Raw genomic sequence first — 56044 nt, 5'->3', positions numbered from 1 at the left:
GACGTGCCGAAGCTCGTGCGATGTGCTCCGGCAGGGCCGGAAGTATCCGCGGCCCGGCTTCGACGATGGTGATGCAGATCAATCTCTCGAAATCGATGTTGTCGAGATTGTTCGATGCAACCTCCCGCATCGACTTGTGCAGTTCCGCGGCAAGTTCCACGCCGGTGGCCCCGGCGCCGACGATGACGCAATGAAGTTGACCGGGCGAAAGCTGCTCGTATTGCGCGTTGGCGCGCAGGCACGCGTCGATCATGCGCTTGTTGAAACGGGCGGCCTGCTCCGCGGTATCCAGCGAAATGGCGTGACGCGCGGCGCCCGGCGTGCCGAAATCGTTGCTGACGCTGCCGACGGCCATGACCAGCGTGTCGTAGCCCAGCACACGCGGCGGGATGACCTGCCGGCCGTCATCGTCGAAGCTGGGCGCGACAAAGACCTGGCGTTTGGCACGGTCGATGCCGACGACCTCGCCGATGCGGTATCGGTAGCCGTGCCGGCTGGCATGGGCGATGTATTCGACAGCGTCATGCGACGCGTTCAAGGCGCCGGATGCCACCTCATGCAGCAGTGGCTTCCAGATATGGGTGCGGTTGCGGTCGACCAGCGTGACAGAAAGCCGCCGCTTGCCGAACTTGCGGCCAAGGCGCGTCGCCAACTCCAGTCCGCCCGCGCCGCCGCCGACAATGACCACGCGATGCAGCGATGCGTCCGCATGGGAAGGCGTCTCCGGAATCGTGCGGAATAGGGCAGCGTTGTTGGCAAGCACCGCCTCGGGGATCAGCCGCATGCCGGGAGTGATGATCTGCATCGGTATTCTCCATCGTTTCCGAGGCGCTGGTCCGTCACTCTTGCGATTCGTGGATCACGATGCCCTGCAACATGTCGACCTCGCACTGCCACGGCTTTTCCGAGAGGACGCGCTGGCCATGTTCGTATCCGGCCTGCCAGCGTGTTCGGATTCCGGTGCGCGTGAAGTCGATGTCCTTAGTGTGGTCTTCGCCGTCCAGGCGCGGCGAAAGCAGCCGAACGAGGTGCATGACAGAGGGGCAGCCATAGGATGCGAGTTCCTTGAACATCGAATCGTCGCGCCGCTCCTCGGGGACCAGCTTTCCCATTTCGCGCACGACGTGGCGCAGACGATGCAGTTGCTCCTGACGGGCAACGTGGCTTCGGCCGCGGCTGGCGTATTGAAGATCCTTCTGTCGTCCCATCACCTGCCAGATCGATTTCGGCTCCGTCGCGCGCGGCTGCCACATGTTGACGGCAAAGATCAGCGCGTCGCGCCGCGGACGCTCGTCGAGCACCACCTCGATGGGCGTGTTCGAATAGATGCCGCCATCCCAATAGGGCTCGCCGTCGATGCAGACTGCCGGGAAGGCCGGCGGCAGGGCGCCCGACGCCATGATGTGCGCCACCGACAACGGCATCTGGCTGCTGTCGAAATACTTGAGCTCGCTGGTGTTGACGTTGACCGCGCCGACCGTCAGCCGCGTGCGGCGACGGTTGAGACAATCGAAGTCGATCAGATTGTCCAGCGTCCGCTTGAGAGGATCGGTGGTGTAGTAGGAGGCATTCTCCACACCCACCTCGCGATTGACCCCGAACATGGCGCTTGGGTTCGGTTCGAAGAAGCCCGGTATGCCGCGCATCACCGTGCCCATATTGGCAAAGATGTTGCTCGGAACCATCATCCGGAAGAACTCGTCGAGCGGGCTGCTGCGGCTGACGCCGTCCCAGAACTCGCGCAGCTTCGGCAGGCGGTCCTGCGGCTCGTTTCCGGCGATCAGCGCCGCATTGATGGCGCCGATCGAAGTGCCGATCACCCAGTCCGTTTCGATCCCGCCCTCGACGAGCGCCTGGTAGACGCCGGCCTGATAGGCTCCGAGAGCGCCGCCGCCCTGCAGCACCAACACCGTCTGTCGCTTGACCGAACCGTCGGCCACATGGCCGGCCTCCGGCACGGGCTCCGACGTCGAGGGATTTCGGGTGATCTTGTTCATGGCTTTTGCGCTCCTCGTTGCCGTTTTCAGTGGGCAGTCCAGCCGCCTTCGATCGGCATGATGGCGCCGGTGATCGAGGCCGCATCGTCCGAGGCCAGGAACAGGCAGAGCGACGCAACCTGCTCAACCGTTACGAACTGCTTGGTCGGCTGTGCGGCCAGGAGCACGTCCTTGATCACTTGCTGTTCGGTGATCCCGCGCGCCCTGGCGGTGTCCGGTATCTGCTTTTCCACCAGCGGGGTGAGCACATAGCCGGGGCAAACCGCATTGACCGTGATGCCCTGCTCGGCCACTTCCAGAGCAACCGTCTTGGTCAGGCCGGCGACGCCGTGCTTGGCGGCGACATAGGCGGATTTGTATGGCGAGGCGACGAGGGCGTGCGCCGAGGCGACATTGATGATGCGGCCCCATTTGCGCTGTTTCATCGCCTGCAAGGCGCGCCGGATCGTGTAAAATGACGACATCAGATCGATCGCCACGACGGCCTCCCATTTCTCGATCGGGAAGTCGTCGATCGGCGCCACGTGCTGGATGCCCGCATTGTTGACCAGGATGTCGATGGCTCCGAACTCGGCGATGGCCTTGTCCATCATGGCGGTGATCGCGCCGCCCTTGCTCATGTCCGCATTGTGGTAACGAACGGTCACACCGTGGTCGGCGGCCAGCTTCGCCCGCAGGCGTTCGATCTCATCGGCATCGCCGAAGCCATTGAGAACGATGTTGCAGCCCTTTGCCGCGAAGGCTTCGGCTATGCCTTGGCCGATGCCGCTGGTCGAGCCTGTTATCAGCGCCGTCTTTCCCTTGAGCATCGTCGTTTCCTTCTGTTGAAGCCGCGGCCGATTTGACCAGCAAACGGCTGCGGGCAACGGGCTTGCGCGCCCTGGTCTGAAATCCTGATCAAGTATGGCGAGCAGCCCGAAGCAGCGGAAATGCCGTTGAGACATGGATTCGATAGCCGACGGTCTGACCGGTGCGGCGAGGAAGTGGATCTCTGGGATCGGGTTGTTTGACGCTAGGGCAGCTAGTAAGATCGCCCGGCAACGCGGGTCGCGCCGCTTGGGCGCCCCCGGGGGAAGCGTGCAGTGGAGATTAGCCAGGTCAGATACTTCTTGGCCGTTGCCAAGGAACTGAATTTCACCAGGGCGGCCGAGCAGTGCAACGTCACGCAGCCGGCACTCTCGCGCGCCATAAAACTGCTCGAGGACGAATTCGGCGGGGCGCTTTTCCACCGCGAGCGCCGCTTCACCCATCTCACCGAGCTCGGCCGCATGGTCGAGACCTATCTCGAGGGTGTGTTCGAGAACTCCCGCCAGGCAAAGCAGATTGCCGAGCAGTATGTGCATCTGAAGAAGACACCGCTCAGGGTCGGCATCATGAGCACAATCGCTCCGGACGAGATCATCGAGCTGATAGCGGCCGTGCGTGGGCATCACCCCGGCGTAGAGCTTCACCTTTGCGATTCAGACGCCAAGAGCTTGCGGCGACGGCTGCTCGAAGGCGACCTCGAGGCCGCCATCTATGCCTTGCCGTCGGACGTGCCCGACGAGGAAGTGCACTCGCTTCCGCTCTTCCAGGAACAGATGGTGATGGCCGTCCATCTGAACCATCGCCTAGCCAACCAGCGGAGCGTGCGGGTGAAGGATATGAGCAATGAGAGCTACATCCACCGCAACAATTGCGAGTTTGCAGGCTACGCGGATGCCATTCTCGCCGACCAGGGCGTCACTGTCAGCCCCGTCTACTGGAGCGATCGTGACGATTGGACACTCGCGATGATCGCCGCCGGACTTGGCTTCGGCTTCATGCCCGAACATACCGCCAAGCACCCGGGCGTGGTGCCCTTGCCGATCACCGAGCCGGAATTCTGGCGCGAGGTCAATCTCGTCACCGTGCGCGGCCGCAGGCATTCGCCGGCGGTTGGCGCACTGGTGCGCGAGGCCACGCAGAAACGATGGTTCGGCGAACGGGCGAAGGCGTTGTCCGCCGCCGAGTAGCCTTGTCGCGAGAAGCAGGCTGCTTCGCATGCCCGGCGGCGGATCTCCTTCACGTCATCCGCACTCAGTTCTTTCTGATCGTCGAGGTCACGGACTGGATGACTTCGGTCGCCATCTTGAACTGCGCCTCCCGGTCGGTGATGCCATGCCGCTTGGCGATCCAGTCGAAATCGCTGTAGGCGGCGTAAACCGCCCCATCAGCGGTCTGGTAGACCAGGACGCGGACGGGCCAGTCGAGACCGGCCTCGGGATTGGAGGTGATGAAGGTCGTGCCGAGCGCCGGATTGCCGAACATCACCAGCCGCGACGGCTTGACGTCGTTGCCGGCATTCTTGCCAAGCCTTGCCTGGTCGATGACGCCGAAGAACTTGATGCCTTTCTTGAGGACATCCTTCTTGATGCGGGCGACGGTTTCGGCGACGGAATAGTCGCTCTTCACGGTGACGACACCGTCTGAAGCGGCCGCTTGGGCGACGACGGCCATCATCATGGCGGCGCCGGCTATCATGGTCTTCACGTAGCTTTTCATGTCAGTCTCCTTGGTTGGATTGCCTAGTTTTGGTCTTTGAAGTCTCAGGTCTTTGGTGTTTGCAGCACGCGCGCCACCGCGATGGCGCATGCGATGACTGCGGCGAGCACAGCCACGCATGCGGTCCAGCCAATCCGGTCGTAGACCTGTCCGATAACGAAGCTGCCGATGAGCCCGCCCGCATAGTAGGAGGCGAGATAGATGCCGCTCGCAGCGGCGCGGTCGCGCGACGCAGTGCGGCTCACATGCCCGGTGGCGATTGCCTGCGCCAGGAAGGTGCCGATGGCGACCAGCGCCATTCCTGAAAGGACCACCGGCAGGCTGCTTGTCAGAAGCAGAAGCAAACCCAGGATGGCCAATGCAAGTGTTGCGCCGATCCCGATCCTTGGTCCGAGCCTCGCGGCAACCCTCCCGGCGAGCGGTGTGGTCAGCATGGAAGGCAGGAAGACGAAATACACCAGCCCCAGCGCCATCGGCGACAGCGATAGCGGCGCAGCGACGAGTTGGAAGTTGACGTAGGTGAAGGTGCCTATGAAGACGAAGAGGATCAGGAAGCCGATGGTGAAGCAGGCACGCAGCTCGACGTTCATCAACGGGCCCTTCCAGGCGGCGCGGGCACGCTCGCTCTTGGCGTCGGCGCGCATCATTGCAGATGTCTTCTGCAGGGTGAGCCAGACGAGGGCAGCGCCAATCAGATTGAGAGCTGCGAAGGTCAGGAAGTTGGTGGAGATGCCAAACGTGTCAGCGACGGCGGCCGACATCAGCCGTCCGAAGAAATTGCTGGCGACGTTGCCGGTCACATAGGCCGCGAGTGCGCTGGTCGTCTGCCGCGCGGAAAAGTGTTCGGCGAGATAGGCCATTGTCAGCGTGAACGCGGTCGCCATGCACAAGCCTTGGGCGACGCGCAACAAGGCAAAGATCACGATGCTGTCGGTGAGCGACAAAAGCGTCGTCGGTATCGCCAGCACCGCTAGGCTGATCCAGATGCCATTGCGCCGATCGATGCCGCGCCCGAAGAGAGCGACCGCGATCCCTGCCGCCGCCATGCCGAACGTGCTGGCATTGACCGCCAAGCCCATGGTTGCTCGACTGACGCCGAATTTCATAACCAGTGAAGGCAGGATGGCCTGGGTGGCGAACAGATCGACAAGCGTGAGAAACGCGATCAGCGCTATCAGGCCGAAGCGCCAGCTGTCCGCGGCAACCATGCGAAGCCGCGTCGGTTCGGTGTGTTCGCTTGTTGTCATGGCAGGAAGCTCCCGTTGCGCACGTCCCCGGGCGATCACCCGAGGACGCGCTTTCAGATGCCAGTCATGAAAAGATCGCTGTCGAGTGGAGGATCACATCATGTGATCGTCGTGCATCGCAGGCGGCAGGACGTCGGCCGAATAGAGCACAGCCGGAACCTTGCCGTTGTTCTTCCACCAATGGGCGAGCTGGCCGAACTCGGCGGTTACGTCGCCGGCCGGATGTTCGATGCCGACCTTGCAGGTGCTGCGATATTCGGTGATCGAGCCTTCGACGATCAGGATGTTGGCCGGGCGGACGTTGTGCTCATGCCACGGCACGACGCCGCCGGGCTGAACGACGAGCTTGCGCAAGCGCAGCATGTTGCCTTTCCAGGCTTCGCCCTTGCTGCTCAGGTCGATTGCCGAGAGAACCGTGTCGGTTACGCCGACCGGCTTGGCGGGATGCTCCTGGATGTCGGCCGTGGCCACCTGGCCGGCGGGGCAATCGCCGGCAAAAACCGGGGCCACGGAAAACGCAGCGGTCGCGGTAAGCAGTCCGAGTGTCAGCGCCAGATTCAGCGGCGCCCGCAATGCAATAGTCTTGGAAGCCATGTCATTTCTCCTTTGTCAGTGCCCAATCGCAGAGGCGGGGCATGAAGGGACAGTGACGGCAGCCTAGAAGAAAGAGAAATGCTGACTGGCTCTTAAATCGATACCTGAAAACTATCGTCGGCAGTCGCGAGTGGCACGAAAAGGCGCACAACAGGACTTGCGGCGCGCAACCATCATTTCTGCAGTTTTTCTTCAGGCCGCCGTCTTGCGAAGCGCCTGAGGGATGGCGCTTTCCGGCCAGCCATGCGCCTTGACGCTGTTGACGAAGGCAGATGCCGCCGGCGAGAACCTGCGCCCGGCCACGACCACCAGAGAGACTTCCCGCCAGACCTCGGGATCGATGACTGGCCGGACCTGCAAGCCCGGGATCACCGCACTGAACTCCGGGATGAAGCAGATTCCGAGACCACCTGAAACCATGTTCTGGATCCAGTCCTCGCGCTCGCTCGCATAGGAGATCCTGAGCTTGACGCCACGGTCGTTGCACAGGCCGGCGAGATGATCGCGATACTCGCAGTTCAACCGCCTCAGATAGTTCTCGCCGTCGAGCTCGGAGATCGCGACATTGTCGTTGCGGGCCAGCCGATGGCCGTTTGGAAAGGCCAGGACGAAGCGCTCGCGATAGAGCGGCGTGACATCGAACCGTTCCGGAAAACTGTCGCTGGACGCCATGATGGCGACATCGATTTCACCGGATTCGAGCAGTTGCGAGAGCGAGGCGGGCACACCTTCCACCAGCTGCAGTTGGATGCCTTGCTGGCGCCTGTTGAAATCAGCCAGCAGGCCGGTGAAGCGGCGCGGACCGATGGTGCACATGACGCCAACCTTGAGGTTGGCATTTTCCAGGCACAAGAATCTCGAAGCCTCCTGCCGCACTCCGGTCAATTCGTCGAGGATCTGCTGAAACCGGGGGCGCAGCAGCGCGCCCAGGTCGGTCAGGTGAGTCAGGTTTCGCTCGCGGCGAAACAGCAGGCCGCCGACCTCGTCCTCCAGCTGCTGGATGGCGCGCGACAGTGCCGGCTGGGTGACGTTGCACTTTTCGCCGGCGCGCGTGAAGTTTCGCGTCTCGCACACGGCCAGGAAATAGCGGATGTGATGAACGTCCATGCCGATTGCTCCACGTTGCGTTTTGCTAAAACGAACCTTTGCGCAAAAGACATCATCGTTCCAATGCATCGATGCTATGAAGTTCATAGCATACCGTCATTGGCTGGCGCAGGTCGGCGCCAGTGAAGGCTTTGCAGGGACATAGGAGACGATGGCGAGCAAGTTGCTTGCCATCGCGCTCGGTTCTGATCTGGAAAGCCGGGTGATGTTCAGCTGTTGCCGCCGAGCTCATGAACTTTCACGCAGAATTCGGCATGGGGCTTGCTCATCGCCGCGTCGTTGCATTCCTTCTTCATGGCATCCTGCTTGTCCTTCGACATGGCGCCCCAGGCTGCTTTGAAGTCGGCATCCGATTTCATCGTCTTCATGCTGGCGTCGGTGAAGAAGGGCTGCATGTTGGACGGCTCGTCGAGCGCGCCGGCGAACTAAACGCCGCTCAGGACGGAAAGTGCAAAAGCGCCGAGGCAGATGGCCTTGATATTCATGGTAAGATCCTTCTCTGGGGTTGAGCAATCGTCCCATCGACGACTGCGGTAATGATCGGCAGCAATCTAAAACTCTGTGGTTCCTCCTTGCCGAGATGGACTTTGCTGCAACCGGCCGCCAACTTGCCAATGCCATCTGCGTATAGAGTTCATGCCGGCTCTTCCTCCGGCGGATGCTTGGGGCACCACCGCTAATTAGCGCCGCCCAGGGCGAGCACGTTGGCGCAGAATTGCGCGTGGGGCTTGCTCATTGCCGGGTCGTTGCAAGCCTTGATCATCGTGACGCGGTCGTGCTTTGACATGGCAAACCAGGCCTTCTTGAACCCGGCCATCGGCTTCATCGTTTTCATCCCGGCGTCCGTATAGAAGGTGGGCAAGGCGGCCAGGTCGCTGAAGGCGTCGGCGCAAGCCGCCCCGGCAAGAAGACCGAGGGCAATCGCCCCCAGGCACGCAATTCGTATTCTCATGACGCGCTCCTTTTGTGCTGAGGCGACCGCCTTGGTGCGGGTTCAAAGCAAGATCCCGGGATTTTCGCCTGCCTGACAAAAGCTTGCTGCGCGTGGGCGGTCGCAGCCAATGCAATCTGCCTATGGAGTTCATGCCACCTTGGCATTTCGCCGACGGAAGGAGTTGCGGCAGTCTTTCCATCAAACGCCCAGCCCGGCGTTTTGGGGACGGAGACTGAAACATGCATATCCAGACCGGAACCGAGACCGACCAAGCCCTCATTGCAAGACCTGCAGTGGATGACCGGCGGATTGTGGACATTTTCCTAGCGAGCGACGCGCACGGCGCCTTCGTCTGGGGCGTCCTCGACCGCTTGCTTGACGAACCCAGCCTTTCCATCTGCAACATCACTGCGTCCGGCTTCGGCGCGATGGAGGCCGCGGTCTTGGCCTATGGCCTGGCCCTGGGCGGCCGGCGCGGCTCGCGGACGGCGCTCGCCAACTTCTGGCGACGCGTCAGCCACGCATCGATGTTTGCCGCCGATGCAGCAAGCCCGCTGCGATCGATCCTGGAACAGTCGATCGATATTGCGGTAATCCGCGACAAGAACCGCCCGCTGCAGTTGAGCATCCTGGCCTCCAATGCCCGCACCGATGCGGTGAAGATCTTCGCCGGCGATCAGTTGTCGATCGACGCGATCCTTGCGGCCGCCAGGATCCCGTTCCTCTTCCCGCCGGTCGAGATCGACGGCGACAGCTATTGGGGCGACGGCGACCTTTCGGCTTTGCCGGCGCTGCAGCTGGACACCGGTCATCGGCTGGTGGTCACCGGCAAGCCGACACTGTTCACGACGCCGTGCGCGGATCGCCGCCTCGCCGCCACTCCTTGTGCGATGAAGTGCGCCCCAACCCACGCCATCTTCGACCGCCAACACCGCGCCGGCGCGGCACTGTTCACAAGGCCCTGGACCGACTGGGGTGAACTGACCGACATGCGTGACCGGGGACGCGAACGCGCCGGCGACTGGCTTTTCGCAGAGCATTCCGCCGCAGGCGAATGCTCGGCCGCCGACGGCAAAATCCGATACGTCTAGGCGTCTCCCTCCCGCCTGGCCGCGCCTGCTTCGCATACTCCCGAATGCAGGTGCCAAGCCCTCCGGTGCCCCGCCGGAGGGCTTTTTGCGTGCAGCCGCTTCAGCATAGTGACCGCGTATCAAATCCATGCCGAGACAGCATTTCAGCTCGGCATCCGGATCGGGGACACTGCCTGCAGACAGGTCGCAAGGCCAGTCTTTCACTCGAAACGCAACCAGGAGATACGACCGTGATCAACACCAAAACCCTCATCGGATCGGCCCTCGCGGCCGCCACTTCGCTCGCCGCTACGGCGGCCTACAGCGGCCCCGCCGCCAAGCCCGGCTTCGCCTTCGAGAAATGCTACGGCGTCGTCAAGGCCGGCCAGAACGACTGCCAGACCGCGACGCATTCCTGCGCCGGCACCGCCACCGCCGACAACCAGCCGGATTCCTGGCTCTACGTGCCCGCCGGCAGCTGCGCCAAGATCACCGGCGGCAGCGACAAGCCGAAAGCCTGAACCATCCAGACTTCACGCCAACCCCTTGAAGGGAGCAGACCGATGTCCCGTGCGTTGCAGCCCCTCCCGATCCCCGCATCAGCGGGCATCGGTCTTCGCTCCTCTCACATCGGTGAAATGCTGACCCGCAGGCCTTCCGCAGGCTGGCTCGAGGTTCATGCCGAGAATTACATGGGAGACGGCGCCGGCGTCGAAGCGCTGGAACGACTGCGCCAGACCTATCCGCTGTCGGTGCACGGCGTCGGCCTGTCGCTGGGCAGCGCGCGAGGAGTGGACCCCGATCATCTGGAGCGGCTGCGCAGGGTGTGCGAGCGCTTCCAGCCCGATCTCGTTTCGGAGCATCTTGCCTGGAGCGTCGCCGACGGCGCCTACCTCAACGATCTGCTGCCGCTGCGCTATGACGAAGAGGCGCTGTCGATCGTGGCGCGCAATGTCGCGACCGTCCAGGATACGCTGAAGCGGCAGGTGCTGATCGAAAATCTGTCCGCTTACGTCGCCTTTGCCGACTCCTCGATGAACGAGGCTGAATTCCTGGCCGAGCTTGTGGCGCGAACGGGCTGCGGCCTGTTGCTGGACGTCAACAATGTCCAGGTCTCGGCGCACAATTTGCAATATGATGCCAGAGCCTTCATCGATGCGCTGCCGGCCGATGCCATCGGCGAGATCCATCTCGCCGGCCATGCGACGAACCAGGTCGGGGCCGACACCGTGCTCATCGACGATCATGGCTCGCGTGTGCCGCCGGTCGTCTGGAGCCTTTACCAGCATGCCATAGGTCGGCTCGGACCGCGCCCGACGTTGATCGAATGGGACACCGATGTCCCGGTTCTGGATGTGCTGCTTGGCGAAGCCATGTGGGCCGACATGCTCACCGCTTCGATCATGTTCAACCGCGAGCAGGCTGCGAGACACGCTGAGGCAGCCAAACCCCGACCGATGTCCCTGACCCCCTTCGAAAGTGTGGGGACCAGCATGCCGGTGCTGGCAGCATTCGCTGCCGCAAAGGCCGGAGCAGCCATACCGGTAGCGTTGACGCCAATGGAAGGAGGATACGATGTTGCCGCTTGAAAACCTGCAGACCACCATGGCGCGCTCGGTGCTTGCCATCGAACCAATGGTCTCCGCGAAAATGCTGACCGCCGGCAAGGCCGATCCATTGGCCCGCCTGCGCATCTACCAGAACAACACGCGCAGTTCGCTCACCGCGGTGCTGATGGCGGTCTTTCCCGTCACCGTGCGCCTGGTCGACGAACGCTTCTTCCGTTTCGTGGCGAGCGAATTCATCCGACGCCATCCGCCGGTGGAGTCGCGGCTGTCGCGCTACGGCGCCGGCTTCCCGCGCTTCCTGAAGACGATCGACACGCTGTCCGACATGCCGATCGTCGCCGAAACGGCGCGGCTCGAATGGGCCATCGCCGAGGCACTCGATACGGCTTCGCTGCCACCCCGCAGCCTTGCGGACTATGACAAAATCGACCTGGGGCCTTCACCCGATATCCTGCTGCAGCCATCGCTCAGGCTGATCGTTTCACACTGGTCGATTCTGTCGCTGTGGACGGCGCACCAGCAGGGCACAGCAGTCGATCGGCATTGCACTTGGGCGAGACGTCCCGAACGCGTGGCGTTGTGGCGGACCGGGAACAGCGTCCACCTGGTTCTCCTCGACCGAGCCGACTTCGCCTTCCGGCATTCTCTCAAGCACGGCCTCGGCCTCGAACATGGTGCAAGCCGCGCGCTCGCGCTCGAACCGAACTTCGACCTCGTGTCCGCGCTCGTGCGACTGTTCGCTGACGGGCTTGTCACAAACGTGCGCATCACCGTGCATAACCTCTCAAACTGATGTAGACAGTCATGACCGCAATTTCAGATCATCCCTCGACCAGCCCGAGCGGCTTGGTCGGCGTCTGCCGGCGCATCATCACGCTGCCCGAACGCATTCCATTTTCGCTGATCCAGCTCGCGGCCCGTGTCGCGGTCGGACATGTCTTCTGGCAATCCGCGCAATCGAAACTGGCATCCTGGCCGGTGACGCTGCAACTGTTTGCCAATGAATACAATCTGCCGTTCATCGATCCGTCGATCGCGGCGCCGCTCGCGACGGCCGCAGAACTCACGGGCTCGGTGTTGATTTTCCTCGGGCTGTTTTCGCGCCTTGCAGCGCTGATGCTGCTCGGCGTCGTGTCTGTCATCCAGATCTTCGTTTATCCGGAAAACTGGGCAGAGCACCTGCTGTGGGCGTCGCTGCTGCTGCTTGTGCTGACGCGCGGGGCGGGTGCTTTCTCGCTCGACTATGTCGCCGAGCGAACCCTTTCGGTATCTGGAAAATGAACATTTCGATCGAGTGGGAACAGCACGGTGCGCATCTTCATCGTTCACGCCCACCCCGAGCCCAACAGCTTCAATGGCGCCCTGACCCGCACGGCGCAGGGGGTGTTGTCTGCGGCCGGACACGAGGTCGTCGTATCCGATCTCTACGCCATGGGCTTCAATCCAGTATCAGATCGCCGCAACTTCACGACCGTGCGCGACGCGACCTACTACCGCCAGCAGGCTGAGGAGGCGAATGCGGCCGCCCACGACGGATTTGCTCCAGACATCCAGGCGGAGATGGACAAGCTTTTCTGGTGCGACGTCTTGATCCTGCAGTTTCCGCTCTGGTGGTTCGGGCTGCCGGCGATCCTCAAGGGCTGGGTTGACCGAGTGTTCGCGTCGGGCGGCAGGATCTATGGTGGCGGCAAATGGTATGATCGCGGCGTCTTCGCGGGAAAGCGCGCGATGTGTTCCGTCACAATCGGCGGACCGCCGCCGATCTATTCGAGCCGAGGACTGAACGGCTCAATCGACGCAATCCTGTTCCCAATCAACCACGGGATGCTCTACTTTGTCGGCTTCACGGTGATCGAGCCTTTCCTTGCGCACGCACCAGCGCGCGCCAGCGACGGCGAACGCCGGGTCTGCCTCGATCGTTACCGTGAACGCGTCCTCAGCCTCGCGCATGCCCCCACTATCGCTTATCCGAAGCTCGCGGACTTCGACGACACCCACGTTTTGAAATCGGCGTGAGAGAAGCACTGTTCAGCTTACTGGTCCGGACGCCACACGCCGACCGCGGTTCCTGAGCTAGCAGGTTTGCTCTGATGCACCGGCGATTTGAGGTCCCTGCTCTCGCTGAGAATTTTCAGGCAGCGGTCACGTTGCTGTGAAGCTGTAACAGGCGGTCGCTACGGGGCGAACAATGGACTGTTACGGCGAGGCCATCCTGGTGGCGGGAGCAGGCTTGTCGCCCTGGTGTTTGGGATCGAGCTGGAGGAGATAGCCGATGCTGGAGCGCAACAAGGACAATCAGCCCAATCAGGAAAAACTGGAGGCACTGCTGGGAAAGATGGTCGGCGATCTCGGCGCCATCACCACCGGAGCGGCGGTACTGCTGGGAGACAGGCTTGGCCTGTTCTCGGCCATGAGCGAGGGCGGCAAGATGACCGCCGGCCAGCTCGCCAAAAGGACCGGCACGCAGGAACGGCTGGTCCGCGAATGGCTCTCGGCGCAGGCGGCAGCCGGCTATGTCGAGTATGACGAGGCCGGCGACAGCTTCTACCTCAACCCCGAGCAAGAGCAGGTCTTCGTCAACGAGGACAGCCCGGCTTTCATGGCCGGCGCGTTCGAGGTCGTTTCGACGCTGTGGCTGGACGAGGAGAAGGTCAGGCAGGCCTTCCGCTCCGGCAAGGGGCTCGGCTGGCACGATCACAGCGCTTGCCTGTTCCGCGGCACCGAACGCTTCTTCCGGCCGGGCTACAACGCCAATCTGATCGGCTGGTGGCTGCCGGCACTCGACGGCGTCGTCCAGAAGCTGGAGCGCGGCATAGATGTCGCCGATGTCGGATGCGGCCATGGCGCATCGACCGTGCTGATGGCCAAGGCCTTCCCGAACTCGCGCTTCACCGGCTTCGATTATCACGCCCCGTCGATCGAGCGCGCCCGCTCCGCGGCGAAGGAGGCCGGCGTTGCCGGCAACACGCGCTTCGAGGTGGCGCCGGCGAAGGATTTCCCTGGCACCTATGACCTTGTCGCCTTCTTCGACTGCCTGCACGACATGGGCGATCCGGAAGGCGCGGCCAAACATGTGCACAAAGCGCTGAAGCCGGACGGCACATGGATGATCGTCGAGCCCTTCGCCAACGACCAGCTTTCGGCCAACCTCAACCCGGTCGGCCGCATCTACTACGCCGCCTCCACCTTCATCTGCACGCCTGCCTCGCTTTCCCAGGAGGTCGGGCTGGGGCTCGGCGCACAGGCCGGCGAGGCAAGGCTGCGCAAGGTGGTGTCCGGCGGCGGCTTCAAGCGGTTCCGCCGCGCCACCGAGACGCCGTTCAACATGGTGCTCGAGGCACGTCCTTAAGGTTCTTTAGGCGACAATTTTCGATTGGAGGAAGACATGACTGCTTACAACGTCGTTCGGTTCCGCACCAAGCCCGGCAAGGAACAGGCGTTCATCGACGCGCACAAGAAGGCGACCCTCGACGTCAAGGGTTTTCGCAAGGGCGCGCTCATCAAGACCGGCGACCGCACCTTCTGCATCGTCGGCGAGTGGAACGACATGGACAGCCTCGCGGCGGCACGGCCGCAAATGATCGGGCTCCTGGATACGATGCGCGACATGCTGGAGGACCTCGGCGGCGACCTCGGCGTGACCGATCCCGTCTCGGGAACGGTTGTCGCCGACGTCGGTACCTGAAGGGCCTAGCTGCGGGCTTTGTGTGCACACTGCGCGACCGGGGCGGCGAGTCAAAAAAGGTTGGCGGTCAAGTCGGCCGGAATGACATGCAGCGCAAAGAAGACTCGCCTTTATGCACGCCGCTCTACGCTAAAGGCCTCTCCCCTTTTTGAAAGGACTTTACTTCATCAGGTGCATAGTCGCAGATCGGACTTGCCAGATCGGAGATGGAGAATGCTAGTTCAGCGGAAGTGAGATACTGACGCAAAACAATTTGCCCGACGCCGAAACTGCCGCCGCAGATACGCTATTGCCGCCGTTTGCCCCTCCGTCACTCCCACTCGATGGTTCCAGGCGGCTTGGACGTCACGTCGTAGACGACGCGGTTGATGCCTTTCACTTCGTTGATGATGCGGGTGGCGGCGGCGCCGAGGAAGGCCATGTCGTAGTGGTAGAAGTCGGCCGTCATGCCGTCGACGGAAGTCACGGCGCGCAGCGCGCAGACGAACTCATAGGTGCGGCCGTCGCCCATCACGCCGACGGTCTGCACCGGCAAGAGCACGGCGAAGGCCTGCCAGATGGCGTCGTAGAGGCCGGCCTTGCGGATCTCGTCGAGATAGATGGCGTCGGCCGCGCGTAGAATCTCCAGCTTTTCGCGCGTGATGCCGCCCGGGCAGCGGATGGCAAGGCCGGGACCGGGGAACGGATGGCGGCCGATAAAGCTTTCGGGCAGGCCGAGCTCCTTGCCCAGCGCCCTCACCTCGTCCTTGAACAGTTCGCGCAGCGGCTCGACCAGCTTCATATTCATGCGATCGGGCAGGCCGCCGACATTGTGGTGCGACTTGATCGTCACCGAAGGGCCGCCGGAGAAGGAGACGCTTTCGATGACGTCGGGATAGAGCGTGCCCTGCGCCAGGAAATCGGCGCCGCCGAGTTTTTTTGCCTCTTCCTCGAACACCTCGATGAACAGCCGGCCGATGGTCTTGCGCTTCTTCTCCGGATCGCTCTCGCCTTCGAGCGCCGAGATGAAACGGTCGGACGCGTCGACCAGGATCAGCGGCAAGTTGTAGTGCTGGCGGAACATCTCCACCACGCTTTTCGCCTCGTCCTTGCGCATCAGGCCGTGGTCGACGAGGATGCAGGTCAGTTGATCGCCGACAGCCTCGTGGATGAGGAGTGCTGCGACCGAGGAATCGACGCCGCCCGACAGCGCGCAGATCACCTTGCCCTTGCCGACCTGCTTGCGGATCGCCTCGACCGCCTGCTCGCGATAGGCGGCCATGGTCCAGCCCCTGGCGAGACCGGCGATGTGGTGGACGAAGTTGCCAAGCAGCTTCGCGCCATCCGGGGTATGGACGACCTCGGGGTGGAATTGCACCGCGTAGAACTTGCGCGCCTCGTCGGCAATGGCGGCGAAGGGCGCGCCGGTGGAGGTGCCGACGATCTTGAAGCCGGCGGGAATGGCGGTGACCCGGTCGCCATGGCTCATCCAGACCTGATGGCGCGTGCCTTTGGCCCAGACGCCGTCGAACAGCGCGCAATCGCTCTCGATCTCCAGGAAGGCCCGGCCGAACTCACGATGATGGCCGGCCTCGACCTTGCCACCAAGCTGGGCGCACATCGTCTGCTCGCCATAGCAGATGCCGAGCACCGGAATGCCGGCGGAAAAGACCTCGTCGGGCGCGCGCGGCGAACCGATGTCGACGGTCGAGTGCGGGCTGCCCGACAGGATGACGGCCTTCGGCCGGATGCGGCGAAAGCCCTCGGCGGCGGACTGGAACGGAACGATTTCGCAGTAGACCCCGGCTTCGCGGACGCGCCGCGCAATCAGCTGCGTGACCTGGCTGCCGAAGTCGATGATGAGAACGGTGTCGGGATGTGTCGTCATGGCGAGCCTTTAAAGAAAGAACCGATTCGGCGCAATGGTGGCGCGCTGCGGCTTTCGGTCCATTCACGGCCTTTAGGTAAGGCGGATCGCGCCGGACGCAATCGCCTGCTCCAGCAACCCTATTGCTCCGGCCAGCTTCTCGTCGATGACGTGCAGATACTCCGTCCAGTCGCCGACGTGCCTCAGATCGGCGGCGCCGTCGGAAATGCCGCGCAGGCCAATCAGCGGCACACCGAACAACTGGCAGGCGCGCAGGCAGGCGAAGGTTTCCATGTCGACCATGTCGGCGTCGATCGCGTCATAGGCGGCGCCGGTGACGATCGCGCCGCCGGTCGAGAGCGCAGCACTCTTGATGCCGGGAATGACGAAGGGCAGCGGCACCGTCATCGGCAGGTCGAGGAACGGCGTGGCGCCTTTCTCGAAACCGAGCGGCGAGGCATCAATGTCGCGGTAGCTCACCGACACGGCCTGGTAGATTTCGGTCTGCTCGAGCGTGCGGCTGCCCGCGGACCCCAGCGAGACGACGAGATCCGGCAGCGCGTCCTGAGCTTTAAGTGTCGCAAGCTCGGCACCAAGCCGCACGGCGGCCTCGACCGGACCGACCCCGGTCATCAGCGGCGTGAACAGTTCTTTGAGGTGCGGGCCGTATTCGGCCTCCGCCGCCATGACGAAGAGAACGGATTTTTCCCCTATCCGCGCAGCGCTCGCCATGAGTCACCCTTCTATCCCGTCGCGGCCGACAACCGTCATCATCGTGCCGGTCATCGTCGCGATAAGCTTGGCCTCGCCGTCGGCGGCAAAGGCATAGGCCTGGCCGTCGGCAACGATGATGGTGCGGCCGGGCTTTGTCACCGAACCGCGGAACAGGAAGCGCTCGCCCCTGCCCGGTGCCAGGAGGTTGACCTTGAATTCGATGGTCAGCACGCTGGAATTCTGCGGCATCAACGAGAACGCGGCATAGCCGCAGGCCGAGTCCAACGCGGTCGAGATGACGCCGGCATGCAGGAAGCCGTGCTGCTGGGTGAGCGACGGCGCGTAAGGCATCTCGATCTCGATGATGCCGGGCGTGACCAGCGTCAGCTCCGCGCCAATGGTGGCCATCGCCTTTTGGCGGGCAAAGGAGGTCCTGACGCGATCCTCATAGTCGGGAGCGGGTACGATCTTGGCTGCCATGGCCTTCGCCTTCACTTTTGCTGGCGAAGCTTATTGCAGAGGCAGGCAAGACAGGCAATCTCTTATGTTGCAGCGCAGCAAAACGCCGTCTGCCCCTCAGGCCGCCTTACGCAAGGCGTGGAAATAGAATCCGTCGGTGCCGCTGAGCGCCGGCGACAGCGAGATGCCGCCGGCGTCGCCGATGCGAGCTTCGCCTTCATGGCCGGGGAAATGGCTGTCCCAAAGCGTGCGATGGTCGACCGGCGCAAAGTCGCCGTGGCGCTCGCGGAAAGCCGCGACCTGCTCGCCGTTCTCGGCATCGAACACCGAGCATGTGATGTAGACGAGCAGTCCGCCCGGCTTCACGAAAGCCTGCGCCGTGTCGAGGATCGCCTGCTGCTCGCCCTTGCGGGCATCGAGCTGTCTGTCGGTCAGCCGCCATTTGGCGTCGGGCCGCCGCCGCCAGGTGCCGCTGCCGGTGCAGGGCGCGTCGATGAGCACGATGTCCATGTGCCCGGAAAGCGGCGCGAGCTCGGCGGGCTTGCTGACGATCTGGATGTTGCGGCTGTGCGCGCGGCGGATGCGCTCGAAGATCGGCGCCAGCCGCACCTTCTCCGCGTCATGGGCGAACAGCTGGCCGCGATTGTCCATCTCGGCCGAGAGCGCCAGCGTCTTGCCGCCGGCGCCGGCGCAATAGTCGAGCACCTGCATGCCGGGTAAAGCTCCGGCAAGCGCTGCCGCAAGCTGCGAACCTTCGTCCTGCACCTCGAACCAGCCTTTCTGAAAGGCGGGCTCGGCCTGGACGTTCGGATGCCTGCCGTCGCCGTCGATCGGCGGGATGCGGACGCCGTGCGGCGCGATGGCCGCAGGTGCTGCACCCGTGCCCTGGAGTTCAGCCAGCACCTTGCCGCGGTCGGCCAGCAAGGCATTGACCCTGAGGTCCAGCGGCGGACGCATCGCAAGCGCCGCCCCTTCCTCGACCCAGGCATCGCCATAGGCCTGATCGAGGAGCGGCGCGCACCAGTCTGGAACATCGGCCCGCACGGCATCCGGCGCATCGGCGAGCCTGCCAGAGGCTGCCGCTTTCAGTTCGGCGGCGCTGAGCAGCGGCGGCGCGAATTTGTCGCCGTCGAGCGCGTCATTCAGCGACTGGGCCGTCTGGCCCCATTCCAGCAGCAGCGCGCCGAAGCCGATGGCGCGCGGCGTATCCTCGCCGAGGAGCCAGCCAGCCGAACGCTTGCGGCGCAGCGCGTCGTAGACGATGTTGCCGATCGCCGCGCGGTCGCCGCCGCCGGCAAAGCGGTGCGACAGGCCCCAGTCGCGCAAGGCGTCGGCCACCGGCCGGTGGCGCCTGCCGATGTCTTCCAGAACTTCGATAGCCGCCGCCAGCCTTCCGCCCAGTCGCATTCTTGCTTCCGTCAACCCGTTGCTTTGAGCCCTGCTCTTAGAGCCTTTCCTGCTCCGATTGAAACATTTCTGTTGCGGTGAGGCCAAAAACGACCTGTCCATTGCCATCCTCTATACGACAAACGGAACGCTTTTTCGAGACAGTCGACCGTCAGCGGAACCAAGAACAAATCGATCGAAACATGAAAATTCTCTAATGTTTTGACTGGCGCACAAGCAACCGGCCTGGCTTAACCACTTAGCTTTCCAAGTTTTCCAAGAGAATACTCTTTCGTCTGTGATTCGCGGCGCGGGAAACGCGGTTTGACGGATCCCTATGAGGAGAGGGCAATGAAGACTTATCTGGCAGAAGTTCTAGGCACGTTTTTGTTGGCGTTCATCGGCACGGCCTACGTGGTCACGGGCGGCTTCGGCGGCGCGCTGCCGCTCGGGCAGGAAGGCATCGGCCTGGCGTTCGGCATCGGCCTGATCGCGGCGGCTTATGCGATCGGCCCGATCTCGGGCGCGCATCTCAATCCGGCGGTGACGCTCGGCGTGTTCCTTGCGGGACGGATGCCGGCCAAGGATGTCGTCCCTTGCTGGATCGCGCAGATCATCGGCGCCATCATCGCTTCGCTGGCGCTGTGGATCATCGTCACCGGCCAGGCCGGCGGCCACACCGGCGGCTTCGGCGCCAACGGCTGGGACGAGGCGAAATGGGGCGTGAGCTCGGCCTTCCTGTGGGAGCTGATCGGTACCTTCTCTTTCGTCACCGTCATCCTCGGCGTCACCAACGCCAAGCATACGACGGCCTTTGCCGGCCTGGTCATCGGCCTGACGCTGGCAGGGATTCACTTCGCCATGATCCCGGTCACCGGCACCTCGGTCAATCCGGCGCGTTCGATCGGCCCGGCGCTGTTTTCGGGCGGCGCAGCGCTCAGCCAGCTCTGGCTGTTTATCGTCGCGCCGCTGATCGGCGGGGCGATCGCCGGCGTCGTCGCCAAGGCCGGCATCTTCGAAAAAGACTGATCGTTAGTTTGGCCGATGCAAAAGGCGCGGGCATGAACCCGCGCCTTTTCTTTGGGAGGATGTGACCTTATTTCGCGGCCAGCTCGAAGCGATCGAGGTTCATCACTTTGGTCCAGGCCTTGACGAAGTCCTTGACGAACTTCGTCTTGGCATCGGCCGAGCCGTAAACCTCGGCCAGCGCACGCAATTGCGAATGCGAGCCGAAGATCAGGTCGGCGCGCGTGCCGGTCCACTTGACCTGTTTGGTTTTCCGATCGCGCGCCTCGTAGACCTCTTCCGAGCCCGGCTCTGTGCCAGCAGCCGGATCCCAGACCGTCGCCATGCTGAGCAGGTTGACGAAGAAGTCGTTGGTCAGCGTCCCAGGCTTGTCGGTGAACACGCCATGCTTCGAGCCGTTGTGGTTGGCGCCGAGGACGCGCAGGCCGCCGACCAGCACCGTCATTTCCGGCGCCGTCAGCGTCAGCAGCTGCGCCCGGTCGACCAGCATCGCTTCGACGGACATCGGCAGCTTGCCGCCGACATAGTTGCGGAAGCCGTCGGCCCTCGGCTCGAGCGCCGCGAAAGATTCGACATCCGTCTGCTCCTGCGAAGCGTCCATGCGGCCGGGCGTGAACGGCACCTTCACCTCGTGGCCACCGTCTTTCGCGGCCTTCTCGACCGCGGCGACGCCGCCGAGCACGATGAGGTCGGCCAGCGAGACCTTCTTGCCGGCAGCCTGCGCGGCGTTGAACTCCTTCTGGACAGCCTCGAGCTTCGCCAGCACCTTCGACAGTTGAGCCGGCTGGTTGACGTCCCAGTCCTTCTGCGGCTCAAGGCGGATGCGGCCGCCATTGGCGCCGCCGCGCTTGTCCGAACCGCGGAAGGTCGAGGCCGAGGCCCAGGCGGTCGAGACCAGCTCGGAGACCGAAAGGCCGGTGGCCAGGATCTTCGCCTTCAGCGCGGCGATGTCCTCTTCGCTCACCAGCTCATGGTCGATCGTCGGGATCGGATCCTGCCAGATCAGCTCTTCCTTCGGCACGAGCGGGCCGAGGTAGCGTACCATCGGGCCCATGTCGCGATGGGTGAGCTTGAACCAAGCGCGGGCGAAGGCATCGGCGAACTGATCGGGATGCTGGTGGAAGCGGCGCGCAATCTTCTCATAGGCCGGGTCGAAGCGCAGCGAGAGGTCGGTGGTGAGCATGGCCGGCGCATGGCGCTTCGAAGCATTGTGCGCGTCCGGCACGGTACCAGCGCCGGCGCCGCCCTTCGGCGTCCACTGATTGGCGCCGGCCGGGCTCTTCGTCAGCTCCCATTCGTAATTGAACAGGTTGTCGAAGAAATTGTTGCTCCATTTGGTCGGGGTCGTGGTCCAGGTGACTTCGAGGCCCGAGGTGATGGCGTCGCCGGCAATGCCGGTCGCATGTTTGCTCGACCAGCCGAGGCCCTGCGCCTCGATGCCGGCGCCTTCCGGCTCTGCGCCCACAAGTGCTGCATCGCCGGCGCCGTGCGTCTTGCCGAAGGTGTGGCCGCCGGCGATCAGCGCCACGGTCTCCTCGTCGTTCATGGCCATGCGGCGGAAGGTCTCGCGGATGTCGCGCGCGGCGGCAATCGGATCCGGCTTGCCGTTCGGCCCTTCCGGATTGACGTAGATCAGGCCCATCTGCACGGCGCCGAGATGGCCCTGCAGTTCGCGATCGCCCGAATAGCGCTGGTCATCCAGCCACTTGGTTTCGGAACCCCAGTCGACGTCCTGCTCCGGCTCCCACACGTCGGCGCGGCCGCCGGCGAAGCCGAAGGTCTTGAAGCCCATCGATTCCAGCGCGACGTTGCCGGCCAGGATCATCAGGTCGGCCCAGGAGATCTTGCGGCCGTATTTCTGCTTGACGGGCCAGAGCAGCCGGCGGGCCTTGTCGAGATTGGCGTTGTCCGGCCAGCTGTTGAGCGGCGCGAACCGCTGCTGACCGGCGCCAGCGCCGCCGCGGCCGTCGCCGATGCGGTAGGTGCCGGCGCTGTGCCAGGCCATGCGGATGAAGAGCGGTCCGTAATGGCCGAAGTCCGCCGGCCACCAGTCGTGCGAATCCGTCATCACATGATGCAAATCCTTGATCACCGCGTCGAGATCGAGGCTCTGGAATTCCTTGGTGTAGTCGAAATCCTCGCCCATCGGGTCAGAGAGGTTCGACTGCTGGTGAAGAACGCCGAGATCGAGCAGGTTCGGCCACCAGTCACGGTTGGTCCGGCCGGCGGATCCATGCGCCACGGGGCATTTGCCAGCGCTGTTGTCGTCGGTTTTTGCGTCCATCTTACTCTCCGATTTTGCCGAGTTTTGAAATGGGTTTCCGGGGCGGCCGGCGGCCGCGCCAATCTGGAATGATTCCAGACTAGGGCGGCTTGCCGATAAAGACAAATTGCCTTTCCTGTTTTTTCCGATAGGATTTCCTTATGATCGGTCTCACCGTCAGGCAGATGCTTTATTTCGACGCGCTGGCGCAGACGCTGCATTTCGGCCGCGCTGCGAAGCTTGCCGGCGTCAGCCAGCCGGCGCTCTCCGCCCAGATCGCGGAAATGGAAGAGCGGCTGACTTGCCGTCTGTTCGAGCGCGGCGGCAAGATCGTGCGGATGACCGACGAGGCGCTGGCGCTCCAGCCGCGCATCGAGCGCATTCTTGCCGACATACGTGACGTCGAGACGACTGCCCGTCGCGGCCGTCCCGCGATGGAAGGCCGCTTCCGGCTGGGCATCATCCCAACGGTTGCACCCTATCTGCTGCCGCGGGTTCTGCCGGAATTGAAGAGGCATTTCCCTGCCCTGCAGCTCGAGCTGCGCGAGGCGGTGACCGCATCGCTGGTCGAGGACAATGTCTCGGGCAAGCTCGACGCTTTCATCGCCGCGCTGCCGCTCGACTATCCTGGGCTCGCCACCGAAGAGCTTTTCCCGGACCGCTTCTTCCTTGCGGTCCCCGCCGGCGATCCGGCCTTCGCCTCGCCGCCGGTGCCGCCGGAAAGCCCGGCGCTGGAGCGGCTGATGCTGCTCGAGGAAGGCCACTGCCTGCGCGAACAGGCTTTGGCCGTCTGCGGCAATGTGCGGCCGGTGGCGATGGCAAGCTACGGCGCCACGAGTCTTACGACGCTCCTGCAGATGGTGGCGCATGGGCTCGGCGTGACGCTGGTTCCGGAAATGGCGGCAAGCGCTGCCGGCGTCATGCCTGACTTAAAGATCGTGCCGTTCCAGGAGCCGATGCCGCAGCGCATGATCTGCCTCGCCTGGCGGAAGAACAAGGTGCGTCAGGACGAATGCGTGGAACTGGCAAAGATCATACGCGGCCTGGATCAGGCCGTGCTGGCGAGTTGACGCCGGCTTCTACGCTTACCATGCCAGTTCTCCGCTAACGCGTCGTTCAGAGGCTTCTGCGGCTTGAGTATCTGAGTAGTCGCTGCGCGCCCGATAAATGGCGGTTCCTGTCCTCGCGACCGTTTCCATCCATGCATCCGATCGCCAGCTTTCACCAAGCTTTCATGGTACAAAAATCAAAAATACGTATGTAAAAAACACCACAATATGAACCATTCCGGTCAAGAATGTCGTTCTTTCGGTACTAAAGCTTACGCTGCATATGAAAAGCGCCAAGGCCAAAAGCACTGCATCCGCCGCCGGAAGCCCCAAGGTCAATCCTCTGCCCGTCAGCAGGCTGGCGGCCGCGACAGCCGGTATTGTCAGACCAATCGTGGCGCAAGCCGAACCCATCGCAACGTTCAAGCCGCGCTGCAGCTCATTGTTGAGTGAGGCGCGAATCGCCGAAATGGCCTCCGGCATCAAAACCAGCTCCGCGATCAACGCGCCCACAATACTGTCAGCCTGTGTCACCTGGTAGGCGACGAGCGTATTCTCGACACTTGCGGCGACCTGCTCGGCGAGCATGACAATTCCGATCAGCCCGATCAGCAGGAGCAGAGCGCTGGCAGAGATGCTTTCTTGCGGAGCGGTTCGCATCGAGATGTCGTGCGCTTGTCCTTCGATGAAGTCGTCCCGGTGCCGGACGGTCTGGGCGAATACGAAACTTGCATAGAGCAGCACTGAAAGCACGCTTACGAAACCAAGCTGAGCTGCCGAAAACGTACCGGGATCCGTGGTTCGAGTGTAGGTCGGGAGAATGAGCGTCATGACCGTCAGCGCGATCAGAACCGCCAAATACGCACTGGTTCCCTGCCGAACGATTGCCTGCTTGCGATGACGCCAGCCGCCAAGCGCGAGACACGTGCCGACAACGCCGGTAGAGGTAATCATTACCGTCGAGAAAACGGACTCGCGCGCCAATGTCGGGTTGTTCTCTCCATGCAGCATCATGGAAACGATGATCGACACTTCGATTGCCGTCACGGCAAAGGTCAGCACCAACGTTCCGTACGGCTCCCCTACGCGCCGGGCCACTGCCTCGGCGTGGTCGAGCACCACGAAAATGGTGGTGAACATGATCGCACTCGAAAGCGCTCCAACAAGAATCCTGACGTTCAGCGAGCCTTCGTCCACCGAAAGACCGCTGGCTCTGACCGCGACAGCCATCGCCAGAGCGGCCAATGGCATCGTGTAGGAAGTCACCGACCGTGTGGAACCAGTCATTGAAGCCCCCCAAACGCCGCGCGTTTCTGCGAACTTAGCGGAAAAGCGTGTGGGGAGCACCTCTCACGCCGTCTTCTGCGCCACCAACCCCAGTTCCTCGACCATCTTTTCGCGCATTAAAAACTTTTGCGGCTTACCGGTGACCGTCATCGGCAGCTCGGTGCGAAAGCGGATGTAGCGCGGCACCTTGTAATGCGCGATCTGGCCGGCGCAGAAGGCCTTGATTTCCTGCTCCGTAGCGATCTGGTCAGGCTTCAGCACGATCCAGGCGCAGAGTTCCTCGCCATATTTGTCGTCGGGAATGCCGAAGACCTGAACTTCCTTGATCTTCGGATGGCGGTAGAGGAACTCTTCCACCTCGCGCGGATAGATGTTCTCGCCGCCGCGGATGACCATGTCCTTCACCCGGCCGACAATGTTGCAATAGCCCTCGGCGTCTATTGTCGCGAGGTCGCCGGTATGCATCCAGCCGTCCGTGTCGATCGCCTCGCGGGTCTTGTCGGCGTCGTCCCAATAGCCCTTCATCACCGAATAGCCGCGCGTGCAGAGCTCGCCCGGCGCGCCGGCCGCGACGGTGGCGCCGTCGGCTCCGATCGCCTTGACCTCGACATGCGGATGGACGCGGCCGACAGTCGAGACGCGCTTTTCCAGCGGATCGTCGACGCTGCTCTGGAACGAGACCGGGCTGGTCTCGGTCATGCCGTAGGCGATGGTCACCTCAGACATGTGCATCAACGACACCACCTTCTTCATCACCTCGATCGGGCATGGCGAGCCGGCCATGATGCCGGTGCGCAGGCTGGAGAGGTCGAAGGTCGGAAAATCCGCATGGTCGAGCATGGCGACGAACATGGTCGGCACGCCGTAGAGACCGGTGCAGCGTTCCTGCGCGACGGCCTTGAGCGTCGCGCCGGCATCGAAACCTTCGCCCGGGAAGACCATCGTCGCGCCCTTGGTAACGCAGCCCATCGTGCCCATCGACATGCCGAAACAGTGATAGAGCGGCACCGGAATGCAGAGCCGGTCATCGACGGTGAGTTTTATTGCCGAGGTGACGAAATTGCCGTTGTTGACGATGTTCAAATGGGTCAGCGTCGCGCCCTTCGGCGCGCCGGTCGTGCCGCTTGTGAACTGGATGTTGATGGCCTCATTCGGCTTCAGGCTTTCGGAGATGCGGTCGAGGCTGTCATGCTCGTCGCGTCCGGCCATGGCGAGCACGTCGCCGAAGTTGAACATGCCGGGCGAATTGTCGTCGCCCATGCGGATGACGATCTTCAACGCCGGCAGCTTCTTTGCCTTGAGCTTGCCGGGCTCCGCCATGGCGATTTCCGGCGCCAGCGTCTCGATCATGCCGAGATAGTCGGAGGTCTTGAACTGCGCGGCAGTGACCAGCGCCTTGCAGCCGACTTTGTTCAGCGCATATTCCAGCTCGGTCAGCCGGTAGGCCGGGTTGATGTTGACCAGGATGAGGCCGATGCGGGCGGTGGCGAACTGCGTCACCAGCCATTCCCAGCGGTTCGGCGACCAGATGCCGACGCGATCGCCCTTCTCCAATCCGAGCGCCAGGAAGCCGGCGGCTAAAGCATCGACCGCATCCGATAGCTCGCTCCAGGTGAAGCGCTTGTCCTGGCCGACGAAGACGGCGGCGTCGAGCGTGGCGTATTTGCTCACCGTGTCGGAAAACAGCTCCGGAATGGTCTTGTCGAGCAAGGGCACCGAGCGGTCGCCCGAGACATGCGCCCTGCCCTCCACCGGAGCAATGAAGCTGTTGCGCGCTTTGCGCAGATTGGTGGCGTTCTTGAGCTCGTCGAGTTTGATCGCCATCGCCGTCTCCTCCCGGGATGCGTCAGCCTATCAGCCGGTGACGGCGGTGAAAATCCGCCAAAGGTCCTCCTCCCTCAACGGGGAAGGAGGGCGCTCATCTTGGCGGCGATATCGCGCAACCGCGCCTCATCAGCCGCATCTCGGACTTTCTTCGAAGCGACGAGGCAGGCCTGCGAGTTCAGGATCGTGCCGTCGCCCAGCACCTTGAGGTGATTGGCGCGCAGCGTCGAGCCGGTGGTGGTGATGTCGACGATGACGTCCGCCAGCCCAGCCGCCGGCGCGCCTTCGGTGGCGCCGAGGCTTTCGACGATGCGGTAGACCTGAATGCCGTGCTTCAGCGAGAAGAACTGCTGCGTCAGGCGCCAGTATTTGGTGGCGATCCGTAGCCGCCGGCCGTGGCGCTGGCGGAAATCGGCGGCGACGTCGTCGAGATCGGCCATGGTGTCGACGTCGAGCCAGATATCCGGCACCGCGACCACGACATCGGCATGGCCAAAGCCAAGGCGGGCGACGATCTCGGCGCGCGCTTCCCAGTCGGCGAGGTTCTCGCGCAGCAGGTCCTCGCCGGTGATGCCGAGATCGACCGCGCCCTGGCCGATCTCGCCGGCGATTTCGGATGCCGACAGGAAGGCCACCTCGACATTGTCGAGGCCGTCGATGCGGGCGCGGTATTTGCGGTCGTCCTGCGGCAGGGTGACCGCCAGCCCGACCTTGGCCAGGACTCCCAGCGACTGCTCTTTCAAACGGCCCTTGGACGGGATCGCCAGCGTGATCATTTCGCGCCCTCCCGCAACGCCTCGATGCGGTCGAGCCAGACCGAGAAGCCCACGCCGGGGATCGACTTCTTGGCGCCCAGCAGCGTCAGCAGCCGGTCGTAACGGCCGCCGCCGACCAGCGGGCGATCACCATCTGCGGCGGCTATTTCGAAAACCAGGCCGGTGTAGTAATCGAGCGGACGGCCGAAGGCGGCGTCATAGCGGATTGCCGCCATCGGCAGGCCGTGCGCTTCGATCGCCCTGGCGCGGGCTGCGAAATTCTCGAGCGCGGCGCCGAGCGAGAGGCCGGCGTCGCCGGCGAATTTTTCCAGCGCATCGGTCGCGCCATCCAGCGCGACGTCGATCTCGAGAAAGCCCTTCAGCGCCGAGAAGGCCTCGTCGGAAAGCCGCACGCTGCGAAGCTGCGCCTTCTCGATCAGCCGCCGCGCGATGTCGGCCGGCGCGCGGCCGGTCGATGCCGACAGACCGGCCTGTTCCATGCCCTCGGCGATGTGCGTGGCCAAGGCTTCCGCGTCGCCGTCGAGCACCAGCGCCGCGACCGGGCCGGAAAGCTGGCTGTTGCGCGGGGGGTTGGCGAGATCGGCAAGGGCCGCTTCCAGCATCGGCGCCGAGCCGAAGGCGCGCGCGAGCCGCATGCGCCAGCCGCGTGGCAGGCCGAGTGCGGCCAGCACCGCCTCGAACACTGTCTGGTCGCCGAGCGTGATGGCGAGCGCCTGTCCCGGCAGCACCAGCGAGAGCAGCGCATGCGCGTCGGCGAGCGAGCGGGCATCGGCCGCGGCCGTGTCGCGGTCGCCGAGATCCTCGATACCGGCCTGGAAGAACTCGTTGCCGCCCTCACGGCGCTGGCGGAACACTTCGCCGAGATAGGAATAGCGGCGCGGCGTGCCGGCCTGGCTGGCGATGTGGTCGAGGCAGACGGGAATGGTGAATTCGGGCCTGAGGCACAGCGTCTTGCCTGTCTCGCTCTCGGTGAGGAAGATGCGGCGGCGCAAATCCTCGCCGGCCATGTCGAGGAACGGATCGGCTGGCTGCAGCACGGCGACTTCGACGGCGTGGGTGTCCCGCTCAGCGAAGAGTTTTGCGATATCGGCGGCGATGGCGGGGTAGCGGGAGGTCATGGGGAGGTTGGGCGCGAGGCACCCCCCTCTGGCCTGCCGGCCATCTCCCCCGCAAGGGGGGAGATCGGCAGCTTCAAGCCGGGCACCTTTTTTCCAGCGCTGGCGATTGGCGAAACCATACGCGACATCCAATCTCCCCCCTTGCGGGGGAGATGTCCGGCAGGACACAGGGGGGTGCTCAAGTGCCACCCTTCGCGCGATCGGCCGCCTGCGCCGCCAGGATTTTCTTCACCTCATCAACCAGATCGCCTTCCGCCACCGTCACCTGCGCCGGGCGCGCGGCGCGCCATTCGGCGTTGTCGGTGATCTCGGCCGACAGGCGCGGCGCGCGGCGCGCCATTCGGCGTTGTCGGTGATCTCGGCCGACAGGCGCGCGCCTTCGATGAGGTCCTTGATCTGCAACTCGCCCTTGGCACGCTCGTCGCCGCCCTGGATAATGGCGACCGGGCTGCCGCGGCGGTCGGCATATTTGAGCTGCGCCTTCATGCCGGCGCCGCCGAGATACATTTCGGAGCGGATGCCGGCAGCGCGCAGATCGGCGACCATCTTCTGATAGCGGCCGAGGCTTTCCGTATCCTTGTCCATCACGAGAACGACGACCGGGGCGATCACATTGGAGACGTCCAACTTGCCGAGGTTCTTCAGCGCCGTCATCAGCCGGGAGACGCCGATGGAGAAGCCGGTCGCCGGCACCGGCTCGCCGCGGAAGCGCGAGACCAGCCCGTCATAACGGCCGCCGCCGCCAACGGAGCCGAAGCGCACGATCTGGCCGTCCTCGTTGGGGATCTCGGCCAGCAGCTCGGCCTCGAAGACGGGGCCGGTGTAGTATTCGAGGCCGCGCACGACCGAGGTGTCGATGAGGACGCGGCCGCTGTAGCCGGCGGCATCCACCATGGCGGCGATTGCCGCCAGCTCCTCGACGCCTTCGCGACCGGTGTCGGCGAAATAGTCCAGCGTCTTCAGCCAGCGAATCTGGGCGGCGTTCGGCGAGATGTCGGTCGCGGCTTCCAGCTTGCGCCATTCGCCCGCCGCCGCGCCAGGCTCGTAGTTCATGAAATAGAGCACCGTCTCGATCGCCTTGCGCTCGAGGCCGGCGCCCTTGGTGAAGTCGCCGCTTTCGTCCTTGCGGCCGGCGCCCAGCAATTGCGCGATGCCTTCGGGCCCGATCTTGTCCAGCTTGTCGATGGCGCGCAGCACCGTCAGCCGGCGGCCGGCATTCTGGTCGCCGCCGAGGCCGATCGCCTCCAGCACGCCGTCGAGCACCTTGCGGTTGTTGACGCGGATGATGTAGTCGCCGCGCTTGATGCCGAGCGCCTCCATGACGTCGGCCATCATCATCGCCATCTCGGCGTCCGCGCCAACGCCCGCCACGCCGTTGGGCGTGCCGATGGTGTCGGCATCGAACTGCATGAACTGGCGGAAACGGCCGGGACCGGGCTTCTCGTTGCGGAACACCCAGCCGGAGCGGTAGCTGCGATAGGGCTTCGGCAGCCGGTCGTAGTTCTCGGCGACGAAGCGCGCCGTCGGCGCGGTGAGATCGTAGCGCAGCGACAACCACTGGTCGTCATCGTCCTGGAAGGAGAACACGCCTTCGTTCGGCCGGTCCTGGTCGGGCAGGAATTTGCCGAGCGCATCGGTGTATTCGATCATCGGCTGGTCGACCGGCTCGAAGCCGTAAAGCTCATAGACCGAGCGGATAGTCGCCATCATCTTTTCGACGGCGCGGATGTCTTCGGCGCTGCGGTCGGCAAAACCGCGCGGCAGCCGCGCTTTCGTCTTTTCCGATTTGTCGGCCATGGGATGGGTACTCAGTGTTTCGCGATGCTCCGCGGATAGGAAATTCCTACATCCACGGCGCGGGTGTCCTAACCGATGCGACTTGGTGCGGCAAGGGTTTGCGGCTAGCGGAGGTCGAAGCTATTTCGACACTTGTAACGCCGCGCCGCCCCTCATCCGCCTGCCGGCACCTTCTCCCGTATAGTGACGGGGAGAAGGCGGAAGCTTCGGCGCCGGCACCATTGCTTCAGCGTTGGCGATTGGCGAAACCGGCGATGACAGCGTCCTTCTCCCCGTCACTACACTGTCACTACACGGGGAGAAGTGCCCGGCAGGGCGATGAGGGGCAGCGCCAGCTGACGAAGAAATCAACGCCAATCCCTGCCCGTCGAGGGTTTGCGGACATCCAAAATCTCGAAACAAATCACACCAAAAACGAAACAATTCCGCCACCAGCGCGGCATGCTGCCGACACAATCGACGACCATAAAGCGCGCCGAAACAAGGGGTTCGGGGCCATGGCAACGGCTGAAGACATCATCGAGAGCGGCACCGCCAGGCTGCGGCCTGCCGGCAACCTCGCGCCCAAGCCTGCGCAGCAGCCGGCCGGGCCGTTCGAGGTTACGGCGGAAGCGCAAAAGCCGACGGTACGCGACGCGCTGGTGACCGGGCTGCTGGTGATCTACCCAGCCTTCGCGGCCGTGGCGGCCATTCTTGCCGGGCTGTTTTTGACAAGCGCCGGCAGCGTCTGAGTTAGCACCCTAACCTTCCCCTTGTGGAAGAAGGTGGATCGGTGCGCAACACCGAGACGGTTGAGGAGGGGTGCTTCAGTGGAGTGAGACGCTGGCATTCCCTGGAACACCCCTCATCCGTCGCCTTCGGCGATACTTTCTCCCACCAAGGGGAGAAGGGGAAGTGCGACTACCTCGGCCGCTTGAACCTCTTCCGTTCCGCTTCCACCTCGGCGCGGCAGACACAGCCTTCGAGATGGTCGTTGACCAGACCCATCGCCTGCATGAAGGCGTAGACGGTGGTCGGGCCGACGAAGCTCCAACCGCGCTTCTTCAATTCCTTCGAGATCCGGACCGAGACCGCCGTCGTCGGATTGGCGCGCAGATGCGCGAGGTCGACGATTTCTGGCCGTTCGTCGGAGCCAGGCTCGAATTTCCAGAACCACGCCGCCAGCGAGCCGAATTCATCGACCATTTCGCGGGCGCGCTTGGCGTTGTTGATGGTCGAGACGATCTTGCCGCGATGGCGGATGATGCCGGCATTGCCGAGCAGGCGTTCGACGTCCTTTTCGGTAAAGAGCGCCACCTTGTCGAAGTCGAAATTGGCGAAGGCCTCGCGGAAATTGTCGCGCTTGCGCAGGATGGTCAGCCACGAAAGCCCCGACTGGAAACCCTCGAGGCAAATCTTCTCGAACAGCCGGCGGTCGTCGGCCACCGGCCGGCCCCATTCATGGTCGTGATAGTGCAGATAGTCCGGCAGGTTGCCGTGCCAGAAGCAGCGCGCGATACCATCGGGGCCGTCGAGCAGGCCGGCATTTTCTTGTCCCATCACTAGCAAATCCGTCGTTAATGCGCACAAGCGTCGATTTTACCGTGGCTTTACCAGATTCCTAAACCGGCCGGTAACCACACCAAAAAGTTTACTGACAAGTCGGCATTTTACGCATTCCGATTCATGTTTCGGTTGCCGCTCCGCGCCAAGGATCGCCAAGCCCAGGGCCCCTTCCCCGCCCTCGGACGAGTTCGACGATCAAGGTGCGTTCCGATGAAGACAGCGTTCACTTTCGTGCTCGGCGCAGCCGCGGTGCTTGCCGCCAGCGCGACGACCTCTTTCGCCAACGACCGTTATGCCGATAGGCCGCCGGTGATGGTGAGCCCCGATCTGTCGGCGCCTTGGGTACTGCAGCTCGGCCATGCGCCGGGCCTCGTGCGCCCGAGCCGCCAGGCGACGCAGCAGCCGCTGCGACGGCTTTTCCGGGCACACCCCGACCAGCAGCGCACCGCGGCCGTGCAGCAGCCCGCCAAGCGCATGGTGATGCGGCCGCAGATCGACCCGATCTACCTGCCGCAGGAAGTCGCCTATGACGGCCCTCAGAAGCCCGGCACCATCGTGATCGATACCAAGCAGAACTTCCTCTTCCTGGTCGAGAAGAACGGCAAGGCGCGGCGCTACGGCGTCGGCACCGGCAAGCCCGGTTTCGAATGGTCGGGCACGCACAAGATCACCGACAAGAAGGTGTGGCCGGACTGGCGCCCGCCGGCGGTGATGATCAAGCGGGAGGCGGCCAAGGGCCGCTACCTGCCGACCTATCTTGCCGGCGGCATCGAGAACCCGCTCGGCGCGCGCGCGCTCTATCTCGGCACCACCGAATACCGCATTCACGGCACCAACCAGCCCTGGACGATCGGGGGCGCGGTGTCTTCCGGTTGCATCCGCATGCGCAACGAGGACGTCGTCGACCTTTACGAGCGCGTGAATGTCGGAACGACGGTCGAGGTGATATAGCGACTGCGAATCAGCCGATTAGGCGGCGCTGAGTCGGTTTTGGCGCAGCTGTTGCCCTGAAGCCATAGCGCGCTTTTGGCAGACGTGCTTAGACTGGCAACGAGTTAACGGGGGACGGGTCGTGTGGGGATACGGCCAGTCACGAGAGGGCAGCACGGGCAACCGCGCTGCCCTTTTCGTTTCAATCCCTGCATTTGGTCGCCTCGGAAGCAGGGCGGTTCGCAATTCGGGGCTGATTTCCGGACAGTCCTCTGCTATTGCAGCGCACAAATCTTGGTTTTTACGCAATTCCGGGCGGGAAGCCGCCTGCCTGGAATTGTTCCAGAAGGCAGAGGTGCCAGCCATGACCCGGTCCGACGACAGCCGCTATCTGAGAGGCGGTCCGGTCGCCCAGCGCATCATCGCTTCCGTGCGCGAGGACGCGGCAATCGCCGCGGCAGAAGGTTTTCCGCCGAAGCTGGTCTCGATCACCGTCGGCGATACCGACGCGGTTGATGTCTATGTGCGCAACCAGCGCGCCAAGGCGGAGCTTGCGGGCATCGGCTTCGAGGAACGGCGTTTTGCCGCCGACATCACGGCGGGCGAGCTGGAAGCCGCCATCCACGGCCTCAACGCCGACCCGCGCGTCACCGGCATCATCATCCAGCGGCCGGTGCCGGCGCATATCCCGATCAAGACGCTGCAGGCGGCGGTGCATCCGCTGAAGGACGTCGAGGGCATGCATCCGGCCTCGATCGGCAACATCGTCTACAACCAGCTCGATCTCGCGCCCTGCACGGCGGCAGCCTCGGTCGAGCTGCTGAAGGAGACCGGCCTCGACTTGAAGGGGCTCGAGGTCGTCGTGGTCGGCCATTCCGAGATCGTCGGTAAGCCGATCGCTTTCCTTTTGATGAGCGAGGGCGCAACCGTTACGGTGTGCCATCACATGACGCGCTCGGTGGCGGCGCATGCGAGGCGCGCCGATGCGCTGTTCGTCGCCGTCGGCAGGCCGCGGCTGATCAAGGCCGAGATGGTGAAGCCTGGAGCCTGCGTCATCGACATCGGCATCAATTCGGAAATCGGCCCGGATGGCGAAAGCCGCATCGTCGGCGACGTCGACACCGAGAGCGTCAAGGAGGTCGCCTCCTGGATCACGCCGGTGCCGGGCGGCGTCGGCCCGCTCACGGTCGCGATCCTGCTCCGCAACACCATGGTGGCGCTCAACCGCCAGCGCGCGCTCTACCGCGCGACCTACGGCGTGGCGGACAAGCTCGCAGCGGAGTAGCTATTCGGCAGCGATCAAACCGCTTTCGGAGACGCCTTCCGGCTTCGGGCCGCCATAAGCCCAGTCGAGCAGCTTCACCGTATGCACTACCGGCAGCTTCGCGGCGGACGCTATCTGGGTGATGCAGCCGATGTTGCCGGTTGCGACGATTTCGGCGCCCGTCGCTTCGATGTTTTTCACCTTGCGGTCGCGCAGCCTGGCCGAGATTTCGGACTGCAGGATGTTGTAGGTGCCGGCCGAGCCGCAGCACAGATGCCCCTCGCGCGGCTCGCGCACGACGAAGCCGGCCTTTGTGAGAAGCTCCTTCGGCTGGCGCGTGATCTTCTGGCCGTGCTGCATCGAGCAGGCGGAATGATAGGCGACGACTGTGCCCGGCTTTCGCACCGGTTCGGGCAGGTTGAGAGCGGCGAGGTATTCGGTGACGTCCTTGGCCAGCGCCGAGACACGCGCCGCCTTTTCCGCATAGGCCGGATCGAGGCGCAGCATGAAGCCGTAATCCTTGATCGTCGTGCCGCAGCCGGAAGCCGTGATGATGATGGCGTCGAGCCCGCCCTGCTCGATGGCCCGCGTCCAGGCATCGACATTTTGCCTGGCCGACGCAAGGGCCTGATCCTCGCGGCCCATGTGATGAACGAGCGCGCCGCAGCAGCCCTCGCCTTGCGGCACCACGACCTCGACGCCGAGCCTTGTCAGCAAGGAGATGGTCGCTTCATTGATGGCGGGATCGAGCACCGACTGCGCGCAGCCGGTGAGGATGGCGACGCGGCCGCGTTTTTTGGTCCCCTGCCCGGCATGCGTGCCGGGCGAGGCCATTGCCGATGCCGGCGGGATCGACGAGGGCGCAAGTTTGAGCATCGCCGCGACCGGCTTCAGCGCCGGCAGCTTTTCGAACAGGCCGATGAATGGCCGGCCAAGCCCCGCTAATTTCAGCGCGGCGCGGAAGCGGCTCGGATAAGGCAGCACGAAAGCCAGAATGGCGCGCGTCAGCCGGTCTGGCAGCGGCCGCTTGTAGGTCTTCTGGATGTGGGCGCGGGCATGATCGACCAGATGCATGTAGTTCACGCCCGAGGGGCATGTCGTCATGCAGGCGAGGCAGGACAGGCAGCGGTCGATATGGGTGACGATCTCCCTGTCCGCCGGCCGGCCGTTCTCCAGCATGTCCTTGATGAGATAGATGCGGCCGCGCGGCGAATCCAACTCGTTGCCCAATGTGACATAGGTCGGGCAGGTGGCGGTGCAGAAGCCGCAATGCACGCATTTGCGCAGGATCTTTTCCGATTCCGCGACATGCGGATCGGCAAGCTGCGCGGCGGAGAAATTGGTCTGCACGAAAATGTCCTATTGTCCGAGTAGCCAGCTTTGCGGGTTCCTGACCGGCTCGCCGCGCTGCAGCGCCTGCAGGCCGAGAATGCAGCGGACGATGAACCAGACGGCAACCGCAAACATCAGCAGGAAGCCGATCGCGAGCATCATCAGGACCACGGAGATCAGCGCGTAGAGAAGGCCGATCCAGAACGTCCTGATCAGGAATGTGTAGTGGCTTTCGACGAAGCCGCCCGCCTTGCCGCGATTGATGTAGGCGAGCACGATTCCGATAATGCCGGTGACCCCGACGACAAGGCTGGCCAGGTAAAGAATATAGATCACCAGCGCGTTGGTCTGACCCGGCTCAAGCCAGCGGTCGGTCTGGCGCGAGCCTGTGTCCGGGCCTGGATTGGCATTGCTCATGGTGCTGCTACCTCCGTTGACCGAGGAAGAGTAGCAGAGCTGGAACCCGACGCCATGCGGCCGGGGTTGAGAATGTGCTTCGGATCGAACTCGGCCTTGAGCCGCGCGGAGAGCGCCGCCAGATGTGGCGGCTGTGGATCGAACACCGGCAAAGCCGCGCGATGCGAGGCAGACGCCCGCACCAGCGTCGCGTGGCCGCCGCCATATTTGCGGATCAAGCCGCGCAGCAGCTCAGCCTCCGGGTCGTTCTCGCGCATCGAGAGCCACACAAGGCCGCCTTGCCAGTCGTAGAATGCATCGACGGCCGCCTGCATGCGCAGCGCCATCACCATGTGGTGCGCCTCAGACGGCGCCATCGAGACGCGCCAAACGGGCCTCGCAACGACGTCAGCGAACGGCACGCAATCGCGGACATCGCGCCAGATCGTCTTCGACGCTTCGCCGGCGATCTCTTCCAGCGGCCCGGCCTTGCCGAGCGGTTGCTTCAGCGCCTCGATGCGATAGACGACCGACGGACCAAAGCCTTCGACGCGCAGTAGTGTCGCGGCATCGCTGCCAAGCTTACCGGCGGCGACGCGCGCGGCGATGCGCTCCGGCAGATGCGCCGCGCTCGACACTTCGGCGCTGGAGCCAAGCGCCAGCGCCATGGCGGCGACGGCGGCATCGTCGAGCAGGCCACGAATGGCCATGGTCACCTCGGTCTCGGCCGCGGGCAGCACCTTGAAGGTGACGTCGGTGAGCACGGCAAGCGTGCCCCAACTCCCCGCCATCAGCTTGGAGAGATCGTAGCCGGTAACGTTCTTAACGACGCGGCCGCCCGACTTGAAGGCCTCGCCACGTCCGGAGACAGCGGCAATGCCGAGGATATGGTCGCGCGCGGCGCCTGCCTTGAGACGCCTGGGACCGGACAGGTTCGAAGCCAGCATGCCGCCGATGGTGCCCTTGCCCGGCTCGCCGCCGAGCAGCGGGCCATAGTCCATCGGCTCGAAAGCGAATTGCTGGCCGTTCTCGGCCAGCAGTTTTTCGACTTCGGCAAGCGGCGTGCCGGCACGTGCGGACAGCACCAACTCGGCGGGCTCATAGAGGGTGACGCCGGTGAGCTTCGAAAGGTCGAGCGTATGTTCGGTCTGCAGCGGACGGCCAATGCCGCGCCTGGAGCCGTGGCCGAGGATCTCCAGCGCTGCTTCTTCGCCCGCCGCCCATTGGATGGTGGAGAGGACTTCGGCTGAAGTGGATGGGGTGAAGGTGGTCATGGGTGGACCCTTTTCCTCGCCCCCGCAAAGCGGGGGAGAGCAGATAGGTCGCGTTCCTGCTTAAGCACCAACGTGTCCACTCAAAACCTCGGAATGTCCGGAAACGCCACCTGCCCGCGGTGCACGTGCATACGCCCCAACTCGGCGCAGCGGCGCAGCTGCGGGAAGACCTTGCCGGGGTTGAGCAGATGGTTGGGGTCGAAGGCGCATTTGACCCGCATCTGCTGGTCGAGGTCGATCTGGTTGAACATTTCCGGCATCAGGTCGCGCTTCTCGACGCCGACGCCGTGCTCGCCAGTCAAGACGCCGCCGACCTCGACGCAAAGGCGCAGGATGTCGGCGCCAAAACTCTCGGCCTTGTCGAGTTCGCCCGGCACGTTGGCGTCGTAGAGGATCAGCGGGTGCAGATTGCCGTCGCCGGCATGGAAGACATTGGCGACGCCCAGCCCATACTTTTCGGAGAGATCGCGCATGCCGGCCAGCACGCGCGGCAGCTCCTTGCGCGGGATGGTGCCGTCCATGCAGTAGTAGTCGGGCGAGATGCGGCCGACCGCCGGGAAGGCCGCCTTGCGGCCGGCCCAGAAACTCAGCCGCTCTTGCTCCGACTGCGATATGCGGCAGGTGGTCGAGCCGTTGCGGTAGGCGATCGCCTCGACCAGGCCGATGAGGTGATCGACCTCGACACTCGGCCCGTCGAGCTCGACAATGAGCAGCGCCTCGACATCGAGCGGATAGCCGGCATGGACGAAATCCTCGGCCGCGTGGATCGCCGGGCGATCCATCATCTCCATGCCGCCCGGGATGATGCCGGCGCCGATGATGTCGGCGACGCATTGGCCGCCTTCTTCACTGGTCGGGAAGCCAATCAGAAGCGCACGCGCCGTCTCCGGCTTCTTCAGGATGCGCACGGTGACCTCGGTGACGACGCCGAGCAGGCCTTCCGAGCCGGTCATGACCCCAAGCAGGTCGTAGCCTTCCTGGTCGAGATAGCTGCCGCCAAGCCGCACCACCTCGCCATTCATCAGCACCATCTCGATGCCCAGCACATTGTTGGCGGTGAGCCCGTATTTCAGGCAGTGCACGCCGCCGGAATTTTCGGCGACGTTGCCGCCGATCGAGCAGGCGATCTGGGAGGATGGATCGGGGGCGTAGTAAAAACCCTCCTGCTCGACGGCGGTGGTGATGCCGAGATTGGTGACGCCCGGCTGGGCGACGACGACGCGGTTGGGATAGTCGATCGCAAGAATGCGGTTGAAGCGGCTCATCACCAGAAGCACCGCGTCCTCAAGCGGAAGCGCCCCGCCGGAGAGCGACGTGCCCGAGCCGCGCGGCACGACGCGGATGTTGCGCTCGTTGCAGTATTTCAAGACGCGCGAGACCTGCGCCACCGTCTCCGGCAGCACCACCACCAGCGGCAATTGCCGATAGGCGGTGAGGCCGTCGCTCTCGAAGGCCCGCATTTCGTTGACCGTGTCGACGACGCCCTCGCCCGGCACGATGATGCGCATGTCGGCGACGATCTCGGCGCGCCGGCGCATCGTCTCGGCATCTGGCTTGGGCATGGCAAGGCCGGACATCGGCGCTTCCTCCGCTCGACTGGTCAAAATCTTTTACCAGTGAAGCGCGATTGTTGCAAACCCTGCTTTGGTCGGGATCCGACATCGGCCATACACGCGCTTCCGCAGCGGCAATCTGCCGCTGGCGATCGATCGTATCCGCAGGAAGTCCGGGTGCCTACTCGCCCGGATGCTTGGCCGGCTCGGAATGCATGCGCCGCACGCGGCGCACACCCCACCAGACGAGCAGGATGGCGACCGGCACGGAAGCCGCGGTGACGACTTCCGGCGCGAAGGCGTGGCCGAAGGTCGACGCGCCCTTGGCGACATAGCCGATGAGGCCGACGACATAATAGGAGACGGCGGCGACCGAGAGGCCTTCGACGGTCTGCTGCAGGCGCAATTGCAGCCGGGCGCGGTTGTTCATCGAGGCAAGCAGGTCGCGGTTCTGCTTCTCGACCTCGACATCGACCCAGGTGCGCAGCAGCGTGGTGGCGCGGGTGAGTTTTCGCGACAAGTTGGCCTGACGCTCCTCTACGGAGCGGCAGGTGCGCATGGCCGGCGCCATGCGCCGCAGCAGGAACCCGGCCCAGGTGTCGTAGCCCTGCACCGGCTCTTCATCCAGCGCCTCCAGCCTCTCGGTGACGATACCATCATAGGCGCGGCTGGCGCCGAAGCGATAGAGGCTGGACGCCGCGTCGGCTTCGAGTTCGGCGGCGAGCTCGGTGAGGTCGGCGAGCAAGGTCTGGCTGTCGCGGGTCTCGACCGCCTTCATCTCCAGCGTCGTCTGCGCCAGCCGGTCCTCGATACGGCGGGCGCGGCCGGACAAGGTCAGCGCCAGCGGCAGGCCAAGCATGGCAAGGGTCCGGTAGGTCTCGATGTCGATCAGCCGCTGCGACAAGGCGCCGGTGCTTGCCGGCGTCAGGCCTCGGTCGAGCACCAGCATGCGGGTCAGGCCATCGCCGTCCTGGCGAAAGTCGGTGACGATTGCCGCGGCGCCGCGCTCGACCAGCGAATAGCAGAGGCTGGTCGGGTCGAAACCGGCGATCAGTTTCTCGCTCGCTTGCGTCCATTTGCGGATCTCGAGCCGGATGCCGGAAATCACCGTTCCCGGCGGCGAGAAGCCGTTACCGAAGGGCGAATCCTCCTGGCCCCGGCCGTTTTCGGCCAGCGGCCCTTCCCAGAGATAGGTCGAGAATTCCGTGTGTCGCTCCCAGCGCAACGTGCCCTTGCCCCATCTCATGGCGTGATGGCGGGCATGACGCTCAGGCGCTGCGATGCCGAGGCGCCGCGACAGTTCCGAGAGCACGGCTTGGTCGACGCCGGAACCCCCCTCGGTCATGAAGGAAAGCTGGATAAGCACGCGCGGCTTCTCGACCAGCGGATGCGGACGAGCATGGACCTCGCCCAGCGCGCCGGGGCGTCCTTCATAAGCCGGAAAGCCCAGGACGCTACCTTGGGCGCGCGGCTGGAATTCGAGGTTGGACGTCTCGTCCGACACGGCTGGCCCCCCTGGTTTCGACCGTTCGTGCAATCGGGTTTTCTTGCGGCAATCGGCAAGGCACGTAAACAGCAAATTTTAGCAGCCGCCGATGCAACGGCGCGGCGCCAGAACCGACCGGATCCGGTGAATTGGATAAATAATTTGACCAGTTGGCGACAGAGGCTTTAATCTGCGCGACATCCATCCCGTTCCCAGGCGCCCTCCGTTGAGCGACATCTTCTCCAGGATCGAGCATTCGCGCACCGCCGACGAGGTGGTGCAGCAGATCGAGAGCCTGATCCTCGAAGGCGTGCTGCGCACCGGCGACCGGCTGCCGGGCGAGCGCGAGCTGGCGCGCCAGTTCGACGTGTCGCGGCCGATCCTGCGCGATGCGCTGAAGGCACTGGAGGGACGCGGGCTGCTGACCACCAGGCCGGGCGGCGGTACGCATGTCGCCGACGTCATCGGCCAGCTTTTCACCAAGCCAGTGACCGATCTGATCTCGATGCACCGCAAGGCGGTGACCGACTATCTGGAATACCGGCGCGAGATCGAGGCGATCGCGGCCGAATATGCGGCGCGGCGCGCAACGCCCGAGGATCTCGCCTTGCTCGACCGCATCATGGCGCGCATGGACGAGGCGCACCGCACCGGCGACTTCGACGACGAGGCGGAAATCGACGTCGAATTCCATCATGCGGTCTGCGAATGCGCGCACAACATCATCCTTTTGCATACGCTGCGCTCCTGCTATCGGCTGTTGTCCGAGGGCGTGTTCCAGAACCGGCTTCTGGTCTTCACCGTGCCAGGCGCGCGCGAGGCGCTGCTTGAGCAGCATCGGGCGATCCACGTCGCGATTAAGGCGGCGGATCCGACCGCGGCGCGCAAGGCCGCGATGGACCATATCACCTATGTCGAGCGCTCCATGGCGGAAGCCGAGCGCAGCGGCGACTGGCAGCGCGTATCGCGGCTGAGGCTCAGGCAACGCTCCGAGGCCGGCGACATCGAACCCACACGCAAACGCTCCTAAGCATCGATCAAGCGGGGACCATCATGAGCGACATCCTCACCATCGCCGACCTCAAGGACATGGCGCGCCGCAAGGTACCGAAGATGTTCTTCGACTACGCCGATTCCGGCGCCTGGACGGAGAGCACCTACCGCGCCAACGAGGAGGATTTCGGCAAGATAAAATTTCGCCAGCGCGTGCTGGTCGACATGAGCAACCGCTCGCTGGAATCGACCATGATCGGCGAGAAGGTGGCGATGCCGGTGGCGCTGGCTCCGACCGGGCTGACCGGCATGCAGCATGCCGACGGCGAGATGCTGGCGGCTCAGGCTGCCGAGGAATTCGGCGTGCCGTTCACGCTCTCGACCATGAGCATCTGCTCGATCGAGGATGTCGCCTCGGTGACCAAGAAGCCGTTCTGGTTCCAGCTCTATGTGCTGCGCGACAAGGATTTCGTGCTCAACCTCATCGACCGCGCCAAGGCGGCGAAGTGCTCGGCTTTGGTGCTGACGCTCGACTTGCAGATCCTCGGCCAGCGTCACAAGGATGTGCGCAACGGGCTTTCGGCGCCGCCCAAGATGACGATTGCCAACATCATCGACCTGGCCCTCAAGCCGCGCTGGTGCCTGGGGATCGCCGGCACGCCGCGCCGCACCTTCCGCAACATCGTCGGCCACGCCAAGGGCGTCGGCGACGTCTCTTCGCTGTCGTCCTGGACGACGGAGCAGTTCGACCCGCAGCTGTCGTGGAAGGACGTCGCCTGGATCAAGGAGCGCTGGGGCGGCAAGCTGATCTTGAAGGGCATCCTCGACAAGGAGGACGCGCTGCTGGCGGCCGAGACCGGCGCCGACGCGATCGTCGTCTCCAACCATGGCGGGCGGCAGCTCGACGGCGCCGCCTCCTCGATCTCGGTGCTGGAGGAGGTCGCCGATGCGGTCGGCGACAGGATCGAAGTGCACATGGACGGCGGCATCCGCTCGGGCCAGGATGTGCTCAAGGCGCTTTGCCTCGGCGCCAAGGGCACCTATATCGGCCGGCCTTTCCTCTACGGGCTCGGCGCGATGGGCAAGGCGGGCGTCACCAAGGCGCTCGAGATCATCCGCAAGGAAATGGACATCACGCTGGCGCTGTGCGGTAAGCGTCTGGTAACCGACATGGGCAAGGACCAGCTGCGGCGCTAGGGGCTTATTCACCGATCCGCCCTAGTTTCCCGTGATGACCGACACGGGAAGACGCTCGCCTTGACTGAAACGGGCATCCACTATCTCGACGCGCGCGGGCCGGAAGGCATGCGGCTTTATGCCATCGGCGACGTGCACGGCCGTCACGACCTGCTCGCCGCCATGCACCGCGGGATCGAGAGCGAACTGGAATACGCGCCGTCGTCCGACTGGCGCATCATTCATCTCGGCGACTATGTCGACCGCGGGCCGGACTCCAAAAGCGTCATCGAGTTCCTGATCGAGGCCAAGAAGCGCGATCCGCGCAACATCATGCTTGCCGGCAACCACGATATGGGCATGCTCGATTTTCTCGACGAGCCCGACGCGAACGGCCTGTTCATGCGCTTTGGCGGCGTCCAGACAGCGCTGTCCTACGGCGTGAAGCTTTCGTCCGGCGGCGGCTGGTTCGACAGGTCGGACGACACGCTGCTGCATGGACACGCGGCATTGGTCGACGCGGTGCCGCAAACCCATATCGATTTCTTGAAGTCGCTGTCCTTTTCAGTGACCTTCGGCGACTTCTTCTTCTGTCATGCCGGCATCAGGCCCGGCATTCCGCTCGAAAGCCAGAGCCCGCAAGACCTGATCTGGATCCGCGACGCCTTTCACGATCACCCGGGGCTGTATCCCAAAGTGATCGTGCACGGGCATACGCCGGTGCCGGAAGCCGAGGTGATGGCCAACCGCGTCAATGTCGACACACTCGCCTGGCAAGCGGGAACGCTGAGCGCTCTCGCCGTTGCCGGCGCGGACAAGCGCATCCTGACTGTAACGGGAAAAGCGGCTTAGCCGCGATCCCGAACCGTGCTTCCGTTTATCGGGAAGGATCAGGCTTAGCGAAGCGCGGCGGTGACGCCGTAGCCGTCGACGGCCTGATGATTGTTGGCTGCGTCGGCCGAATAAATGCCGAGGCCGCACACGACGATGGCAGACAGCATGACAAAGGACAAAAGCGCTGCTTTCACGGACGTCATCTCTGGTTGAGCTTTCTGCATCTGTGCACGAGGCGGTTACCAATGCGTTGAAACGATAAAATGCGTCTCAATGTTTCGACGATTTCGCGCTTCTAAGCAGATTCTGTATCGCCGGTGTGTCGCTTGGATCACACAGAAGGTTCATCGCGGTTGCACGGACGATACAGAGCGGGCGCCTTCTAGGATGGCGGGCGAGCACAAGCCAAGGACGAAGCTGGTTTTCCCCAGCTGGAACCGCCGTCGCGTGCCAATTATGTCACGCTTGGAACGATCGGTGAGATGACTAGATGGTCGCCACCCAGGCGCGGGCGATCGCCAGGCCGGCAGCGTCGGCATCGGGGCCGTTGCGGGCCATCTCGTCGTCGAGCTTGCCGGCCCAGTCGGGGTGACGGTCGGCGATCAGCGATGCGAAGGATGTGCTCCAGTCGCGTACCAGCGGACGGTCGGCCTCGAAATGGAACTGAAAGCCATAGACGGCGCGGCCGATGCGAAAGGCCTGGTTCGTGGCGACTTCGTTGCCGGCAAGCCGGACGGCGGTTTCGGGCAGGTCGAACGTGTCGTCGTGCCACTGGAAGATCGGGAAATTTTCCGGCAGCGCGCCAAGCACCGGATCGGCCTTGGCCGCCGTCGTCAGCGATACGCCACGCCAGCCGAATTCAACCGCACCGCCGATGTGGTTGTCGGCGCCAAAGGCGCGGGCGACGAGCTGGCCGCCAAGGCAGATGCCGAGCACCGACCGGTCCTTGCCGGCGAAATCGCGCGTCAGTTCGAGCAAGGCCGGAAAATAGGAATAGTCGTCGTCGGCCAGCGCATTCTGGCCGCCGCCCAGCACCACCATGGCATCGTGACCATTCGCGTCCTGCGGCAGCGGATCGCCCTGGTAAGGACGGCGCAGGTCGAGCTCGGCGCCGGCCTCCGCGAGAGCGGCGCCGACCTGGCCGAGGCCGGTATTGTCGTAGTTCTGGACCACCAGCACCCGCATCTAGAAACCCTGCTGACATGAAATTGCTGGGGCGAGCGATATCATGCCGCCTCCCTTTCAGCCAAGCTGCGTGCCGGAGAGAAAGCTATGCCACTGCAGAACCGGGTCGATCCGTTCGGCGCCATCCATGCCGTGCCCGAGCGCGGCCTGTTCATGGGCAATCGCGGCATCATCCATGACCCCGAGACGAAAACGCTTCTGAGGAAGCGCTGGGCCTTGCCGGCTTGGATCATCTGCGCTTGTGAGTTCCGCAACGTGCGGCGCGAGCCGATGGGCCGCAATCGCCCCGCTGGCAAGGCCGGCTGGACCGAGTTGTTCTTCCTCGACGAGGTGACGGCGCTAGCCTCCGGCCACCGGCCCTGCTTCTTCTGCCGGCGCGAACGGGCGGCCGACTTCGTGCGGCGTTTCGGCGAGGCCTTCGACGTTCCCGACCCTCGCGCGCCGATGGTCGACAAACGGCTGCACAAGGAGCGGTTGGCCTCGGGCGGCCGGCCGCCGCCCGTCTCGTCGGATGAACTCGCCGGTTTGCCGGATGGAGCAGTCGTGGCCGACGGTGAGACCGCCTATGCGCTCCGCACCGGCAAGGCGCTCGAATGGTCCTTCGCAGGCTATGCCGAGCCTGTTCCGTTCAACCGCCTCGCTGGGCGATCGCTGCGGCTGATCACGCCCGCCACCAGCGTTTCGGTGCTAAGGCAAGGCTACGTGCCGGTCTGGCATCCGTCCGCCGATACTTGACGGCGTCCATCGCCTCGCCCATTGCTCGGCCATGCGCGCTAATTACAAAATGCAGCGGCTGTTCGTGCCGGACGATCTCGAACCGGGCCTCGAATTCGATGCCGGACAACAGCAGAGCCACTATCTCGCGCATGTGCTGCGGCTCGGCGAAGGCGCCGAAGTTCTGCTTTTCAACGGCCGCGACGGCGAGTGGTCGGCTTCGATCGCCGCCAGATCCAAGAAAGCCGTCCGGCTCAAGGTGGTCTCCCTGCAGCGGCCGCAGCCGCCGCTGCCTGATCTCGTCTACTGCTTCGCGCCGCTGAAGCAGGGCCGGCTCGATTATCTCGTGCAGAAGGCGGTCGAAATGGGCGCCGGCATCCTGCAGCCGGTCATCACTCAGCATACGCAAGTGGCAAAGCCCGGCATCGATCGACTGCGCGCCAATGTCGTCGAAGCGGCCGAGCAATGCGGTATCCTGGCCGTGCCGGACGTGCGCGAGGCGGAGAAGCTGGAGCGGCTGCTCGGCGGCTGGGACAAGGAACGGCGGCTGATCTTCTGCGACGAGGATGCCTCGACCACCAATCCGCTACCGGCTTTGCAGAAGGTAAGTGAGAAAAAATTCGCGCTGCTGGTCGGGCCGGAGGGCGGATTTTCCGACGATGAGCGCAGGATGCTGCGGGCGCTGCCCTTCGTCACCGCCATCCCGCTCGGACCGCGCATCCTGCGCGCCGATACGGCGGCGGTGGCGGCGCTTGCCGTGATGCAGGCGACGATCGGCGACTGGTGATCAAATCCAGTTGAGCCGTGGCTCAGGATTTTTCGCTTGATCGGCTACTGACATTTCGTCCATCTAGCGCCCGGCGGTCGACCGACCGCTGCGGAGGCTTTTTCATGGCGCGCGACACAACCGATACCAGTCCAATCGAAGGCATCGACGAACTCGTCGGCTACCTGGCCGCGGGCAACAAGCCACGCGACAAATGGCGCATCGGCACCGAGCACGAGAAATTCCCCTTCTATGTCGACGGCAACGCGCCGGTGCCCTATGGCGGCGAGCGCGGCATCCGCGCCATCCTCGAAGGCATGCAGGAAAAGCTCGGCTGGGATCCGATCATGGATGCCGGCCGCATCATCGGCCTGGTCGAGCCGACCGGCCAGGGCGCGATCTCGCTGGAGCCGGGCGGACAGTTCGAGCTCTCCGGGGCGCCGCTGGAAACGATCCACCAGACCTGCCGCGAGGGCAACGCGCATCTGGCGCAGGTGCGCGAGATCGCCGAGCCCCTTGGCATCCGCTTCCTCGGGCTCGGCGGCAGCCCAAAATGGTCGCTCGCCGAAACGCCGAAAATGCCGAAGTCGCGTTACGAGATCATGACCCGCTACATGCCGAAGGTCGGCACCAAGGGCCTCGACATGATGTACCGCACCTGCACGATCCAGGTGAATCTCGATTTCGAAAGCGAAGCAGACATGCGCCGCAAGATGCAGGTGTCGCTGAAGCTGCAGCCGCTGTCGACGGCACTGTTCGCCAATTCGCCTTTCACCGAGAGCCGGCCGAACGGGCTGCAAAGCTGGCGCGGCGACATCTGGCGCGACACCGACAACCAGCGCTCGGGCATGCTCGAATTCTGCTTCGCGCCGGATTTCGGCTTTGCCGATTATGTCGAATGGGCGCTCGACGTGCCGATGTATTTCGTCATTCGCGACGGGCAGTATCACGACATGACGCGCTACACCTTCCGCCAGTTCATGGCGGGCGCCGCCCGCAACGAGGTTCCCGACGGCCTGCCGACGATGGGCGACTGGGCAAACCATCTCTCGACGCTGTTCCCGGATGTGCGGCTGAAGCGCTTTCTCGAGATGCGCGGCGCCGATGGCGGGCCGTGGCGGCGCATCTGCGCCTTGCCGGCCTTCTGGGTCGGGCTGCTCTACGACGAGCAGGCGTTGGACGCCGCCGAAGCGCTGACCTCGAGCTGGACCTACCAGGAGGCGCTGGCGATGCGCAACGCGGTGCCGGAGCACGGCATTGCGGCGCCGTTCCGCAACACCACCTTGCGCGAGGTTGCCCGTGACGTACTCGCCATCGCGCGCACTGGGCTGAAGAACCGCGCGCGCAAGAACCGCGACGGCTATGACGAGACCTCGTTCCTCAACACGCTTGACGAAGTCGTGGCGCGCGGCACCACCAGCGCCGAGGAGATGCTGTCGGCCTATCACACGCGCTGGGGCGGCTCGATCGAGCCGGTGTTCATGGAATATGCCTATTAACCGTTCGCCTGCCGCCTGACAGTGACGCGGCAAAAGCTGCTTCAATCGGGGATGGAAACGAACTAGGTTCCTCCGTGAGGATATTGCGGAGGAGATCCCATGCCTTCCCTGTTCGATATGTTTTCGCAAGCCCAGAACGGCGCCGGCATGCAGGCGCTGGCTCAGCAGTATGGCCTGTCGATGCAGCAGACCCAGGCAGCGGTCCAAGCACTGCTGCCGGCCTTCTCGCAAGGGCTCCAGCGTAACACAGCCGATCCTTACGGGATGGGCGCCTTCATGACAGCGATGGCGAGCGGCCAGCACGCCAAATATTTCGAGGACGCCACCCGGGCCTTCACGCCGCAAGGCATCGATGAAGGCAACGGCATCCTCGGCCATCTGTTCGGCTCGAAAGACCTGTCGCGCGCCGTCGCTGCCCAGGCCGCGCAGGCCACCGGGCTCAGCCAGCAGGTGCTGCAGCAGATGCTGCCGGCCATGGCCTCGATGATGATGGGCGGGCTGTTCAAGCAAACCAACAATCAAATGCAGGCCGCCGGCTTCGGCGGCGGCAATCCGCTCGGCGAGATCATCGAGGAGATGATGCGGCAAGTGGGCGGCGGTGTGCAGGCCCAGCAACCGCGTCAGGCGCCGCAACCCAATCCCTATGGCGACAACCCGCTCGGCAAAGTGCTGCAGGATATGTTCGGCGGCGGCGCGCAACAGCCGCAAGGCCAGCCGCAGCAAGCGCCAAACCCTTACGGCGACAATCCGCTCGGCAAGGTGCTGCAAGACATGTTCGGCGGCGGCGCGCAGCAGCCGCAAGGCCGACCGCAGCAGAACCAGCCACAGCAGACGCAAAGCCCCTACGGCGACAGTCCGCTCGGCAAGATCTTCGAGGAGATGCTGCGCCAGGGCGGCGGCGGGTTCGGGCTGCCCGGCGGACAGCCGGCGCCACAACAGCCGCAACAGCGCCAACCACAGCAGAGTCAGCCGCCGCAGCCGCAAACCAATCCGAGCGGCCGGCCGCGGAACCCGTTCGACGATATCTTCGGTAGGATGTTCGAGACCGGCGCGCAGCAGCGCGACGAGTATCAGAAGGGCATGGAGACGATCTTCGACCAGTTCAAGCGCGGCATGGACCGGCGGTAGGTCTTATCGCTGACGTTCGGTGTGTCGGGATTCAGGTCAGGCCGAGTCGAAAATGGTGGATTTCGAGAACCGGAACGGAGCGTACTTGAAGTACGTGAGCACCGGAAGCGCAGAAAGCCGCCATTTGCAGCCCGGCATCACCTGAATCCCGACACCCCGAAAAAAATGCCCGGTCCTGGAGGAGAACCGGGCAATGTGCAGGCAGGCCGGCGGGGAACCGGCAGGGAGTGTGGGAGCCTGCATGAAGCTTGGTCGCGCCGGGCCTTCAAAAGGTTCAAGGGCGACCGAAATGCAGTCGCGCAGCCAGTCAGGCGACCTTGCGGGCGAGATCCTCGACCGTGTCGGCCCGCTCGCTGGCTATCACGCGCAGTTTCGCAGTCGGATCGCGGCCGAAAGGCACGTCGATGGCGACGTGAAGATCGGCGCGGGTCAGGCCGATATCGGCAAGCTCGGCATCCGACATCTCGCCAAGGCGATAGAAGGCGCGGCGATTTTTCCAGGCGCGAAAGGCGTTGGCGACCGCATTGAGCACGCGCGTCGCAACGGCCGGACGCGTGGTGATGCGCGGGGTCTCGGAGGCGAATTCAATCGTGGTCATGTCAGTCTCTCCTTCAGGAGTCGGGCGGACGAAACCATGCAATCGGCGCCTGGGAGGGGCGCCGTTGGGGTCTCGATACACATGCCTTCATGTGGACGATGCCAATTTGCCACTGCGCGATTGATTAATCCAACGAATGTTTTTAATCTTTAGCATCAACATCAATGATAGGTTGGACCCGATGAAAGCACCGCTCGATCTCGATCAGTTGCAGACCTTCATCTCGATTGCCGACACCGGCAGCTTCACCCGCGCTGCCGAAGAGGTGCACCGGACGCAGTCGGCGGTGTCGATGCAGATGCGCCGGCTGGAGGAGCGGATCGGCAAGCCGCTGTTCGAAAAGGACGGCCGCACCAACAAGCTAACCGAGGAAGGCGACAGGCTGCTTTCCTATGCAAGGCGGCTGATCTACCTCAATCGCGAGACGCTCGCCGCCTTCGACGACCAGCGGCTCGAAGGCACGATCCGCATCGGCACGCCGGACGACTATGCCGACCGTTTCCTGCCGGAGATCATGGCGCGCTTCTCGCGCTCCAACCCGCGCGTCGAGCTAACCGTCATCTGCGAGCCGACGCCGGGCCTGGTCGAGCACATAAAGCGCGGCAATCTCGATCTCGCGCTGGTGACGCACAACGACACGCGCGGCCAGTCGGAAGTGGTGCGGCGCGAGCCGCTTTTGTGGGTCACCTCGGCGAACCACGCCACGCATGAGCAGGAGATCCTGCCGATGGCGTTCGGCCGGCCGAACTGCATCTGGCGCCGCGCGGCCGTCGACGTGCTCGACCGGCAGAACCGCGAATATCGCGTGCTCTTCTCCAGCTTCTCGGCCACCGTGATCACCGCCGCCGTGCTGTCCGGCCTCGCCATCTCGGTGCTACCGGAATGCGCGCTCAGGCCCGGCATGCGCGTACTCGGCGAGGCCGACGGGTTCGATGCGCTGCCGGATTGCCGCATCGGCATCATGCGCGGCCAGACCTCGCAGCCGGAGATCGTCGACGCGCTCGCCCGCCACATCGCGGAAAGCCTGGACAACATTTCCGTGCCGGTCGGCGAAGAGACAGGGAGCTTCGACTTCGCGGCGCTCGCCTATGCCAAGATGAAGCGGACTAAGGCAAACCAGATCCTGCCTGGCTGGTAATCCTTGGGGCCTTGTTCGGTCGCGCTAGGCGCGAGCGGCGGTCGGCTCGACCTCGTCCGGCGAAGTCAGACCGGAAAGGCCGAGCAGTTGGACCGGCTCGAGCGGCGGCGACAAGAAATAGCCCTGTAGTTGCCGGCAGCCCATGGCGACCAGCAGCACCTTCTGCGCCTCGGTCTCGACACCCTCGGCGGTGACGTCGACCCCGAGCGCCATGGCGAGATCGATCAGCGCCTTGACGATCGCCGCCGAGTTGCCGTCGCCATCGAGAAGCCGCACGAAGGATCGGTCTATCTTGAGCTTGTCGATGGCGTGGCGGCGCAGGTAGCTCAGCGATGAATACCCGGTACCGAAATCGTCCAGAACGATGCCGACGCCCAACTGACGCAAGGTGGCCAGAGCGGCCCTCGAAGCATCGCTATTGTCCAGAAGCACGCTTTCGGTGATCTCGAACTGCAGGCGCTGCGGCGCCAGCCCGGTGTCGGCAAGGATCGACGCAACCTGTTCCGGAAAGCCGGCGTCGCGCAACTGCAGCGGTGACACGTTGACGGCGAGCCACGGCAAGTCGGTTCGCACGGCGAAGCGGCAGGCCTCCTGCAGCACCCACGCGCCGAGCTGGCCGATCATGCCGCGCTCCTCGGCGATGGCGATGAATTGCGCAGCCGGCAATGTGCCATGCACATCATGTCCCCAGCGGATCAGCGCCTCCGCGCCGAGGATCGTCTTGCCGTTCGACGCGAACACCGGCTGGTAGGCGAGCCTGATGCCGGTGCCGCCGTCGAGGGCCTTGCGAAGCTCGGTCTCGACCTTGCGCTTGCGCAAGAGCAGGTCGTCCATGTCGCCGGCGAAGACCTAGTGCCGGCCGCGGCCGTTCTTCTTGGCTTCGTAGAGCGCGATGTCGGCCTTGCGCAGCAAATCGTCGGCATCCGTTTCGCCGCCGGCCGATAGCGCGATGCCGATCGAGGCGCTGACGAAGACCTGATCTTCCATGAGCTTGAATGGCTCCTGCAACTTCTGCAACAGCCGCTCGGCGATATCCTCGGCGGCACGGATATCGCGGATGTCGACGAGGATCAGGGCGAACTCGTCGCCGCCCAGCCGCGCCACGGTATCCACCTCGCGAACGGTGTGCTGCAGCCTGGCCGCCGTCTGGCGCACCAGCTCATCGCCCGCAGGGTGGCCGAGCGTGTCATTGATATGCTTGAAGCGGTCGAGGTCGAGATAAAGCAACCCCACCCTTCCCATGTCGTGAACCGCGATATCCTGGCCGGCCCTGAGCAGGGCCCGCCGCAAGCGGTCCTCGAACAGAGCCCGGTTAGGCAGGCCGGTGAGCGTGTCGTGGAAGGCGAGATATTGCGCCTCATCCTGGCTGGTCTGCAGCGCGGACGAGGCGCGGCGGAGCCTGCGCAGCAGGAACGCCAGGACGCCCGCTGCCACAAGCAGCGCCACGCCCAGCGCCGGCGCCATCTTGCGCACCAGGGTGAGACCGGGCCGTTCCTGATCCCAGCCGACATAGCCGAGGATGACGCCGCGGGAATCGACCAGCGGGACGGCCGCGGCGCCGACCGGTTGCGACAGCGGCACAAGGCGCGCGCCGTCGAGCAGGTACTTTTCGGCGATCTTGTTGATCACCGCGTCGTTGATGAATTCCACCGAAACGTGCAGATATTCGGTGCCTGGCGCCTGCGTGACCCGGTTCGAACTCGGCAGCAGCGGCATCACGCTCAGGATCGCCGGTTTTCCTTGGAGCGACACAAGATCCTCCGCCACCATCTTGGCCGGCTGCCCGAAGGCATCGGCCTTCGGCGACTCAGCGAGCATGCGACGCAGCTTCTCGATGGATGCCTGCAAGGCAGGCTCGTCCTTGCCATAGGCGGACGGATCGACCACCTTGCCTTCCTGCATGGCGTGGACGGGATGGTTGGCGGCGTCGAGTATGTAGACCCGGTTGTGACCGTAATAGGTGTACATCCAGACGCTGAGGTTTTCCTCAATCCAGGTCTGGTTCGCAGCCTTCACATTGGTGATCGCGTCATCCCAGACCGAAACGCTTTCCTGCTCACGCTGAACAGACGCAATCTGATCCTTCAAACCGTCGGCGATGAACATCTTCTGGTGTTCGAGCGAGGCATTGTCGGCCTGCGACGCCGCGTAGAAGCCGAAGCCGACGACCATGGCCAGCGCGAAGACAGCCAGCGTCAGCACGGTCAGCGTGACCTGATGCGTCAATGGGCTGCTGTTGGTGCGTCCGCTCATGCGTTTCCGGCCGGTTTTCCTGCGGCCAGTCAAACCAAATCGGGCTTAAGATCGCGTTATAATATTAGCGGGGATTGCTCCCTGCCTTGACGCGGCCCAATAAGCGTTCCCCAATCACGCGATGAGCGAAGCAGCAACCGAATCACGCAGCAATGCCACCGAATATACGGTGAGCGAGATTTCCGGCGCGCTGAAGCGCACGGTCGAGGACGCTTTCGGCAATGTGCGGGTGCGCGGCGAGATTTCCGGCTATCGCGGGCCGCATTCCTCCGGCCACGCCTATTTCGCGCTGAAGGACGACCGCGCGCGGATCGACGCCGTGGTGTGGAAGACCACGATGTCCAAGCTGAAATTCCGCCCCGAGGAAGGGATGGAAGTGATCGCCAGCGGCAAGCTGACGACCTATCCCGGCAAATCCAACTACCAGATCGTCATCGACAATCTGGAGCCGGCGGGCGCCGGCGCGCTGATGGCGCTGCTCGAAGAACGCAAGCGGCGGCTGCAGGCCGAAGGCCTGTTCGATGCCGGCCGCAAGCGGCGGTTGCCGTTCATGCCGCGCGTCATCGGCGTCGTGACCTCGCCGACGGGCTCGGTGATTCGCGACATCATCCACCGCATCAAGGACCGGTTCCCGCTCACCGTGCTGGTGTGGCCGGTAAGAGTCCAGGGCGAGACAACCGCCAGGGAAGTGACCGCAGCCGTCAACGGCTTCAACGCGCTCACCTGGGACGGCGCCATACGGCAACCCGACGTCCTGATCGTCGCGCGCGGCGGCGGCAGCCTCGAGGACCTTTGGGGATTCAACGACGAAGGTCTGGCGCGCGCTGTCGGGGCCTCGCATATCCCGGTGATCTCCGCAGTCGGGCACGAGACCGACTGGACCCTCATCGACTTCGTTGCCGACATGCGCGCCCCAACGCCGACGGGCGCGGCCGAGATCGCCGTGCCGGTCAGGGCGGACCTGGAGGCCACCTTGGCAAGCCTCGGCGCGCGGCTCAACGCCTGCGTCTCGCGCAATCTGGAGCGCAAGCGCCAGGCGGTGCGCGCCGCGGCGCGCGCGCTCCCCTCGCCCGACCAATTGCTGGCGCTGCCGCGCCGCCGCTTCGACGAGGCGACCAGCCGGCTGGGCCGTGGCCTGACGGTGAGCATCGAGCGCAAGCGCGCAAGGCTGGATCAGCAGCGGCTGACGCCGGCGACCTTGTCGCGCCGCCTCAACGAGACGCGCACGCTGACCGGCCGCGACATAGCCCGCGCGCGCGCCGCCTTCTTTGCCATCGTGCGCCAAAGCCGTGCGCGCTTCCAGCGCACGTCGGTCAGGCTGTCGCCCGCGCCGATCGTGAGGCGGCAGAAAGCTCAGGCCGATGTGCTGGCCGGATTGACACGAAGGCAGGACCAAGCGCTGGCGCGGCAGATCGACCGCCTGCGTGCCGCTCTCACCCAGGCCGACCGGCTGCTCGCCACGCTTTCGCACAAGGCCGTGCTGGCGCGCGGCTTCGCGCTGGTCAAGGACGCCGACGGCGCCGTCATCAAGCGCGTCGCGGAGCTGGCCCCCGGTGCGGCACTGCAACTGGAATTCGCCGATGGCAATGCCGAGGCCATCGCCACCAGCGGCGGGGCGCGGCCGAAGCTGGCCGCCAAACCTTCGGGCAAGGCCAAGGAGCCCGGCAACCAGGGCTCGTTGTTCTGAGGACGGCATGAGCAGCAGCGACCCGCATCTTCGCACGCCATCTGGCAAGCCGCGTCTGCGCTCGTTCGGGATAGCCCTGGACGGCACGCCCGGCCGCTTCAACTGTATCACCGACGTGCCGGGCGTCACGGTCGGCTATACGACGCTGATTGCCGGCGACGGCCCGCTCCAGGTCGGCAAGGGGCCGGTTCGCACCGGCGTGACCGCTATCTTGCCGCGGCCGCGAGGCGAGCTTGCGACACCGGTGTTTGCCGGCGTGTTCAGCCAGAACGGCAATGGCGAGTTGACCGGCACGCACATTATCGAGGAGACCGGCGCCTTCAACCTGCCGATCACCATCACCAACACCCATTCATGCGGCGTCACCCGTGACGGCACGCTGCGCTGGATGAACCAAGTGTTGCCGGCGGCGCTCGACAGCGGTTGGGGCCTGCCGGTGGCGGCGGAGACCTATGACGGTTTCCTCAACGACATCAACGGCCATCATGTCGGCTTCGAACATGTCGCCGCGGCACTCGACAGTGCAACAGGCGGCGCCATCGAGGAAGGCAGCGTCGGCGGCGGCACCGGCATGATCGCATTCGGCTTCAAGGCCGGATCGGGCACCGCCTCGCGCATTGTCGAATGGCAGAACAGCCGCTACATGCTCGGCGTATTCGTGCAGGCCAATTTCGGCAAGCGGCGCAACTTCACCATCCGTGGCCGGCGCATCGAGCCGGAGCTCACCGAACCGGCGATCCGCGAGGCCACGGCGCGCGCCGAAAAGGGTTCGATCATCGCCATCGTCGCCACCGACGCGCCGTTCCTGCCGCATCAGATGAAGCGCCTCGCCCGGCGGGTGCCGCTAGGCATCGCCATGACCGGCGGCTACGGCTACCACAGCTCAGGCGATATCTTTCTCGCCTTCTCGACCGCCAATCCCGAGGCAGCGCTGGCGGCTTCAGGCCGCATCGCCCGCGCGGAGTTCATCCCTGACGTCGATATCGACCCGTTCTTCGATGCTGTCGTGCAGGGGGTGGAGGAAGCGATCCTCAGCGCGCTCATCGCCAATGAGGACATGACGGGGCGCGACGGCAATTTCGTGCCGGCGCTGCCCAAGGAATGGCTCAAAGAGAAATTCGGGTAAGCCGGAGGCAAGATCCGGCTGAACCATGCCTGTCTTTCCCGGCTCAAGCCGGGACCGGCATCTCACTCGGACGGCTTGTCCGACGTCGTCTGTTGCTCGCTCTCTTCGGCGACTTCCTCGAGCCGCGATGCGATCAGTTCCTTGATGTCGCCGACTTCTTCCTGGATATCCTCCAGAAGAATGCCTTCCTCGGCTGCCTTGGCGCAGCACTCCTCGGCGAGGGTCTCGGCCTGCTTCTCGATCTTGGCCGGCGAATGCTGGCAATGGACCTTTTCGCCAATCCATCCGCGCAAGAACTCGATGGCATGTTCACTCATACTGCTTCTTCCCTAGCGGCAATGCCGGTTGGTAGTCATGAACGCCCCCATCCCGCCAAAGTATGCACGCTCCATTCGAGCCGAGTCGGCCTCGGCCGGCAAGACGTTTTGCCCAAGGTCCACACAGGGAAAGGAATTGGAGGGTTCAGGGAACACGTTCAGATTGCTGAGGATGATGATGCTTTGGCCAGGATCGTCAAAGATCCGCTCTATTTGTTTCTGCTTGCTTTTTCCCGGTTTTTCAGACCGATTTCCGTCACAACAGGCAACGCATTTACGGCGATCTCGCAGGCGCGCCAAAAGGGCGAGAAACCGAAAGCCGCCGCTATATAGTGATATCCTCACGCAATGTCGACTCCACTCGCCGTCCCTGCTTCTTTCCGCCACGTCAGCCGGGCAAGCAAGGCTCGGATCACAAGGGCAAGCGGTCGCGCTCGCCAGGCACAGGTGCGATGCCGTCATTGGCCCTTGAACGCTCAAGCGGGACACGCGTAACATCACACCGCTCACACTGAGTCTGCTTCATTCGTCCGTAACCGGGGCAAAACCGGTGGTGTTGCGCGCGTGGATCTGCTGTTGG

54 protein-coding genes and 2 pseudogenes (1 of these 56 cut by a window edge) are annotated in these 56044 nt (G+C 64.1%); 25 read left to right on the top strand and 31 right to left on the bottom strand.

Features of this window, described 5'->3' with window-relative positions; all coding sequences use genetic code 11:
• The 3 genes in view from AU465_RS21725 to AU465_RS21715 are tightly spaced (at most 34 nt apart) and all read right to left on the bottom strand, a layout consistent with a single transcriptional unit that may run on beyond the window.
• Positions 1-805 carry the 5' portion of an NAD(P)/FAD-dependent oxidoreductase gene (locus AU465_RS21725; RefSeq protein ID WP_246506311.1) on the bottom strand. The gene continues 590 nt to the left of window position 1, outside the view, so 805 of the gene's 1395 nt are visible here — the first part of the coding sequence; the start codon lies at positions 803-805; its stop codon lies beyond the left edge, outside the window.
• A 34-nt stretch (positions 806-839) separates the two neighbouring features.
• A complete protein-coding gene (locus tag AU465_RS21720) occupies positions 840-1997 on the bottom strand; it encodes a patatin-like phospholipase family protein (protein WP_192252728.1) in 1158 nt (385 codons plus the stop codon).
• A gap of 26 nt (positions 1998-2023) precedes the next feature.
• Positions 2024-2806: a 3-hydroxybutyrate dehydrogenase gene (locus AU465_RS21715; RefSeq protein ID WP_192252725.1), complete on the bottom strand. Its 783-nt coding sequence runs from the start codon at positions 2804-2806 to the stop codon at positions 2024-2026.
• A gap of 273 nt (positions 2807-3079) precedes the next feature.
• On the opposite strand from AU465_RS21715, the gene AU465_RS21710 reads away from it, so the two are divergent.
• Positions 3080-3991: a LysR family transcriptional regulator gene (locus AU465_RS21710; protein WP_192252722.1), complete on the top strand. Its 912-nt coding sequence runs from the start codon at positions 3080-3082 to the stop codon at positions 3989-3991.
• A 64-nt stretch (positions 3992-4055) separates the two neighbouring features.
• Here the strand turns inward: AU465_RS21710 and AU465_RS21705 are convergent, their stop codons facing one another.
• The 6 genes and pseudogenes from AU465_RS21705 to AU465_RS21680 form a co-directional block, all read right to left on the bottom strand.
• Positions 4056-4520: a DUF302 domain-containing protein gene (locus tag AU465_RS21705; protein WP_192252719.1), complete on the bottom strand. Its 465-nt coding sequence runs from the start codon at positions 4518-4520 to the stop codon at positions 4056-4058.
• A gap of 44 nt (positions 4521-4564) precedes the next feature.
• Entirely contained in the window at positions 4565-5767 is a 1203-nt protein-coding gene (locus AU465_RS21700; protein WP_192252716.1) for an MFS transporter, read from the bottom strand.
• 93 nt (positions 5768-5860) lie between these two features.
• Positions 5861-6361: a cupin domain-containing protein gene (locus AU465_RS21695; RefSeq protein WP_192252713.1), complete on the bottom strand. Its 501-nt coding sequence runs from the start codon at positions 6359-6361 to the stop codon at positions 5861-5863.
• A 192-nt stretch (positions 6362-6553) separates the two neighbouring features.
• Positions 6554-7468: a LysR family transcriptional regulator gene (locus AU465_RS21690; RefSeq protein ID WP_192252710.1), complete on the bottom strand. Its 915-nt coding sequence runs from the start codon at positions 7466-7468 to the stop codon at positions 6554-6556.
• Between the two features lie 209 nt (positions 7469-7677).
• Positions 7678-7953: pseudogene (locus tag AU465_RS21685) on the bottom strand (hypothetical protein).
• A gap of 191 nt (positions 7954-8144) precedes the next feature.
• Positions 8145-8420, bottom strand: coding sequence for a hypothetical protein (locus AU465_RS21680; RefSeq protein ID WP_192252708.1), 276 nt, complete (start codon positions 8418-8420; stop codon positions 8145-8147).
• 221 nt (positions 8421-8641) lie between these two features.
• On the opposite strand from AU465_RS21680, the gene AU465_RS21675 reads away from it, so the two are divergent.
• The 8 genes from AU465_RS21675 (at position 8642) to AU465_RS21640 (ending at position 14725) form a co-directional block, all read left to right on the top strand.
• Complete coding sequence (locus AU465_RS21675; protein WP_192252705.1) at positions 8642-9493, top strand: patatin-like phospholipase family protein; 852 nt, start codon at positions 8642-8644, stop codon at positions 9491-9493.
• A gap of 230 nt (positions 9494-9723) precedes the next feature.
• Positions 9724-9993, top strand: coding sequence for a BufA1 family periplasmic bufferin-type metallophore (locus AU465_RS37510; protein ID WP_127283463.1), 270 nt, complete (start codon positions 9724-9726; stop codon positions 9991-9993).
• Between the two features lie 42 nt (positions 9994-10035).
• Complete coding sequence (bufB, locus tag AU465_RS21665; RefSeq protein ID WP_246506309.1) at positions 10036-11061, top strand: MNIO family bufferin maturase; 1026 nt, start codon at positions 10036-10038, stop codon at positions 11059-11061.
• Positions 11048-11833, top strand: a complete 786-nt coding sequence (locus AU465_RS21660; RefSeq protein WP_192252702.1) for an HvfC/BufC N-terminal domain-containing protein — start codon at positions 11048-11050, stop codon at positions 11831-11833. The genes bufB and AU465_RS21660 overlap by 14 nt, the downstream gene beginning before the upstream one ends.
• An 11-nt stretch (positions 11834-11844) precedes the next feature.
• A complete protein-coding gene (locus tag AU465_RS21655) occupies positions 11845-12321 on the top strand; it encodes a DoxX family protein (RefSeq protein ID WP_192252686.1) in 477 nt (158 codons plus the stop codon).
• A 27-nt stretch (positions 12322-12348) separates the two neighbouring features.
• Positions 12349-13056: an NAD(P)H-dependent oxidoreductase gene (locus AU465_RS21650; RefSeq protein WP_192252683.1), complete on the top strand. Its 708-nt coding sequence runs from the start codon at positions 12349-12351 to the stop codon at positions 13054-13056.
• A 256-nt stretch (positions 13057-13312) separates the two neighbouring features.
• Positions 13313-14389, top strand: a complete 1077-nt coding sequence (locus AU465_RS21645; protein WP_192252680.1) for a class I SAM-dependent methyltransferase — start codon at positions 13313-13315, stop codon at positions 14387-14389.
• Positions 14390-14425: 36 nt separating this feature from the next.
• Positions 14426-14725 carry a putative quinol monooxygenase gene (locus AU465_RS21640; RefSeq protein WP_192252677.1) on the top strand — a complete coding sequence of 100 codons (300 nt, stop codon included), beginning with the start codon at positions 14426-14428 and terminating at the stop codon, positions 14723-14725.
• Between the two features lie 310 nt (positions 14726-15035).
• Here the strand turns inward: AU465_RS21640 and guaA are convergent, their stop codons facing one another.
• From guaA to AU465_RS21620, 4 genes are all read right to left on the bottom strand, one after another.
• A complete protein-coding gene (gene guaA, locus AU465_RS21635; RefSeq protein WP_192252674.1) occupies positions 15036-16592 on the bottom strand; it encodes a glutamine-hydrolyzing GMP synthase in 1557 nt (518 codons plus the stop codon).
• A 72-nt stretch (positions 16593-16664) separates the two neighbouring features.
• Entirely contained in the window at positions 16665-17303 is a 639-nt protein-coding gene (locus tag AU465_RS21630; RefSeq protein WP_192252671.1) for a 5'-methylthioadenosine/S-adenosylhomocysteine nucleosidase, read from the bottom strand.
• 3 nt (positions 17304-17306) lie between these two features.
• Positions 17307-17765, bottom strand: coding sequence for a PaaI family thioesterase (locus AU465_RS21625; protein WP_040973884.1), 459 nt, complete (start codon positions 17763-17765; stop codon positions 17307-17309).
• A 96-nt stretch (positions 17766-17861) separates the two neighbouring features.
• On the bottom strand, positions 17862-19151 hold the full coding sequence (locus AU465_RS21620) for an RsmB/NOP family class I SAM-dependent RNA methyltransferase (protein WP_192252657.1): 1290 nt from the start codon (positions 19149-19151) through the stop codon (positions 17862-17864).
• A gap of 330 nt (positions 19152-19481) precedes the next feature.
• Here AU465_RS21620 and AU465_RS21615 point away from each other — a divergent pair, with 330 nt between their 5' ends.
• A complete protein-coding gene (locus tag AU465_RS21615; protein ID WP_192252654.1) occupies positions 19482-20159 on the top strand; it encodes an aquaporin in 678 nt (225 codons plus the stop codon).
• Between the two features lie 67 nt (positions 20160-20226).
• On the opposite strand, the gene katG is transcribed toward AU465_RS21615, so the two are convergent.
• Positions 20227-22440: a catalase/peroxidase HPI gene (katG, locus tag AU465_RS21610; protein WP_192252651.1), complete on the bottom strand. Its 2214-nt coding sequence runs from the start codon at positions 22438-22440 to the stop codon at positions 20227-20229.
• A 140-nt stretch (positions 22441-22580) separates the two neighbouring features.
• On the opposite strand from katG, the gene AU465_RS21605 reads away from it, so the two are divergent.
• A complete protein-coding gene (locus AU465_RS21605) occupies positions 22581-23489 on the top strand; it encodes a hydrogen peroxide-inducible genes activator (RefSeq protein WP_192252648.1) in 909 nt (302 codons plus the stop codon).
• A gap of 162 nt (positions 23490-23651) precedes the next feature.
• On the opposite strand, the gene AU465_RS21600 is transcribed toward AU465_RS21605, so the two are convergent.
• From AU465_RS21600 to hisS, 5 genes and pseudogenes are all read right to left on the bottom strand, one after another.
• Positions 23652-24755, bottom strand: a complete 1104-nt coding sequence (locus AU465_RS21600; RefSeq protein WP_192252644.1) for a calcium:cation antiporter — start codon at positions 24753-24755, stop codon at positions 23652-23654.
• 63 nt (positions 24756-24818) lie between these two features.
• On the bottom strand, positions 24819-26579 hold the full coding sequence (locus tag AU465_RS21595; protein ID WP_192252641.1) for an AMP-binding protein: 1761 nt from the start codon (positions 26577-26579) through the stop codon (positions 24819-24821).
• A 74-nt stretch (positions 26580-26653) separates the two neighbouring features.
• Complete coding sequence (hisG, locus tag AU465_RS21590; RefSeq protein ID WP_192252638.1) at positions 26654-27355, bottom strand: ATP phosphoribosyltransferase; 702 nt, start codon at positions 27353-27355, stop codon at positions 26654-26656.
• Complete coding sequence (locus AU465_RS21585; RefSeq protein ID WP_192252636.1) at positions 27352-28473, bottom strand: ATP phosphoribosyltransferase regulatory subunit; 1122 nt, start codon at positions 28471-28473, stop codon at positions 27352-27354. The genes hisG and AU465_RS21585 overlap by 4 nt, the downstream gene beginning before the upstream one ends.
• Before the next feature lie 178 nt (positions 28474-28651).
• Positions 28652-30270 (bottom strand): annotated as a pseudogene (hisS, locus tag AU465_RS21580) (histidine--tRNA ligase).
• 497 nt (positions 30271-30767) lie between these two features.
• Between hisS and AU465_RS21575 the strand changes: the two are divergent.
• On the top strand, positions 30768-31001 hold the full coding sequence (locus tag AU465_RS21575) for a hypothetical protein (protein WP_192252633.1): 234 nt from the start codon (positions 30768-30770) through the stop codon (positions 30999-31001).
• A gap of 169 nt (positions 31002-31170) precedes the next feature.
• Here AU465_RS21575 and AU465_RS21570 read toward each other — a convergent pair whose 3' ends face one another.
• Positions 31171-31809 carry a DNA-3-methyladenine glycosylase I gene (locus AU465_RS21570; protein ID WP_192252747.1) on the bottom strand — a complete coding sequence of 213 codons (639 nt, stop codon included), beginning with the start codon at positions 31807-31809 and terminating at the stop codon, positions 31171-31173.
• A 216-nt stretch (positions 31810-32025) separates the two neighbouring features.
• Here AU465_RS21570 and AU465_RS21565 point away from each other — a divergent pair, with 216 nt between their 5' ends.
• A complete protein-coding gene (locus tag AU465_RS21565; protein ID WP_192252630.1) occupies positions 32026-32766 on the top strand; it encodes a L,D-transpeptidase in 741 nt (246 codons plus the stop codon).
• 343 nt (positions 32767-33109) lie between these two features.
• A complete protein-coding gene (locus AU465_RS21560; protein ID WP_192252627.1) occupies positions 33110-34030 on the top strand; it encodes a bifunctional 5,10-methylenetetrahydrofolate dehydrogenase/5,10-methenyltetrahydrofolate cyclohydrolase in 921 nt (306 codons plus the stop codon).
• Here the strand turns inward: AU465_RS21560 and glcF are convergent, their stop codons facing one another.
• The 5 genes from glcF to AU465_RS21535 form a co-directional block, all read right to left on the bottom strand.
• Positions 34031-35359, bottom strand: coding sequence for a glycolate oxidase subunit GlcF (gene glcF, locus AU465_RS21555; protein ID WP_192252624.1), 1329 nt, complete (start codon positions 35357-35359; stop codon positions 34031-34033). It abuts the gene before it with no gap.
• A gap of 9 nt (positions 35360-35368) precedes the next feature.
• Positions 35369-35758 (bottom strand): DUF4870 family protein, encoded by a 390-nt coding sequence (locus tag AU465_RS21550; RefSeq protein ID WP_192252621.1) that lies wholly within the window; start codon positions 35756-35758, stop codon positions 35369-35371.
• Positions 35755-37011: an FAD-binding protein gene (locus tag AU465_RS21545; protein WP_192252618.1), complete on the bottom strand. Its 1257-nt coding sequence runs from the start codon at positions 37009-37011 to the stop codon at positions 35755-35757. The genes AU465_RS21550 and AU465_RS21545 overlap by 4 nt, the downstream gene beginning before the upstream one ends.
• 80 nt (positions 37012-37091) lie before the next feature.
• Complete coding sequence (locus tag AU465_RS21540; protein ID WP_192252615.1) at positions 37092-38588, bottom strand: FAD-linked oxidase C-terminal domain-containing protein; 1497 nt, start codon at positions 38586-38588, stop codon at positions 37092-37094.
• Positions 38589-38745: 157 nt separating this feature from the next.
• Complete coding sequence (locus AU465_RS21535; RefSeq protein WP_192252612.1) at positions 38746-40068, bottom strand: DUF3422 family protein; 1323 nt, start codon at positions 40066-40068, stop codon at positions 38746-38748.
• 208 nt (positions 40069-40276) lie between these two features.
• On the opposite strand from AU465_RS21535, the gene AU465_RS21530 reads away from it, so the two are divergent.
• From AU465_RS21530 to AU465_RS21520, 3 genes are read left to right on the top strand one after another with little or no spacing between them, the layout of a single operon-like run.
• The gene (locus AU465_RS21530; protein ID WP_192252609.1) at positions 40277-41080 is read left to right on the top strand and encodes an FCD domain-containing protein; all 804 of its coding nucleotides are present in this window, start codon (positions 40277-40279) and stop codon (positions 41078-41080) included.
• A gap of 23 nt (positions 41081-41103) precedes the next feature.
• On the top strand, positions 41104-42240 hold the full coding sequence (locus AU465_RS21525; RefSeq protein WP_192252606.1) for an alpha-hydroxy acid oxidase: 1137 nt from the start codon (positions 41104-41106) through the stop codon (positions 42238-42240).
• Between the two features lie 60 nt (positions 42241-42300).
• Positions 42301-43071, top strand: a complete 771-nt coding sequence (locus AU465_RS21520) for a metallophosphoesterase (RefSeq protein ID WP_192252603.1) — start codon at positions 42301-42303, stop codon at positions 43069-43071.
• A 44-nt stretch (positions 43072-43115) separates the two neighbouring features.
• Here AU465_RS21520 and AU465_RS21515 read toward each other — a convergent pair whose 3' ends face one another.
• Together AU465_RS21515 and AU465_RS21510 are read right to left on the bottom strand one after the other, a co-directional pair.
• Positions 43116-43256, bottom strand: coding sequence for a hypothetical protein (locus AU465_RS21515; protein ID WP_124997890.1), 141 nt, complete (start codon positions 43254-43256; stop codon positions 43116-43118).
• A 283-nt stretch (positions 43257-43539) separates the two neighbouring features.
• Positions 43540-44238 carry a type 1 glutamine amidotransferase gene (locus tag AU465_RS21510; RefSeq protein WP_192252600.1) on the bottom strand — a complete coding sequence of 233 codons (699 nt, stop codon included), beginning with the start codon at positions 44236-44238 and terminating at the stop codon, positions 43540-43542.
• Positions 44239-44325: 87 nt separating this feature from the next.
• Between AU465_RS21510 and AU465_RS21505 the strand changes: the two genes are divergently transcribed.
• From AU465_RS21505 to AU465_RS21490, 4 genes are all read left to right on the top strand, one after another.
• Positions 44326-44973, top strand: a complete 648-nt coding sequence (locus AU465_RS21505; RefSeq protein WP_192252597.1) for a hypothetical protein — start codon at positions 44326-44328, stop codon at positions 44971-44973.
• A gap of 31 nt (positions 44974-45004) precedes the next feature.
• A complete protein-coding gene (locus AU465_RS21500) occupies positions 45005-45739 on the top strand; it encodes a 16S rRNA (uracil(1498)-N(3))-methyltransferase (RefSeq protein ID WP_192252594.1) in 735 nt (244 codons plus the stop codon).
• 104 nt (positions 45740-45843) lie between these two features.
• Entirely contained in the window at positions 45844-47217 is a 1374-nt protein-coding gene (locus AU465_RS21495) for a glutamate--cysteine ligase (RefSeq protein ID WP_192252591.1), read from the top strand.
• Between the two features lie 99 nt (positions 47218-47316).
• A complete protein-coding gene (locus AU465_RS21490) occupies positions 47317-48345 on the top strand; it encodes a DUF937 domain-containing protein (protein ID WP_192252588.1) in 1029 nt (342 codons plus the stop codon).
• A gap of 307 nt (positions 48346-48652) precedes the next feature.
• On the opposite strand, the gene AU465_RS21485 is transcribed toward AU465_RS21490, so the two are convergent.
• The gene (locus AU465_RS21485; RefSeq protein WP_192252584.1) at positions 48653-48943 is read right to left on the bottom strand and encodes a DUF1127 domain-containing protein; all 291 of its coding nucleotides are present in this window, start codon (positions 48941-48943) and stop codon (positions 48653-48655) included.
• Positions 48944-49124: 181 nt separating this feature from the next.
• Here AU465_RS21485 and AU465_RS21480 point away from each other — a divergent pair, with 181 nt between their 5' ends.
• Entirely contained in the window at positions 49125-50081 is a 957-nt protein-coding gene (locus AU465_RS21480; protein ID WP_192252581.1) for a LysR substrate-binding domain-containing protein, read from the top strand.
• Positions 50082-50105: 24 nt separating this feature from the next.
• Here the strand turns inward: AU465_RS21480 and AU465_RS36705 are convergent, their stop codons facing one another.
• Positions 50106-50915: a putative bifunctional diguanylate cyclase/phosphodiesterase gene (locus AU465_RS36705; RefSeq protein WP_246506307.1), complete on the bottom strand. Its 810-nt coding sequence runs from the start codon at positions 50913-50915 to the stop codon at positions 50106-50108.
• Positions 50916-50930: 15 nt separating this feature from the next.
• Positions 50931-52334: a sensor domain-containing diguanylate cyclase gene (locus tag AU465_RS36700; protein WP_246506306.1), complete on the bottom strand. Its 1404-nt coding sequence runs from the start codon at positions 52332-52334 to the stop codon at positions 50931-50933.
• A 121-nt stretch (positions 52335-52455) separates the two neighbouring features.
• Here AU465_RS36700 and xseA point away from each other — a divergent pair, with 121 nt between their 5' ends.
• Entirely contained in the window at positions 52456-54021 is a 1566-nt protein-coding gene (gene xseA / locus AU465_RS21470) for an exodeoxyribonuclease VII large subunit (protein ID WP_192252578.1), read from the top strand.
• Between the two features lie 7 nt (positions 54022-54028).
• Entirely contained in the window at positions 54029-55147 is a 1119-nt protein-coding gene (locus AU465_RS21465; RefSeq protein ID WP_192252575.1) for a DmpA family aminopeptidase, read from the top strand.
• A 62-nt stretch (positions 55148-55209) separates the two neighbouring features.
• On the opposite strand, the gene AU465_RS21460 is transcribed toward AU465_RS21465, so the two are convergent.
• Entirely contained in the window at positions 55210-55464 is a 255-nt protein-coding gene (locus AU465_RS21460; protein ID WP_192252572.1) for a DUF768 domain-containing protein, read from the bottom strand.
• A gap of 183 nt (positions 55465-55647) precedes the next feature.
• Here AU465_RS21460 and AU465_RS21455 point away from each other — a divergent pair, with 183 nt between their 5' ends.
• Positions 55648-55797, top strand: coding sequence for a hypothetical protein (locus AU465_RS21455; RefSeq protein WP_192252569.1), 150 nt, complete (start codon positions 55648-55650; stop codon positions 55795-55797).
• Positions 55798-56044 lie beyond the last annotated feature (247 nt).

The sequence above is a fragment of the Mesorhizobium silamurunense genome, from assembly GCF_014843905.1.
Taxonomy (GTDB): domain Bacteria; phylum Pseudomonadota; class Alphaproteobacteria; order Rhizobiales; family Rhizobiaceae; genus Mesorhizobium; species Mesorhizobium silamurunense.
Note: the sequence above shows the minus strand (reverse complement) of the source record. Positions and strands in the feature narration are given on the sequence as shown.

Bases quoted from the DNA above. Each gene is read 5' to 3' on its own strand.
- AU465_RS21615 (WP_192252654.1), top strand. From the start codon at position 19,482: ATGAAGACTTATCTGGCAGAAGTTCTAGGCACGTTTTTGTTGGCGTTC.
- AU465_RS21560 (WP_192252627.1), top strand. From the start codon at position 33,110: ATGACCCGGTCCGACGACAGCCGCTATCTGAGAGGCGGTCCGGTCGCC.
- AU465_RS21625 (WP_040973884.1), bottom strand. From the start codon at position 17,765: ATGGCAGCCAAGATCGTACCCGCTCCCGACTATGAGGATCGCGTCAGG.
- AU465_RS21645 (WP_192252680.1), top strand. From the start codon at position 13,313: ATGCTGGAGCGCAACAAGGACAATCAGCCCAATCAGGAAAAACTGGAG.
- AU465_RS21600 (WP_192252644.1), bottom strand. From the start codon at position 24,755: ATGACTGGTTCCACACGGTCGGTGACTTCCTACACGATGCCATTGGCC.
- AU465_RS21660 (WP_192252702.1), top strand. From the start codon at position 11,048: ATGTTGCCGCTTGAAAACCTGCAGACCACCATGGCGCGCTCGGTGCTT.
- AU465_RS21570 (WP_192252747.1), bottom strand. From the start codon at position 31,809: ATGGGACAAGAAAATGCCGGCCTGCTCGACGGCCCCGATGGTATCGCG.
- AU465_RS21620 (WP_192252657.1), bottom strand. From the start codon at position 19,151: ATGCGACTGGGCGGAAGGCTGGCGGCGGCTATCGAAGTTCTGGAAGAC.
- AU465_RS21490 (WP_192252588.1), top strand. From the start codon at position 47,317: ATGCCTTCCCTGTTCGATATGTTTTCGCAAGCCCAGAACGGCGCCGGC.
- guaA (WP_192252674.1), bottom strand. From the start codon at position 16,592: ATGACGACACATCCCGACACCGTTCTCATCATCGACTTCGGCAGCCAG.
- bufB (WP_246506309.1), top strand. From the start codon at position 10,036: ATGTCCCGTGCGTTGCAGCCCCTCCCGATCCCCGCATCAGCGGGCATC.
- AU465_RS21705 (WP_192252719.1), bottom strand. From the start codon at position 4,520: ATGAAAAGCTACGTGAAGACCATGATAGCCGGCGCCGCCATGATGATG.
- AU465_RS21500 (WP_192252594.1), top strand. From the start codon at position 45,005: ATGCGCGCTAATTACAAAATGCAGCGGCTGTTCGTGCCGGACGATCTC.
- katG (WP_192252651.1), bottom strand. From the start codon at position 22,440: ATGGACGCAAAAACCGACGACAACAGCGCTGGCAAATGCCCCGTGGCG.
- AU465_RS21690 (WP_192252710.1), bottom strand. From the start codon at position 7,468: ATGGACGTTCATCACATCCGCTATTTCCTGGCCGTGTGCGAGACGCGA.
- AU465_RS21585 (WP_192252636.1), bottom strand. From the start codon at position 28,473: ATGACCTCCCGCTACCCCGCCATCGCCGCCGATATCGCAAAACTCTTC.
- AU465_RS21510 (WP_192252600.1), bottom strand. From the start codon at position 44,238: ATGCGGGTGCTGGTGGTCCAGAACTACGACAATACCGGCCTCGGCCAG.
- xseA (WP_192252578.1), top strand. From the start codon at position 52,456: ATGAGCGAAGCAGCAACCGAATCACGCAGCAATGCCACCGAATATACG.
- AU465_RS21680 (WP_192252708.1), bottom strand. From the start codon at position 8,420: ATGAGAATACGAATTGCGTGCCTGGGGGCGATTGCCCTCGGTCTTCTT.
- AU465_RS21700 (WP_192252716.1), bottom strand. From the start codon at position 5,767: ATGACAACAAGCGAACACACCGAACCGACGCGGCTTCGCATGGTTGCC.
- AU465_RS36705 (WP_246506307.1), bottom strand. From the start codon at position 50,915: ATGGACGACCTGCTCTTGCGCAAGCGCAAGGTCGAGACCGAGCTTCGC.
- AU465_RS21480 (WP_192252581.1), top strand. From the start codon at position 49,125: ATGAAAGCACCGCTCGATCTCGATCAGTTGCAGACCTTCATCTCGATT.
- AU465_RS21525 (WP_192252606.1), top strand. From the start codon at position 41,104: ATGAGCGACATCCTCACCATCGCCGACCTCAAGGACATGGCGCGCCGC.
- AU465_RS21550 (WP_192252621.1), bottom strand. From the start codon at position 35,758: ATGAGCAATGCCAATCCAGGCCCGGACACAGGCTCGCGCCAGACCGAC.
- AU465_RS21720 (WP_192252728.1), bottom strand. From the start codon at position 1,997: ATGAACAAGATCACCCGAAATCCCTCGACGTCGGAGCCCGTGCCGGAG.
- hisG (WP_192252638.1), bottom strand. From the start codon at position 27,355: ATGATCACGCTGGCGATCCCGTCCAAGGGCCGTTTGAAAGAGCAGTCG.
- AU465_RS21465 (WP_192252575.1), top strand. From the start codon at position 54,029: ATGAGCAGCAGCGACCCGCATCTTCGCACGCCATCTGGCAAGCCGCGT.
- AU465_RS21505 (WP_192252597.1), top strand. From the start codon at position 44,326: ATGCCACTGCAGAACCGGGTCGATCCGTTCGGCGCCATCCATGCCGTG.
- AU465_RS21565 (WP_192252630.1), top strand. From the start codon at position 32,026: ATGAAGACAGCGTTCACTTTCGTGCTCGGCGCAGCCGCGGTGCTTGCC.
- AU465_RS21575 (WP_192252633.1), top strand. From the start codon at position 30,768: ATGGCAACGGCTGAAGACATCATCGAGAGCGGCACCGCCAGGCTGCGG.
- AU465_RS21495 (WP_192252591.1), top strand. From the start codon at position 45,844: ATGGCGCGCGACACAACCGATACCAGTCCAATCGAAGGCATCGACGAA.
- AU465_RS21485 (WP_192252584.1), bottom strand. From the start codon at position 48,943: ATGACCACGATTGAATTCGCCTCCGAGACCCCGCGCATCACCACGCGT.
- AU465_RS21460 (WP_192252572.1), bottom strand. From the start codon at position 55,464: ATGAGTGAACATGCCATCGAGTTCTTGCGCGGATGGATTGGCGAAAAG.
- AU465_RS21605 (WP_192252648.1), top strand. From the start codon at position 22,581: ATGATCGGTCTCACCGTCAGGCAGATGCTTTATTTCGACGCGCTGGCG.
- AU465_RS21630 (WP_192252671.1), bottom strand. From the start codon at position 17,303: ATGGCGAGCGCTGCGCGGATAGGGGAAAAATCCGTTCTCTTCGTCATG.
- AU465_RS21695 (WP_192252713.1), bottom strand. From the start codon at position 6,361: ATGGCTTCCAAGACTATTGCATTGCGGGCGCCGCTGAATCTGGCGCTG.
- AU465_RS21640 (WP_192252677.1), top strand. From the start codon at position 14,426: ATGACTGCTTACAACGTCGTTCGGTTCCGCACCAAGCCCGGCAAGGAA.
- AU465_RS21715 (WP_192252725.1), bottom strand. From the start codon at position 2,806: ATGCTCAAGGGAAAGACGGCGCTGATAACAGGCTCGACCAGCGGCATC.
- AU465_RS21675 (WP_192252705.1), top strand. From the start codon at position 8,642: ATGCATATCCAGACCGGAACCGAGACCGACCAAGCCCTCATTGCAAGA.
- AU465_RS21515 (WP_124997890.1), bottom strand. From the start codon at position 43,256: ATGACGTCCGTGAAAGCAGCGCTTTTGTCCTTTGTCATGCTGTCTGCC.
- AU465_RS21655 (WP_192252686.1), top strand. From the start codon at position 11,845: ATGACCGCAATTTCAGATCATCCCTCGACCAGCCCGAGCGGCTTGGTC.
- AU465_RS36700 (WP_246506306.1), bottom strand. From the start codon at position 52,334: ATGAGCGGACGCACCAACAGCAGCCCATTGACGCATCAGGTCACGCTG.
- AU465_RS21595 (WP_192252641.1), bottom strand. From the start codon at position 26,579: ATGGCGATCAAACTCGACGAGCTCAAGAACGCCACCAATCTGCGCAAA.
- AU465_RS21545 (WP_192252618.1), bottom strand. From the start codon at position 37,011: ATGACCACCTTCACCCCATCCACTTCAGCCGAAGTCCTCTCCACCATC.
- AU465_RS21540 (WP_192252615.1), bottom strand. From the start codon at position 38,588: ATGTCCGGCCTTGCCATGCCCAAGCCAGATGCCGAGACGATGCGCCGG.